Below are 56621 nucleotides of genomic sequence, written 5' to 3' on the forward strand. Positions count from 1 at the left end.
GGGCAGAATCTAGCGAACGTCGCAACAGTTGGGCCTGTCGTGGGATGACGGTATCTCAGTAAGAAGCGAGACCGGAGTTGCCCACTCCAGGGTCTTGCGGGGTCGACTATTCAACTGGGAGGCAACCTCGACCAGACGCTCCGGCGTATAGATGCCGAGGTCGCTGCTCTTGGGAAAGTATTGACGCAGAAGCCCGTTGAGGTTCTCATTGCTGCCGCGCTGCCACGGCGAGTGGGCGTCACAGAAGAACACGTCCAGGCCGGTCTCGGCGGAGATCTGCTGGTGCAATGCCATCTCCTTGCCCTGATCCCAGGTCAGGGTCTTCCGAAGCTGCGGCGGCAGTGCTGCCATCGCCGCCGCGATGCCGTCACGAAGTTCCTGGGCACGGTTTCGGCCGGGAAGGTGAATCAGCATGCAGTACCGGCTTCGTCGTTCGACCAGCGTGCCGATCGCCGTCTTGTTCCCCGCTCCCATGATGCAATCACCTTCCCAATGCCCGGGCACGCTGCGGTCGGCCGCCTCGTCGGGTCGTTGGTCGATCATCGTCATATTCGTCAACCGGCCGCGACGTTCCAAGCCCGACAGGCGGCGGCGACGCCGGTATCGGCCGGTCCGCAAGGACCGTTTCGCGGGCCGTGTCAGGCCGCACCGTTGGTCATAAATCGCCTGGTAGATGCTCTCCGGGCACAGATGCCGGTTTCGTTGGCCGGGGAAATCGACGCGGAGCTGATGCGCGACTTGTTCCGGGCTGAACTTCAGGTCGCTGAGCAACTGTGCGACGTGCGCGCCCAGGACGGCGTCGGTATCGAGGCGGCGGGCGCGAGGGCGCCCGATCCGGTGCACGGCCAGCCGCTGGGCAGCGTGCGGACGGTACTCATTGTCGGTGGCGTTGTTGCGTAGCTCCCGGCTGATCGTCGACGGTGATCGGTTGAGCTCGGATGCGATCGCGCGGACACCGCAGCCGGCCCGGCGGAGATCTGCGATCATGATCCGCTCGTCCAGGGACAGGTAGCGGGGCGAGCGAGGCCGCGTGCGAACGTCAGAAGTCACTGGCGGATAGTGCACCGGCTCGCCGGCCGTATTGGTGATTGTGCGCCCGAACCGCCATCGTGTCCCGGTCCGGCGGTTGATTCCGACACGGCGGCACGCCTCGGAGTTACCAACCCCTTGCCGGATCAGCCGAGCGAACTGTTCCCGCTTCTCCGTCAGAGCAACACCGGGGTGCCCACTGTTGGGCTGTGTCGAGTCGTGCATCGCAACCTCCGATTAGCGTCGGGTGTTGCGACGTTCACTGGAATCCGCCGTGGCAAAGTGTGCCCCAGCACGCTTTGCCACTCACATGGCGGGGGTGGGCGGGCGCCCGAGCAGCGACTCGAACATCGCGCCGCCCGCGAGGAACCCGTACCGGTCGTAGAACTCGAACATCGCGGACAACCGGGCGCGACCGTCGTCCGTCAGGTTCCGCCCGTGCCGCGACATCCACTCGTCGACGGACACCTGCTTCACCGACACCGGGCCACCCGCCCGGTCGCACAGGTCCCGCACGCTGAGGGCCTCCGGGCCGCCGAGTTCGTAGGTCGCGCCGTGGTGGATGTCCGGGCCCTCGGCGAGGACGCGGGCCGCGACCTCGGCGACGTCCGCGAGTGCGACGAACGAGAACGCCGCGTCGGGACTGTAGGGCAGTTCGACGGTCGTCGCCGTGCCCGCCAGCACAGCCCCGAAATTCTCGGCGTAGGCGCACGGCTGCAGGACGGTCCACCGGAGCCCGCCGAACGTCCGGAGCGCGTCCTCGCACCGCGCCTTGTCGACGTGGTGGGGCATGAGCGGGGTGTACGGCCAGGCCACGGAGTGGTAGACGAGATGCTCGACGCCGACCGACGCTGCGGCGCGCATCGTGTTCCGCAGCAGCGCGGGCTCGTCGGGGTGCACGTTGGGGGCGATGAAGTACACGCCCCGGCAACCCGACAGCGCCTCTTCGAGTCCTGCACCCGTTTCGAGGTCGACGGCGAAGTCGCCGGGACGCCGGGCGGTGTGCACCACCCGGCGTACGTCGGCGAGCCCCTCGAGCGCCGCCATGACCGCAGCGCCGGTCTTCCCCGCGGCGCCGATGACGGCGATCTCGGCGCCGCCGGAGAGTGACTCGGTCATCGGATCACCGGTCGATGAAGTCGAACTCGGCGAACTTCGCACCGCCGGACAGGCGTTCGTAGCCGGGACCGCGGTCGAAGAACGGTTCGTCGAGGCCGCGGTCCGCGCGCATCTGCTCGCGGAGCGCGTCCGTGGCGTCGACGTCCGCGACCGGTTCCCCGGTCGACGAGGCCAGCACCACGCCGTAGTCGACGCGTGCACCCTCCGCGGACACCTTGCCCCACAGCACGTCCCGGACGACCTCCTCGATCGGACGGTCGAGCGGGTCGCCCCAGCCGCCGCCACCGGTGGTGCGGATGCGCACCACTTCGCCGGCCTTGATCGGTTCGGCGTCGGTCAGCGCGTCGAACTCGCGCTCGTTCGGGCCGCCCGGGTCGAGGACCACCGAGAAGGGTCGTCCGGCCTTGCCGCCCTTGACTCCCCAGCAGGAGAGGATCGACCGGTCGGCGATGGACATGAAGTTCGCGTCCTTGAGCATCCGGATGTGCTTCTCGTAGCCGAGGCCGCCGCGGTAGCGTCCGGCGCCGCCGGAGTCCTTCGCCAGGCCGAGCTTCTCGACGATGAACGGGAACCGGCTCTCGGTGAATTCGGTCGGCAGGTTCCGCGAGTCGGGGACGACGTGGATGGTGTCCTCACCGTCCGCGTAGTGCCTGCCGCCGGACCCGCCGCCGAGGACCTCCCGCATCAGGTACGAGTGCCCGTCGAAGTCCTCGCCGTACACCCCCGTGTAGCGGATGGTCTCCTGGTCGGCGGGCATGTTCCCGTCGACGGCCTTCGCGACGACGCCCGCGAGCACGCCGAGCAGCCGCAGGATCACGAACGTCCGGGCGTTGGTGGGCGCCGGGAAGATCGGGGTGATCAGCGTGCCCTTCTCCGGGAACTTCATCTCGATCAACGGCACGACACCCTCGTTGACGTCGAGTTCCGCCATCCGCTCGGGACTGTCGGCGAGGTTGCGGAGGATCGGCGCGAGCCACTTGATGAGGAAGTTGCCGTCGGCGTAGTCACCGCAGTGGTTGATGGGACCCTTGGCCTGCGGGCCGGTGCCGTTGAAGTCGAGGATGAGGCGTTCGCCGCCCTCGTCCTCGGGGCCGGTCTTGGTGAGCGTGATCCGCTGCCGGTGCAGCATGGGCTCGTCGACGCCGTCGTGTTCGGCGTAGTCCTCCCACGTGTATTCGCCCTTGGGAATCTTGCTGAGGATTTCCCGCCGGTACGTCTCGGTGGTCGCGTCCATCATCGCGTCGAAGCAGGCCTCGACGGTGTCGCAACCGTACCGCTCGAACAGCTCGGTGAGGCGACGGGCGCCCATGAGGCAGGCCGAGCACTCGGCGTCGAGGTCGGCGGCCAGCGCGTCGGGCATCCGCGAGTTGCGGGTCATGATGCGCAGTGCGGCCTCGTTGGGCACCCCCTGATCCCACAGCTTGATCGGCGGGACCATCAGGCCCTCCTCGTACACCGTGGTCGCGCCGGACGGCATCGATCCCGGGCAGCAGCCGCCGATGTCGTCGTGGTGACCGAACGCCTGCACGAACGCGACGACGGACGGTTCCTCCTCGCCCGGTCGGGTGGCGAACACCGGGACGGTGACGCAGAGGTCGGGGAGGTGGCCGATGCCGCCTTCGGACAGGTAGACGTCGTTGTGGAAGTAGACGTCGCCGGGCTTCATCGTGTCGAGCGGGAAGTCCCGCGCCACCGGATGCACCAGCGCCGAATACGAACGGCCCGTGAGCTTCCGGAGGTTGCGGTCGTGGATGCCGGCCCGGAAGTCGTGCGCGTCGCGGATCATCGGGGAGCGGGAGGTCCGCGAGATCGACGTCTCGACCTCCATCTCGACGCTGGCGAGGTAGCCGGCGACGATCTCCACAAGCACCGGGTCGGGCGTCGTGCCGTCGACCGGCGTCAGCCGGTAGGGCTTGACCGCTTGCACTGCAACGGGTTCGGTGGTGACGGTCATCGGTTCGCTCCGTTCGAGTCGGCGATCTTGGTGATGCGGATGTTTCCGAAGGTGTCGATCCTCGCCCGGAAACCGGGGTGCACGGGGATGGTCGAGCTGAATTCCTCGATCACCGCCGGACCCTCGAGGACGTCGCCCGCGCCGAGCCGGGCCCGGTCGTAGACCTGGGTGGTGACCCACTCGTCGAAGTACGCCGGACGGGTGCCGGTCACGGCGGATTCGGCTCCGGTCCCCGCCGCGATCTCGTTGAGCGTCGGGCGCTTGATCGGGCCGATGCCGCTGACGCGGAGGTTCACCCACTCGACGTGCTGGTGGGGGTCGCCGCGGAAGTCGTAGCCGTACAGCTCCTTGTGCGCCTGGTGGAACCTGTCCGCGGCGTCGTCCATCAACTCCTGCGTGACGGGACCCTCACCGACGGGCACCCGCACCTCGAAGGCCTGGCCGAGGTAGCGGAGGTCGGCCGAGCGCGCGTACTTGCGCTCCGCCTCGCCGAAGCCTTCGTCGGCGAGTGCGCGTTCCGCCTCGGCGGCGAGCGCGTCCAGCCCCGACTGCAGTTCCTCGATCTTCAGGCGGTCGTGCCTGCAGACGTGGGTCTGCACGTAGTCGTTGCGGACGTCGACCGTGAGCAGCCCGAATGCGGACACGTTGCCCGGGTTCAGCGGGACGAGGACGTCCTTGAGACCGAGGATGTCGACCAGCCGGCAGGCGAGCAGCGAACCGGATCCGCCGAACGTGACCAGGGTGAAGTCGCGGACGTCGAGGCCGCGCTTGACCGTGATCTGCCGCAGCGCGTTGGCCTGGTTCCACGCCGACACCTCGAGGATGCCGGTGGCGCACGCCTCGAAGTCGAGCTTCAACTGGTGGGCGAGCTGCTCGACGCCCTTGCGGGCCAGTTCGGTGTCGAGGGGGATCTCGCCGCCGAGCAGGTGGGGTGGGATGCGGCCGAGCAGCACGTGGGCGTCGGTGATCGTCGGCTCGCTGCCGCCCTTGCCGTAGCAGAGCGGGCCGGGGTCGGCGCCCGCCGACTGCGGTCCGACGCGGAGCGTGCCCTCGGGGGTCTGCCAGGCGATGGAGCCGCCGCCGGCGCCGACGGTGACGACGTCGATCATCGGGATCTTCGACGGGTACGCCCCCACCCGCCCCTCGGTGGTGAGCGCGGGCTCACCGCGGACCACGACGGTGACGTCGGTCGACGTTCCGCCGCCGTCGCACGTGAGGACCTGCTCCACACCCGCGACACTCGCGATGAGCGCCGCCCCGAGTGCGCCGGCCGCCGGGCCGGACAGCACCGTCGTGATCGGCTGGTGCACGACCTCCTTGGCGGAGAGCACGCCGCCGTTCGACTTCATCACGTAGAACGGGATGTCGCGGGCCTCGCCCTCGTCGGAGGAGAACTCGCGCAGCCGGTTCGCGATGTTGTTCACGTAGTTGCGGATGTTCGGCTTCACGGCCGCGTCGACCAGCGTGGTGATGGACCGCTCGTATTCGCGGTACTCGCGCAGCACCTGGCTGGAGATGCTCACCGTGGCCTCGGGGTATTCCTCGAGCAGAAGATCCCGGACGCGGTTCTCGTGGCTCGGGTCGGCGTAGGAGTGCATGAGGCACACGCCGATGGTGCGGATGCCGCGCTCGGCGAAGAAGCGGGCGGCCTGGCGGACGTCGTCCTCGACGAGGGGACGGATCTCGCTGCCGTCGAACGCGAGCCGGCCGCCGATGGTGCGGACGCGGTCGGCGGGGACGATGCGGTCGGGCTTGACCCAGAAGTAGGAGTTGCCGTAGCCGTCGGGGACGGACTGGCGGGCGATCTCGAGGACGTGCTCGTAACCCTCGGTGGTGATGAACCCGAGGTTCTCGACCTTGCCTTCGAGGAGCTTGTTGGTGGCGACGGTGGTGCCGTGGCTGACGGCGCCGATCGCGTCGCCGGTCTCGCCGAGCTTGGCGAGCACCTTCTCGATTCCGGTGAGGAATCCCTGCGCCGGGTCGGCAGGCGTCGAGGGTGTCTTGGTGGTGACGACGGCTCCGGACTCCTCGTCCACAGCCACGACGTCGGTGAATGTTCCGCCGGTGTCGATACCGACCCGAATCTTTCTGGATTCCACGATTCCTCCTGGGCTCGTCTCTGTAAGGCAATTGCACCGCTTCCGCCGGCCGGTTTCTTTGTCACATATCGCCGAACTCACCGGTCCTCGTTCGGCGCTGCCCGTGCCCGGATGGCCCGGACAGACGACAGCACCCCGAACCGGACGGTTCGGGGTGCTGTGTGACGAGGTGTTTGCGGCGCTACTTCGCGCAGGTGCCCCGCACGAGGATGCCGCCGACGAGAACACCGGCGAGGGCGATGCCGGCGCCGAGCGCGGCCGACGCGAGAACGGTTGCCGTGGAGGTGCCCTCGGGCACCCGCACCCGCGCGGCGGCTGCCGCGGGAACCGGGGCCGCCTCCGCGACGCCGGCGACCGCCGGAGCCTCGCCCGGCGCCGCGGCCACCTCGGCCGCCGGAATGCCGTTGGCGATCACGCCGTCGATGCCCTTGAAGAACACCCCGGCCATCTTCTTCGCGACGCCGGTGATCATCCGCTGCCCGACGCCGCCGACCATGCCGCCGACGACGGCGTCCGCGTCGTAGCTGAGCAGGGTGCCGCCGTCGCGTTCCTCGAGCCGCACCGTCACGTCGGCCTTGACGGTGCCGGGGGCGCCCGCACCCGATGCCGTCATCACGAACGACTCGGGCCGATTCTGCTGCGACAGAATCACTTCGCCGTCATAGGTGCCCTTGATGGACGCGACACCCGCGGTGAGGGACAACTTGTAATGGTTGTCGCTGAGCTGCTCGAGGGACTGCACCCCGGGGATGGTCGCCGCGAGGACCCGTCCGTCCTGCAGGTTGTCGTACACGGCCTCCGGTGGGGCCGTCAGTAGGGCGGTGCCGGCGATTCTCATTCGTTCTCCTTGCTCTGTGACGACGCGTGTGCGAGGCGAAGCTCGAACAACTCTGAAGGGGATATCGGCATGGAGGTGATCGGGATGCCTTCCGCGTCCTCGATCGCAGCCGCGATGACGGCGGACGTCGGGATCACGCCCGCCTCGCCTGCGCCCTTCATCCCGAGGGGATTGAGACCGGACGGGGTGACGGTGTGGTCCATCTCGAGCGAGTCGGGCATCTCGGTGACGAACGGCATCAGGAAATCCATGTACGACGCGTTGAGCATCTGGCCGTGCTCGTCGTAGACGATCCTTTCGTACAGCGCGCCGCCGACACCCTGCGCGACAGCGCCCATGACCTGGCCCTCGACGATCCGCGGATTGATGACGTTGCCGCAGTCGTGGATCACGGCGTACCGCCGCACGTGGATCTCCGCCGTCACCGGATCGGTTTCGACGATCGCCGCGTGCACACCGGACGCGAACGTCGACGTCGGGGGCGAGTAGTAGCCGGTGGCCTCGAGCCCGGGTTGCTCGCCCTCCCGGACCGGCGGAATCGTCATGTCGGCGTCGGCTTTCGCGAATCCGGTGGCCTGCCTCGACGCGTCGTCGAACGCGTAGCGCAGCGGATTCGACAGCACCGCGACCACACCCAGCGAGATGGACGTGCCCTCGGCGCCGGGCAGCGTGCCGATCTTGCACACGTGCCCACCGCGAAGTTCCAGTTCGGCGGGGTCGAGGTTCAACGCCTCACCGGCGATCGTGCGGGCCTTCTCGGCCACCATCTGCGCCGCCACGTGGAACGCCGATCCGGACATCACGGCGCCGCGGGACGCGAACGTGCCGACGGCGTAGCCGAATCGACGGGTGTCGCCGGTGACGATCTCCACGTCGGTGACCGGCACGCCGAGGTCGTCCGCGACGATCTGCGCGAACGCCGTCTGGTGGCCCTGACCCTGGGTGGTCAGACCCGTTGCGGCCTTGACCTTCCCGGACGTCTCGACGAGGACGTGGGCGCCCTCGTACGGGCCGGGCCCGGTGCCTTCCACGTAGGCGCCGATCCCGATGCCCACTGCCCGGCCTTCGGCTTTCGCCTGCTTCTTGTAGTCGGCGAACCCGTCCCAGTCGATGAGTGTCTTGAGCTTGTCGATCCCGGCCTGGTAGTCGCCGGTGTCGTAGATCAGCGGGCGGCCGTCCTGGAACGTGAGGTGGAAGTCGTACGGCATTTCCTCGGGACGGATAAAGTTGTGCTCGCGGACCTCGATGACGTCCTTGCCGAGATACTTCGCGATCGCGTCCATCGCCCGTTCCATCGCGAACACGGCCTGCGGTCGGCCGGCGCCGCGGTAGGGCGTGACGATCACGGTGTTCGTGTACAGCGAGTACGCGTCCACCCGGAAAGATTTCGGCTTGTACGGCCCGAGCACCTGCGTCGACGTGTTCAGCATGACGATGATGCCGTACGGCAGGTAGGCGCCGTTGTCGTGCCAGAACGTGAAGTCGAACGCGAGGAGGGTGCCGTCGTCGTCGAATCCGACCGTCACCTCCTGGATCTGGCCGCGCTCGTGCGCGCTCGACACGAAATGCTCGCGCCGGTCCTCGACCCATTTGACCTCGCTCGAGATGCCCGCCGTCCCGAGCCGCCGCGCGGCCCAGGTGACCATGACCTCCTCCGGCCACGGGTGGACAATCTTGACGCCGAAACCACCGCCGACGTCGGGTGCGATGCAGTGGACCTTGTTGTGCGCCATCTTCAGTCGTGCCGCGATCGCCGCGCGGGCCGACGTGGACGTCTGCGTGGACGTCCAGAACGTGAGCGCCTGCTCGTCGGTGTCCCAGCGCGCGTAGACGCCCTTGCCCTCCATCGGCATCGACGCCGACCGCTCGATCTCGAGGTTCAGGGTCAGCCGGTGCGGCGCGTTCGCCAGTTCCGCGTCCACGTCGCCGAATCCGTGCTGCAGGTGCGCCGCGACGTTGTCGGGGACGTCCGCGTGCACCGCGTTGCCCGCCTGCCGCGCCACGTCGATGCCCACGACCGGTGGGAGCATCTCGTACGTGACGTCGATCTTGGCGCACGCGTCCTCGGCGATGTACCGGTTGTCGGCGACCACCATCGCGATCGCCTCACCGACGTGGTTCACCTCGTCCTTGGCGAGCGGATACCCGTTGCGCGGGGCGGTGATCGCCGGATGCGGGATCAGGAGGGGGAGGTTCTCCGCCATCTCCGGGGAGTCGTCCACGAGGTCGTCGTACGTGTAGATCGCGTGCACACCGGGCAGATCGAGTGCGGCATCGATGTCGATCCCCGTGATGCGGGCATGCGCGTGCGGTGACCGGACGAACGCGGCGATGAGCGCGTTGTGCCCCAGATCGTCGAGGTAGCGGCCGTTGCCGGACAGGAGCCGGGCATCCTCCGTGCGGGGAATCGGCTTGCCGAACAACTTCTCCGACGCGGCGGGCGCGTCGGCACCCGTGGTGGGCGCGGGCTCGGTGCGGGGTTTCGTGACGCTCATGCTCGCCCTGCCCTTCCACCGACCGGGTTGGTCGTGCCGCGGACCTTCGGATCGAGTGAGGCCCGCGACGACTCGTCGTCCTCGCCGAGCGGGAACTCGCCCGAACGCTCGCGCTTGATCTCCGCGGCACGCAGCACGGCCGCCCTGATGTTCTGATATCCGGTGCACCGGCACAGGTTGCCCGCGATCGCGTCGGTGGCCTCCTCGCGGGTGGGTGAATCGTTCTCCTCGAGGAACGCGGCGATGGTGGTCACGAAGCCGGGAGTGCAGAATCCGCACTGCAGACCGTGGCAGTCGATGAACGCCTGCTGCACCGGATGCAGGGTGCCGTCGGGTTCGACGAGACCCTCGACGGTGGTGACCTCCCGGCCCTCGAGGCTCGCCGCGAGCACCAGGCACGACCGCACCGGCTTGCCGTCGAGCAGCACGGTGCATGCGCCGCAGACCCCGTGCTCGCAGCCGACGTGTGTCCCCGTCTGGCGTAGATGGTGCCGGATCGCGTCGGACGCGAGCGTGCGCGACGGCAGCACCACCGTCTGCGTCACCGCGTTGAGCGTGAACGTCACCGCGACGTGCTGTTCGCCCGTCTCCTCCTGCAGTTCGGCGAGTTGCTCGTCGATGCTGCCCGTTGCCTTTGCCATGGTCACCTTCCTCCCGCCGACGCGTGCACGGCGGCACCGTCGAGTACTGCATCCTGCGCGGCCGCGAACCCGACCCGGGCGGTCAGCGCCGCCACCAACTGCGACCGGTACCGCGCCGTGGCGTGGATGTCGGGCTCGGTGTCGATCCGCTCCCGCGCGAACTCGGACAGATTCCGCCACAACGGGTCCCGGTCGTCCGTCGCGGACGCACCCCGCAGCACGTCCGTGTAGTCGACGACCTCACCGAGTTCGCCGGCCGACACGTACGTCATCCGGGCCTCCGAAACCGCACCGCGTTCGACCCGCACCTGCGCCGCGACCCCGACGAGTGCGTAGTCGCCGTGCCTGCGGGCGATCTCGTCGATCGCCGTCCCGACACCGGGTTCGGCGGCCGGGACGGTGACGCTCGTGGCGATCTCGTCCGCCTCGAGCGTCGTTTCGAGCGGCCCGGCGAACAGGTCGGTCGAGCGGATCTCCCGGACCCCTCGCACCGAACGCACGGTGACCGAGCCGCCGAGCAGCGCCAGCACGGCCGGCATCTCGGCGGACGGGTCGGCGTGGACGATCGAGCCGACCGTCGTGCCGCGGTTACGGATGGTCGGGTGTGCGACGAGACGCAGTCCGCGGCCGATCAGCGGCTGCACCTGGGCGGCGCCGCGGTCGGCTTCGAGCACCGAATGGGTGGTCAGTGCGTCGAACGTGACACCGAGCTCACGTGACGACGACACCGCGTCCAGCCGGGGGATGGATCCGATGTCGACGAGGTGCGCCGGCGCGGCCAGCCGCATGGACAGCAACGGGATCAGCGACTGCCCACCCGCGAGCACCTTTCCCTCGTGAGCCACGTCCGCGAGGATCTGACAGGCCTCGTCGATCGACCGAGGTCGGTGATAAGTCAGTGGCGACGGTTTCATTCCTCAGATCCTGCCCGTATCGTGCGCTCGACGTTTCGTGAACTAGTGACAAAACTCACGTCCCACCGATGGCAGATCACGTGAGCTGACCGACCCGATCCGGGGCCGTTCCGTCGTCCGCGGTGGGCTTCGGGGTGTGACGGCCTGCCCCCGCGTCGTCGGCGTCCTTCGGGGCGATGACGCGGCACAGGTGGTACATCCCGATCACCACGATGGTGCCGAGCGCGATGCCGCTGAGGGAGAAACTGTCCGTGAACGTCAGCTCCGTGTCACCGATCGCGATGATCAGGCCGGCGGCGATGGGCATCAGGTTGAGCGGGTTGCCGAAGTCGACGCCGTTCTCCTTCCAGATCTTCGCGCCGAGCAGGCCGATGATCCCGTAGAGCACCACCGTGATTCCGCCGAGCACACCGCCGGGGGTCGCGGAGATGACGGCACCGAACTTGGGGGAGAAACCCAGCAGCATCGCGATGACGCCTGCCGCGGCGTACGCGGCCGTCGAATACACCTTCGTCGCGGCCATGACGCCGATGTTCTCGGCGTACGTCGTCGTGGGGGATCCGCCGACGCTGGTCGCGATGGTGGTGGCCAGGCCGTCGCCGATCAGGGCGCGTCCCATCATCGGGTCGAGGTCGGTCTTGGTGATCTCGGCGACGGCCTTGACGTGCCCGGCGTTCTCCGCGATCAGGGCGATCACACCGGGCAGCACGAGGACGATGAACGTGAGACTGAACGACGGCGCGTGGATGCCCACGATGCCGTTCGCCTCGTCGGAGAACGGCGGAAGCCCGATCCACGACGCCGAGGAGACGCCGTCCCAGTTGACGCGGAAGTGCTCGGTGACCCCGCCGGCCACCGGGTCGTACGACGTGATCATGCCGGTCGTCAGGTCCAGCACCCACGACAGCACGTATCCAAAGAGCAGCGTCAGGAAGATCGCGACCCGCCCGAGGAATCCGCGGAGCGCGACGCTCGCCACCACCAGCACGACCATCACCGTCAACGCGACCCACTGGTCCTGCGGCCAGTACGTTCCGGCGACGACCGGGGCCAGGTTGAACCCGATCAGCATGACGACGGCACCGGTGACCACGGGCGGCAGGATCTTGAACACCACCCCGCCGCCGAGGAAGTGGATCAGCACGCCGATCCCGGCGAGCACGAGACCCGACACCAGGATCGCCCCGGTCACCTGCGCCGAGGTGCCGCCCTGGGCGCGGATGGCGGCGATGCCGCCGACGAACGCGGCCGACGTTCCCAGGTAACTGGGAATCCGGCCCTTGACGACCAGCAGGAAGAAGAGGGTGCAGAATCCCGACAACATCACGGCCAGTTGAGGATTGAGACCCATGATGATCGGGAAGACGAACGTGGCCCCGAACATCGAGACCACGTGCTGCCCGCCGAGCCCGATCGTGCGACCCCAGCTGAGCCGTTCGCTCGGGGCGACGACCTCCCCGGGCGCGATGGTCTTGCCATCTCCGTGCAGTGTCCAGATAGGCATAGGGGGACCTTTCAGACAGGTGACGGTGCAGGGGTGCCGGCGGCCAGCTTCGATGATGTGCCGCATGTCACAGTTGCACCTCGATAGGAGGGCAACGTTATTACAGCGTCAGCCACCCGGCGTGAGAAGAATCTGCCAGTGCGTGCCCGGCGAAATTGGCAACTTTAGGAATTGATGCCGCGCATCGCCATGATCTTGAGGGCGAGCGACAGGTCGAGGCGCAATTCGGGGTGATCGGTGAACGACCCGAGCATCTTCTCCAGCTTCACCACCCGGTACCGCAGGGTGTTGTAGTGAAAGTGGAGCTGACGTGCGGTTTCGGCGATGTTGATGTTGGTGGCGAGCAGCACCTCGAGGGTGCGCCGCATGTCCTGCGCCTCGGGTGTGTCGGCCGTCAGTTCGCGGAGGGTCTCCTGCGCGAACGACTCGAGTTCCCGGTCGTCCTCGACGAGGCTCAGCAGTCGGTAGACACCGAGGTCGTCGAAATGCGTCACGGCCCAGGCGCCGGTGATCTGCCGTCCCACCTTCAGCGCGGTCCGGGCCTGGCCGTAGAGGGCCGGGATGCCGTCCACCGAGTCCGTCGGCCGGGACACCCCCACCCCGAAGGGCCGGCGCCCACCCCCGCCGTCGCCGCGCACGTACGCGACGAGTTCGTGGACGAGGTTCATCGTGTCGGTGCCGACCCCCATCAGGATCACCGTCTCCGTCGCCAGCGCGGTGACCGCGGCACCCGTGTCACGGCCCGCGACGGCACTCGTGAATGCCCGCGCCTGTCGCTCGACGAGCGGCATCCGGGTGGGCATCGACGGCTCGTCCTCACCGACCGGATCGGGTTCGATCACCACGACGACCACGGGACGGTCCAGGTCCCAGCCGAACGTCTTGGCGTGCGCGACGACGTGCTCGTGTTCGCCACCGCGGCCGAGCAGCAGGTCCCGCACGAAGTTCGCGCGGTGCTTCTCCTCCACCGAGGACACGACCAGTTCGCGGGCCACCACCAGGGCGCACACCGCCGCCGCCTGCTCGACGAGATACAGGTCTTCGCTGCGCAGCGGGCGTCCGGTGCTGAAGTGCACCAGCCGCCCGTGATCGATGCCGTTGGCCGAAATCGCTGAGACGGCGATGAACTCGTCGCCCAGCCGGTGCAGGCCGAGCCCGCCCTCCGTCGAATCGGTGCGGACCCGCCCGGTGGAGTCGAGCGCCGCACTCGACGCCAGCCGGTTCAGCTCGGACTCGTCCCCGGCCCGGCACAACTGACGTCCGTCGGGTGTCGTGATCAGCACGGCCCCGCCCAGTTCACCGTGGACGGCGTCGGCGAGTTCGGCGAACCCTCCGCCGGCCATCACGGCGTCGACGAGCACTCTCCGCAGCCGGTCCGCCTCGAACACGGCGTCGACCTGCCGGGCCGACAACTCCGCGAGCGCAGCCGCCAGCGGGTGTGTCTGCGAGTACAGGTCCGCGACCACGACGACGGGAAGCCCGAGTTCGTCGGCCGCATCGGACATCTCGGCCGGCAGCGTCGCGGTGGGGTCGTCGAGCCGGACGGCGAGCCCGGAGACGCCCCGCCTGTCGAGTCGGGCGAGAAACGCGTCGATCGGCTCGACCAGCCGGCCGAGAACCGCGGACGTGGTGAGCAGCAACTGCCCGGTGCGGAGCCACGGTCCGATGTCCGGCACCGCCATCACGGCGACGTTCGACACCTCACGCGAGGTGCCGGTCTCGCCGGCGACCAGGGTCGGGGAGACGAGGAGATCGGACACCAGCACGTCGGCGAACGGTTGCGGCGCAACGTCCCGAGCAGGCCCGTCGCCGGTGTCGGCGGCTGCGCGGAACCCGGGAGCGGAACTACCGACATCCCTCGCCGTCACTGCAACACCCTGCTCACCTGATCCGATACTCGCCCCGAATGGCGCGAAAGTGTGACCTTAAGTCGAAACCGAATACCCGTCAAACGACGGTCACGCGGCGCACTCGGATGCGTACGAAACCTATGTACACGAAGGGCAACTCGTGGATCGGCATCTGGCGTGCGCCTACCGCACAGCCGGGCAGGTCGCGTGCTTTCAACCCGGACCGGATCACAACCGTCGTCGCACCGACCAGGGCAGACGTCGCGGTGAGCGGCCGGAGCCTGCGAGTAGGCTGGCGCGGTCGAGAAGGAGAGATCTTGTGCCCATGAATGAGCCGTATGCAGTCGTCGGAGCAACGGGTGGTCAAGGAGGCGCCGTCGTCGACGCGCTCCTCGAACGAGGACGTGAGGTACGAGCGCTGGTCCGTCGAAGCTCTTCGCGCTCAGACGCGTTGCGCCTGCGAGGCGTCGACATTGCCGTGGCTGATATCACCGATCGGGCGGCGATCGCGTCAGCCGTCGAGGGGTGCGCGGGCGTGTTCGCCATGACAACGCCTTTCGAGGACGGCCCGGAGGCGGAAATCGCTCAGGGTGCCGCGCTTGTCGGCGCGTTCAGTGATTCCGGTGTTCCCCACGTGGTGTTTTCTTCGGTGGCCGACGCGGACAAGAGCACCGGGGTCCCACATTTCGACACGAAGGCTGCTACCGAGTCGTTGCTGCGAGACTCCTCGGTCTCGTACACGATCGTCGGGCCGACCTACTTCTATGACAACCTGCTCGGTGGCCTCGACAGCATCCGCCGAGGCCGGCTCGATCTGCCTCTGCCGGTCGACACCCCGCTGCAGCAGTTGTCGCGCCGGGACCTCGGTCGGTTCGTCGCCCTCGTGTTCGACGATCCGGACCGGTTTTCCCGGACACGAATCGACCTGGCGTCGGACGATCCGACGCCACGTCGGATGGCCGAGGTGCTCAGCGAGGTACTGGGCACGCCGGTTCATGCCCATGCGTCCGACGCGGACGCCATCGCATCGCCGGACATGCGCGCGATGTTCCGCTTCCTTACCGACACCGGGTACGACGCGAACATCGGCGAACTGCGCCGGCTCTACCCCGAGGTGGGGTGGCAGAGCTTCGCCGATTGGGCAGCCGAGTTGGCGTGACCGCGTGATCTCCGCAGATTAGTGGCGTTTGCCGGTCGGGGTTGTCCGGGTGCCCGGTGGTGGGGTGTCGGCGCGGGCGAGTTCGGCTACGCGGTCGGCCAGCTCACCGGTCAGTGTCGTGTCGGGTTCGGTGCTCGCGGCGTCCGCAAGCCGGGTTATGACGGTGGTGGTCGCCGGGTCGGCGGTGTCGGCTACGTCGTCGAGGTTCTCGGCGAGCGAATCGGTGTCGAGTTGATGGGCCGCCTTCTCGTTCAGCTCGGCGTTCCCTACGGCCGCGGACCGAGAGGCGGTCTCGACCTCGGCGGCAGCGATATCCGAGGCGCCGGGATCGTCATCGGTGTCGGGGGCGGTGCCGGCGACCAGGGTGATGCGGGGTGGGGCGTCGGCGCCACGATGGGCACGGTCCTGGTGACCCAGAACGCTACCGACGGCGCAATCGAGCAGGCCGAGGCCGCCCCGGTACAGCCGTCGGGCCGGTGCTGCGGGTGCCAGGTGTGCGATGACCTGTTCGTCGATCAGGTGAAGGGGGTAGCGCACGATCGTGTACTGCGCGCGCAGTATGGCCAGGGGAAGTGCGGTGATGATGTTCATGAGGCCTCTATATCGGGTGAAAGGAAGGACTGGGTGCCGCCGCAGGGGTTCCATACCGGCGCGGGAGACGCCCCTTCCACCGCCTTGACGTCCCGCGTCGTCGCTCCACGTCCGGTTACCCGAAACTGCGTCCGATTACCCACGCCGTGATGCGACTGGTGGCCCGCCGGCTACGCACTCCTGGACTTCGACATCACGGTGAATCGGACCGCTCAGCTGCTGGAGCTCGAGCCCGGTGGTGCCCCGGGTCGTCTTCATCATCTCGGCGAGGATCGACACCGCGGTCTCCTCGGGAGTGCGCGCGCCCAGGTCGAGGCCGATCGGGGAGTGCAGCCGAGCCAGCTCCGCCGCGGTCGTCCCCTGTTCCCGCAGCAGCGCGACCCGGCGCTCGTGCGTGGCCCGGCTGCCCATCGCGCCGATGTACGCGGCGTCCGATCGCAGGGCCAGCTCCAGCAGTGGGATGTCGAATTTCTCGTCGTGGGTGAGCACCGCGAGGACCGTCCGGTGGTCGACCGGCGCGGTCTCGAGGAACCCGTGCGGCCACATCACGACGACGTCGTCGGCGTCCGGGAACCGGGCGCGCGTCGCGAACACGGCGCGGGCGTCGATCACCGTGACGTGGTAGCCGGCGAACGCGCCCAGCGTGCACATGGCCGCCGCGAAGTCGATGGCCCCGAAGATGTACATCCGCGGCGGGGGCGCGAAGATCTCGACCATGCACACCGTCTCGGACCGCAGCTGATACACCCGCGACTCACCGGCGTCGAGGCGACGGCGGACATTATCGACATCGGTCTCGGGCAGGTCGAGGTCGCCCGCGGCCCCGTCCCCGGTGATCACGCAGCGCCGGGTCCGTGCTCCGTCGCCGGTCTCCGTCACGACGGCGATCGGCTCACCGCCGCGGATCCTGCGCGCCACGTCCGCGAAGTCCGGGAAGTCGTTGTGCCCGATACGCTGAACGAACACCTCGATGGTGCCGCCGCACGTCAGACCGACACCGATCGCGTCGTCGTCCGCCACGCAGAACACCTCGGTCCGGCTGCGCCCGTCGGCCAGCACGTCCCGCGCCGTCTCGTACAGCGCGCTCTCGACACACCCACCGGACACACTTCCGAGCACCTCACCGGATTCCGACACGGCCATCGCCGCGCCCGGTGCCCGCGGAGACGACTTCCAGGTGCGCACCACCGTGGCGAGGACGAAGTTCTCGCCACGATCGAACCACGCTTGCAGGCCCGTCAGGATGTCGCGCATCGTCTCGTACTCCTCGGGTGCTTCGTCGGGACCCTCACGCTAACCGGCGGCGACCGGCCGTCGCGGCACACAATGCGCCGAAATCCCCAGCGGCCGCTTGTGCATTCTCGCCATCGCTATCGATCGGCGGGTCCGCAATTCTCGGACGGTCCCCCTTCCTTCACAGAGAACCGAGGATCCACCATGAACCAGTTGCTCAGCGGGATCCGGGTCCTCGACCTCACGCGGGCCCTCGCCGGTCCGCTGTGCACGGCACTGCTGTCCGATTTCGGCGCCGACATCATCAAGGTCGAGACCCGTTCCGGTGGCGACAGTTCCCGGCAGTGGCCGCCGTTCGACGGCAGCGACAGCCTGTACTTCGCCTCCGTCAACCGCGGCAAACGGTCCGTCGCGCTCGACATGCGCAGCGAGCAGGGTCGGAAACTGCTGCGCCGCATGGCCGTCGACGTGGACGTCATCGTCGAGAACTTCCGACCCGGCGTCCTCGCGGACATGGGACTCGATCAGGAGTCGCTCGCCGAGGACAATCCCGGAGTGATCGTCATGAGTGTCAGTGGTTTCGGCCCGACCGGACCCGAGCAGTTCTCCCCGGGACTCGATCAGGTGGCGCAGGGCATGTCGGGTCTGATGTCGGTGACCGGCGCGGGCGCCCACACGCCGATGCGCGTCGGCATCCCGATCATCGATACGGTTTCCGGTATCTATGCGGCGCTGGGCATCACGGCGGCACTCGTGTCGCGGGGCCGTGACGGCGCCGGCCATCACGTGCAGACGTCGCTGCTCGAATCGGCCCTGTCGATCATGTCGTTCCAGGCGCAGAACTATCTGAGCACCGGACGCGTCGCGGAGCCGAACGGCAACACGCACCCGACGATCACGCCGTACGGCACGTTCGACACGGCCGATTTCCCCATCATCATCGCGACCGGCTCGGATCGGCACTGGGAGTCGCTGTGCCAGGTTCTCGGGGATCCCGAACTCGCCGACCGGCCCGAATACCGCACCGGCCAGTCACGACTCGCGCACCGCGATCGGCTCACCAAGGAACTCCTCGAACTGCTGTCCGTGCGGCCGGCCGCCGAATGGGTGACGGCGATTCGCGCGGCGGGCATCCCGTGCGGTCCCGTCCACACGATCGATCAGGCCTTCGCCGACCCGCAGGTGCAGGCGCTGAAGATGGTGCAGCCGGTGGCCACACCGAACGGCGGTGAAGTGCCGCTGGTCCGTGGTCCGTTCTGGGTGGACGACGAGACGCTGCCCATCCGGAATGCGCCGCCGATGGTGCTGGGACAGGACACGGCCGAGGTGCTCGGTGATTTCGGGCTGAGCGACGAAGACATCGAGGGCCTGCGGCGAGACCGGGTGATCTGACACCCGCGTCGGCCGTGGTCGCCTCACAACCGGGCGGCCACGGCCAACGCCACGTGCTCGCACCACGGGCGCGCGACGACCTGCACACCGATCGGCAACCCGGACCGGGTGCTTCCCACCGGAACGACGACGGACGGCAGACCCGTCACGCTGATCGCGCGGCAACTCGCCAGGGCCTGAGCCCACGTGAGCGACTGCCCACCGACGTCGAACAGTTCCTCGCCGAGCGGTGGCGCCGGGATCGAGGCGACGGGAAGGACGAGCACGTCGCCCATCTCGCCGAGCAATCGGTGGACGAGTTCCGCTCGCTGCGCCCACAGTCGCTCGACCAGGCGCCGGTCCACGTCCCGTGCGTCGGCGAGCATCGTGGTGATGTTCGTTCCGAAGTCGATGCCGAGTTCTTCTATGTCGGTGTGGGTTTCGACCGAACGCAAAGTACCGAACAGCTCGTTCCCCTCCGACAGCGCCGCCCCCCGGTACGGTCGGGCACCGAGCCGTCCGGCGGCACCGGCCACGGCCGCGACAATCTCCGTGTCCACCGGGACGGTCCCGTCGCCGGGCGCCCACGTGATGTCGAGACGCGGAAGGTCCACCGAAGCCGGGTCCGTCCAGCGGTACTGCCGGGACGAGAGCGCCCGCAGCACGAGCGCCGCGTCGTCCAGTGTCCGCGCCATCGGGCCGATCGTCTGCAGCGTGCCGTGCATGGTCGCCGGATTGGTCAGCAGGTGCTCGCCCGAGGGGACGCCGGGATACTGTCCGTCGGGGTCCACCCGGCCGATCGTCGGGCGCACGGACCGCAGACCCGTGCAGTGGGCGGGCCAGCGGACCGAGCCGCCGAAGTCGGTGCCGAGACCGACAACACTCATCCCGGACGCGATCGCCGCCGCCTCGCCGCCGCTCGAACCGCCAGGGGAGCGGGAGACACCGCCGGGCCGCAGCGGGTTCACGGTGTACCCGAACAAGTCGTTGTGCGTCAGACCGCTGGCCCCGAACTCCGGGGTGTTCGTCTTCCCGACGAGAATCGCGCCGGCCGCCCTCATCGCGGCCACCGCGGGCGCGTCGACAGAAGGCACGTTGTGCTCGAGCGCGCGCGACCCCGCCGTCGTCCGGACACCCGCCGTCGCGATCAGGTCCTTCACGGTGAACGGGACCCCGGCCAGCGGACCGACGTCCTCCCCTCGGCCGATCCGGATGTCGAGGTCGTCGGCGGCCCGGATCGCCTGATCCTCCGCGACGGTGACGACGGCGTTCAGCTCCGGGTTGCGGGCCTTGATGTGCGCCAGGTGGTCGTCGAGCACCTGGCTCGCGGACACCTCCCGGTTCGTCACCGCGCGGGCGATCGTCTGCGCGTCCGAGCCGACCCAACTGCCGTCGTTACCCCACACATGTCCTCCTCGGCTCGTGCTCAGGGGTCGACGCTAGACATCGCCGGACCCGCCGCACACGGCCAGTGTGCACAGGAATCCGTGGCCCGAGCTGTGAAGAGTTGATACTTCGCCGCGCTACGGGCTCTGGGAGGATCAGGTGATGCTTCCGCCCTGGGTCCGCCTCGCCGCCGCGCTGTTCGCGGTCAGCTGGGGTGCCAACCAGTTCGCCCCGATGCAGCTCGTCTACCGCGAACATCTCGGTCTCGGCAACGGCTCGTTCACCGCGATGCTCGCGTCGTACGTCGTCGGGCTGGTGCCCGCTCTGCTGTACTTCGGGCGCGTGTCCGACCGGTTCGGGCGGCGCGCGGTGATCCGCCCGATGATCCCCGTCGGCATCGTCTCCTCCCTCGTCCTCATCGCGGGCGCCGCCGTCCCCGACCTGCTCTACCTGGGCCGGGTGCTGGCCGGACTCGCGTCCGGCATGGCGTTCGGCGCCGGCACCGCCTGGATGAAGGAACTCGGCTCCACCGCCCCGGCCGGGGCGGGTGCACGCCGCGCCGCCGTGTCGTTGTCCGCGGGATTCGGCTGCGGAGCCCTGTTCGCCGGCGTGATCGCGCAGTGGCTCCCCGCCCCCGAACTGCTCCCGTACCTGGTGCACATCGCGCTGATGCTCGGAGCCCTGGCGCTGGTGTGGGCGGTGCCCGACGTTCGGGTCCGGGCGACCGACCTCACCGCCACACCCCTGTCGGCGCTGGCGACACCCCAGTTCCGATGGGGCATCGCACCCTGGGCACCGTGGGTGTTCGGTGTGGCGACCGTGTCGTTCGCGACCCTTCCGCCGCTCGTCTCCGAGTCGCTGCGGTCCACGTCGGTGGCCTTCACCGGGCTCGTCGCGGCGCTGACCCTGATCACCGGTGCGGTGATCCAGCCGTGGGCCAAACGGTGGTCGCAGCAGGACGACGCCGCCGCCGGAATCCGGGTCGGCATCACCCTCGGGGTGCTGGGCTTCGGCGCCGCGACCGTGGTCGCGTACACGGACGGGGCGCCGGCCGTCGCCGCGATCGTCGCCGCGGCCTTCCTCCTCGGATCCTGCTACGGCATCCTGCTCGGTTCCGGTCTCGCGTCCGTCGAAAGACTGGCACCGGCAGACGAACTCGCGCAGACCGTGGCGGTGTTCTACTGCCTGATCTACGTCGGCTTCGCCGTCCCGTTGGTCATCTCACTCCTCGCCCCGCACCTCGGTTACGCCACCTGCTTCGTGGGGGCGGCACTGCTGATGCTGCTGTCCGTGGCGGTGGGCCGGAAGGTGAAGGACCGGCACCTCACCCACACGTGAGTGGCGAAACGTGCCCGAGCACGCTTCGCCACTCACCTGGGGAGGGTCCTATCGTTCGGTCGCGCCGCACTCGCCGCATGCGGGCACCAGCGCCTCACTGCGCGGCCGTGGCGTACCGGCCCGCGACCGCACCGGGAGCAGCGGCGGCCACGGCCAGTGCTGGCCGAGGCGGCCCCGCGCGCGCAGGAAGCCGAGGCCGAGCACGAGCCCGAAGATCAGGTGCCCGACCAGCGACAACGTGATCGTCGTCGGCGTGAGCGGGAACATGTCGTGCTGTCCGTGCGGCGACAGGGCGACCGTTCCGATGAGCCCGGCCCACACCGGGAACACCGCGAAGGTGACGAACGCGAGGAGGACGACGCGGCGTGACCGATGTTGGAGGCCGAGCGCGAGGGCGATGAGGAAGAAGGCGATTCCGATGCCGCCGCCGTCGCCGAGGTACCGCCACAGGTAGCCGACGATCGCGCCGGTCCGGGTGTCGGTTCCCGAGTGCAGCCACGTACCCATTTTCGGAATGAAGTCGCCCCACAACCCGAGCAGATACACGGTGTCGAGGCGGAAGACGTCGTAGGCCAGACACGCGAACATCCCCCAGCCGAGGCCGTGGCCGACGATGCGGTCGATCGGGTGCGGAGCGAACACGCACAACACGGCGAGGGTGGCGGCGAGCGGAATGATCACCAGCGCACCGGTGGCATTCATCGGCACGACACCGAACACCTGCGCCGAGATCGCGAGCAGCGGTAGTGAGGCGAGCAGCAGGTACAGGCCCATCCGGGCGAAGGCCCAGTGGTGACGGACCTCTTTGTGGACGGATTCGACGGCGGGCAGGGCCGCGCCCGGCGGATCGTGTTCGTGGACGTCAGGGACGGTGGCACCGAGGATGCGGGGCATGGGGGGGTTCCTTTCGGTCGTGGGGTTTCTCTCCGAGTAGTCGGTTTTCGAGATCCCCAGCGTCCGTCGAGTGCCCGGCCTTCGAATAGTCCCCCGAGGGGTGGTGATAGCCACCCCTGTACGTACGCCCCGTCAGTACGCTCGCCCGAAGATCACCCGCTTGCCATACGCCGACGCCGCGCCACATCGCACGCACCCACCTGCCTCCGGTTCGCCGCCGAGCGGAACACATCGCGGGGTGGCAGCAGTGAGGGACTTGATCTCCTCCTCGCACGCGGCAATCCCGCAGTGCAGGGCCAGTGCCCACCCGGTCGACACCGCGTCCGCGAAATCCTCCCAGTTGTCGACGGTTCGGGTGTGGTCGTCGCGGAACGCGGTGGCCCGAGCGAGCAGGAAGGCCTGAAAGTCGTCCAGGACCCCCGGCATGGTCTCGGGCAGGGAGTCGATCGGCACGGCCTGCTTGCCGTCGTCGCCGAGCCGTTTCACCATCATCACGGTGCGGGCCTCCAGATCTCGCGGGCCGAGCTCGAGCCGGACCGGGACGCCGCGCATCTCCCACTCGTTGTACTTGAAACCCGGGGTGAGGTGGGGACGGGCATCGACATGGGTCCGCACCCCTACCGACCGCAGGCGGCGGGCCAGCTCGTCGGCCGCTTCCTCGACCGCGACGTTGCCGCCGCGGGTGATCGGCACGATCACCACCTGGTGGGGCGCCAACCGCGGCGGGAACACCAGGCCCTTGTCGTCGCCGTGAGTCATGACGATGCCACCAATCATCCGGGTGCTCATTCCCCAGGACGTGGTGTGACACAGCTTCTCTCGGCCCTCCTCGCTGGTGAACCGGATGTCGAACGCCGACGCGAACTTGGTGCCCATGTAATGCGAGGTGCCGGACTGCAGTGCACGGCCGTCACGCATCATGCCCTCGATCGTGTAGGTCGCCACCGCACCGGCGAACCGTTCGCCGGGTGTCTTCTCACCCGGAACGACCGGGATCGCGGCCAACTCACGCGCCACCTCATGATAGATGTCCAGGGCCAGCATCGTCTCGCGGCGGGCGGCAGCCTCGTCGACGTGCGCGGTATGACCCTCCTGCCACAGAAACTCTGTCGTGCGCAGGAACATTCGCGGCCGCAACTCCCACCGCACCACATTCGCCCATTGATTCAACAGCAGCGGCAGGTCGCGGTGCGAGCTGATCCACTTGGCCATCATCTCGCCGATCACCGTCTCCGACGTCGGCCGCACCACCAACGGCTCCTCGAGAACTTTCCCGCCGGCACGAGTGACCACCGCCAGTTCCGGGGAGAACCCTTCGACGTGTTCGGCCTCCCGGCCCAGGTAGCTTTCCGGAATCAGCAACGGGAAGTATGCATTCTCGTGACCGGTGTCCTTGATGCGACGGTCCAGCTCGGACTGCAACAGCTCCCACAGCCGGTACCCGTACGGCCTAATCACCATGGTGCCCTTGGCCGGACCTCGATCCACGAGACCCGCCTTGAACACCACCTCGTTGTACCAGGCAGCGAAGTCCTCACTCTGGGCTGTCACACCACGCTCATCCCGTGCCATGCCCAGACAGACTACTCGGGAGGTGCGCGCCACGGTCGGTCCTGGCGCACCCGGCTGCCGGTCGTCGGGGCTGCGGCGACAAGATTGATCGACTACATCTCGACGTGCCGAGAACCTGCGCGGGGTCGTACCCCACAGTCTCGTCGAGTCCGCAGCGTGCCTCCACAACCGACCACGGTGGGCCGAATGCTCACCTCCCGTGAACTTCCCGGTTTCCAGATCATTTCTGGCCGGCAGCGGCCGGAGCTTCCCCTCCGTCGGTATCAACCAGAGAGGTGTAGGCCACGATGTTGGACAGGTAGCTGCGGGCGTCCGCGTCGTACTCTCCCCCACAGGTGACCAGTTGCAGCGTTTCATCACCGTGCGAGCCGTACACCTCCTCGGCCGGGAACTCCGTCTTCGGGTACGTCTCCACCTTGGTGACCGCGAAATGAGCGATGGTGCCGTCGGCCAAGCTCACCTCGATCGAGTCTCCCGCCTCGAGGTCTTTCAATCGGTAGAACACCGCCGGACCCTCATAGGAATCGACGTGCCCCAGGATCACTGCCGAACCCAGCTGGCCCGGAGCCGGCCCGAACTTGTACCACCCCGGCTTGTCGAAATCGGTGGGCACCTCGACTGTTTCGTCGGGATTGAGTCCAAGAGTGATGAGTGTTTCGTCCACCCCCAGCGCGGGGATCCGCAGCGCGACCGGTGCCGGGCCGGACGCCCCGTCGGAGGGTGCCGGCACGGTGTCGGTCACGGATGGCTGTCCGAGCTGGGGATCTCCCGACTCCTGATAGCTTCGCAGGGCGAGGACAGCCGTCGCGATGAGTATCAGGACCGCTGCCACCACCCACCAGCGTTTCACCCTGCCCATCGCCCCCTCGGGCCCTGGCCACTCGGGGCCCGGGACGGGCTCTGGGTATTCGGGGCTCGGGTCGCTCATCGCTGCCTCCTGCGCAGTCGGGCTCCCTGGCCTGCCGCTATGCCCGATCCGGCCAGGGCCAGACCTGCGAGGGAGCGGAGAACGTTGTCATCGGAGTGGGGAGTGGTGCCGCCGGCCCCCGTTTCCGGATGCCCCTTGGGGATGATGTACCCGTTGCCACCAGGGCCGCCCTTGCCTCCGCCGCCGGGTCCGCCTTGTTCGCCGGGTCCGCCTTGCTCACCCGGGCCACCTTGCTCACCCGGGCCACCTTGCTCACCCGGGCCACCTTGTTCGCCGGGTCCGCCCTGTTCACCGGGTCCGCCCTGTTCACCAGGTCCGCCAGGACCGCCGGGGGGAGCCGGAGGAGCCGGAGGAGCGGGGGGAGCGGGGGGAGCCGGGGGAGCCGGAGGAGCCGGAGGGCCAGGGGGTGCCGGCGGGCCCGGAGGAGCGGGAGGGCCGGGAATTCCGGGGACACCGGGGACACCGGGGATGCCGGGAATGCCTCCGCCGGGGGGGATCGGAATGGGGATGGGGATCGGAATGGGAATCGGAATGATGGGACCGTTGGTGACGGTCGTAGTGGTGGTGGTCGGCGGTGCCGTCGTCGTGGTTGTCGTGGTCGGCGGTGCCGTTGTCGTGGTTGTCGTGGTCGGCGGCGGTGTCGTCGTGGACGTCGGCGGCGGCGTGACGCAGTTGGGCCGGGAGATGGTGTTGTTGTCCAGAGTGACCGCACCATTGCGTGCCAGTACGCGGCCGTTCACGGTGGTGCCGGTCTGCACCGAGATCGAGGTCAACGCCATGATGGTTCCGACGAACGTGGTGTTGGTCCCCAGGGTCGCTGAACTACCCACCTGCCAGAACACGTTGCACGGGGAGGCCCCGTTGATGAGAGCGACCGTGCTGCCCGACGCGGTGATCAACGTGGATCCGGCCTGAAAAATGAACACCGAGTTGGGATCACCCTGCGCATCGAGGGTGACGGTGCCGGTCAGACCCATCGGGCCGGCCGTGTTGTAGGTGCCATCGACCAGGGTTAGGCCACCGAGATCGGGGGGCGCCGCCGCGGTGGCCGGCCGGCCGGCCGCATCGTTGTATGCCGTCGTCAGATCGGATTGAGCCTGCAGCGCAACGGCATCGGCAACGTGTTGCGTGCCGTTGATCACCGTTCCCGGCGGAAAGCCGGTGACCGCGCTGCCCGGACTGACACCCAGGTCCCCGGAGATGATCGACGGGCCGGTGTTGGTGACCGTTTGGCCCGCCAATACCGCGAAGGAGTTGGCTGTCCCCAGTCCGACCGGAGGATGAGCCGCTGACGCGACTCCACCGAAGACGATCACAGCCGTGGCGGTCGCCATGGCCGCCCCCGCCACAAACCAGCGACGCCGAGAACGCGCCTGGATCGAAGTGTGCACCGATGTCACGAATTTCCCCTCACCGTGGAGCGGTTGATGGCAGGAATCATTCGCAAACCACCCGGTATGTGTCAACGACCGGCGCGGTGTGTCGGTTATCAATTAATTTACGCCCGAATGGCGAATCCGCGCTTCGCGGGAATTCGTCGATTTGGAAACTGTCGACCGAAGAGGCGTGACCGCCGCCGTCACGGGAAAAGTATTGCTCTTCACAAGAACGAGAAGCACGCGCCTGAGCAGGAGAACCCCGGATCATACCTGGCAGTGCACGTTTCGCTTTTCGGTTGGACGTACAGCAAGGTTCGCTTCTTTTGTTGGTTGGACGTACAGCAAGGTTCGCTAATTTATATGGGTTGGACGTTCGATAAGTTAGATTGAAATATTGTTACCAAGCTACATTGCATGCCATTTCATACCGGCGGTACGGTACCCGGCGTAAAACAATTACAGGAACAGTAAGTCATCCATCTTTTCGGACCGATGTCACCATTCCCGCATTTTTTAATTTTCTGGGTAGCAAGTTACATTGCGATCACGCGTGCTATCTTTCAATGTGTCAGCTTCAAGTTCCGTCCGCTCCGGTCGTAAATGTGGGCAGACAGAATTTTCCGATACTTCGCGTAACACTCAACATGTGCCTGCAACGTCAGCCCTCCCGGACTGAACACACGAGGGTGCGGCACCGAGGCCGCCGATCTCGTCGAACAGCTACCTCATCGGTACGTCAAGGAGATGAAGATGGGCAACGAGCACTCCGCGGGAGCATCCGACACCGTTCTGCAGATCGCGGCGCCGGATTGTGATTCGGATCCGCTCTTCCCGAGGACTACAGCCGAGGCCGCTCCGGTCACCGTCGGTGCGACGAAACTCCCGCAGTTCTCCGCGCGCGTGGACCCGGAGTTGCTGCGGCAGGTGAAGATCGAAGTAGCCACCCGCGGGACGACTTTGCAGGCGGCGACGGCCGAAGCATTCAGGCTGTGGCTCTCGTCGAAGTAGCCCCGACCGGGACGTCCGATCTCGCCTCCGGCCCCGAGCCGCACAGATTCATCGGTACGGATCGTCTCGACGCCGGCAGGCAATCTCGAGTATTTCCGAGCCTCGGCGATCGTGCACTGTTGCTCGGCGGCACCGCCAATGGGGCACGGGGACGGACGCCCCGACACGATGGTCGCTGGAGCCGCAGCTGACCCTGCGGTCCGACTGGGCACACCGTGACGTGGGTCACGGTGGCGGTTCGATTCGTCTCCTCGAGAGGATCGAACGAATACGATCCGGGAATGCAAAGGCTTCCCGCTGATGTTCGCCGTGGACAGCTCATCGAGGCGGCGCTCGCGGTCACCGCGCAACAGGGTGTGGCTGCGCTGACCATCCGTAATGTGGCCGAGGCCGCCGGGGTGTCGCTCGGGGTCGTGCACTACCACTTCGAGCACAAGGAAGAGCTTCTCACCGAGATGGGGCAGTGCCTTATCCTCGAGATCAGTGAGGCGATGCGCCTGGCCTTCAGTCAGCTGGTCGGTCCTCTGGAACTGCGCGGTATTGCGGGTCTTCGGGAACTCCTGGGGGCCGGAATTCGCGGCCTGTGGCCGATCATCGAAGCCAGTCCCGACCATCAGTTGCTGACCTACGAGATCACCGCGCAAGCCCTGCGCCAACGCGGGGCCGGCAATGACTCCGCCGGAGCAATCGCGGCCCACCAGTACCGCACCATGGACACACAGGCCGTCGCGTTCCTCGACCTGTGTGCACAGCGGGCAGGCGTCACCTGGAGCACTCCGGTCGACCAGATCGCGCGTTTCGCCCTGGCTGCGCTCGACGGGCTGGTGCTGCGCTGGCTCGGCGACCGTGACAGCGACGCCACCCTCACCGCACTCGACGACCTGGTCCAGATCATCGCCACGAAGGCCCGCCAGGATTGCTCACCTGATCACCATCTCGAAACAGCAAGCGACCCCTCATCACCGGACGGCAACCGCTGAGAGTCGAATTCGGATACGCCGCTCGGTCGGTGAGGGCCACACAGTTCGCGAGGGTTCACCGCCGCCTCGACGAAGCAAGGAATCGGTCCGTGCGTTCCTGAAACGCTCGCCGTGCCAGGATCCGTAGGTGATCGCTACCCGGCACAAAGCGACGACACGTGCCGACGCAGCGGATGCCACGTCGGCACGTGTCGAAGCCCTCTTCAGAGCGTCTCGAGCTCTGCTTCCCGGTCGGCAACACGGGTGCCGGAGGTGTGCCGGTGCGCGAGGTACAGGGCCAGGCCGGTGAATACCAGTCCGCCGACCATGTTGCCGAACACGGTAGGGATTTCGTTCCAGATCAGGTAGTCGAGGAGCGTGAAGTCGCCACCGAGCAGCAGGCCTGAGGGGAACAGGAACATGTTGACGACAGAATGTTCGAATGCCATCGCGAAGAACAGCATGACGGGCATCCACATCGCGATCACTTTGCCGGGGACGTCGGTGGCGATCATCGCCCCGGCAACCCCGGTGGAGACCATCCAGTTGCACAGCACGCCGCGGACGAAGAGCGTCAACATGCCCGAGGCACCGTACTCGGCGTAACCGAGTGTGCGCGACTCGCCGAGATGTCCGATGGCCTCGCCGATCTGGTTGGGGTCGGCCGCAAATCCGTAGGTGAAGACGATCGCCATCATCACAGCGACGGTGAATGCGCCGAGGAAGTTGCCGAGGAACACCAGACCCCAGTTCCGGAGAACCCCGAACCCGGTCACTCCCGGTCGCTTGTCGAACCAGGCCATCGGGGCGAGCACGAATACACCGGTGAGAAGGTCGTAGCCGAGCAGATACAGAATGCAGAACCCGACCGGAAAGAGGAACGCACCAATGAGCGGTTGACCTGTCTGCACGCCGACCGTGACCGCGAACACCGCGCCGAGTGCGAGTATCGCACCGCCCATGTAGGCGCGAATCACGGTGTCGCGTGTGGACATCAACACCTTGGACGCACCGGCGTCGATCATCGTCGTGACCAAGTCGGGTGGCTTGACATAGGACAACGTGGCTCTCCTTGCGGGGCAGTGCCGAACCGGATGATTCGGCCTTCGAGCGACCGTAGGAAGCACGCGTTACCGCTCTGAACCCGACGATTGTCCGGGCAGTAACGTTCCGCTCACGGGGACCGGGCGGCATGTGTGATGAACCAGTCTCGAAGGTGCACTGCCGGTGGCCGTGCATCACGCCGACGCAGCGTGCCGTAGGTGTGCATGAAAGTAGTTGCAGCCGTGCTCCCACACCGACTCGAGAGCGTCGCGGAGTGCGATCTTGGCGGGTTCGTCACCGAGGACATAGGTGCGACCGAAGTCCGCTTCCCAAGCCTCGAAGATCGGTCCGAAGTCGAGGAAGGTGATGTCCTCGGCAGCGATGGGGAGGTCCAGTGGCCTGGTGCAGACTGACTGAGATCAAGCTCGCCGGCCCGGCGAGCGGGAGAAGGAGGCTAGATGACCGAGGTGGTCGGGGCGGCACTGCTCGTTGCCGGACTCCTCATCGACGGGCCGCCTACCCGAGTAGTGGTGGCAGGATCTGCGGCGGTCGCGGTGCTCGTGGTGCAACTGGTCGGTGTTCGCCCCCGGTTGACACGTCGATCCGACCGCGTCCTCGCCGGTGAGGACGTCCCCCGTTCTCACGCGCACTACGTCTATATCGGTCTGGAAGTCGTCAAGGTCATTGCGTTGCTGGTGACCGGGATTCTGTTGCTGGGCGTCTGAGACGGCGACCTGTGGCGGAGCCCTCCCGATACCTCCGCGACTCTGCTCGACCGGGGCTGGTCGCGTGCCGCACGTGCTGAGCTTGCGCGTCCTGGGCTCACGCCACGAACACGTGGTGATCCTTGGATGCCCGGCGGTGGTGAGCCCGCGAACACGAGCTGACTGCGAAGCCCTGTAGGCCACGTGAACCCAGGTCGTCACCGACCGAGCCTGAGTCCGTCATCTGTTCCGTTGCTGCGCCCAACCGCATTGTGTGTTCGTTTTTTTCGTTTTATGGTGAGGTATGGGCGCTGGGTCGAACCACACGGTATTGCCGCCTGCCACCGACGATCGGGATCTTCTCGCAGCACTGAAGGCCGTTCTTGCTGGTTCTGACGAGGTGTCGATCTCGTCCCCGGGCGGGTCGGTGCCGTTGCCGGACAGTGTTCGGGGGTTGCTCGTCGACGCGGTTGCTGCTTTGGATCGGGGTCAGGCGGTGACGGTGGAACCTCATCGCACGGTGTTGACGACGCAGGAGGCCGCGGACCTGTTGGGCATTACGCGGCCGACGTTGGTGCGGTTGTTGGAAGCGGGGAAGATTCCGTACACGTCGCCGGGCCGGCATCGGCGGGTCGAGTTGGCGGACGTGCTCGAATTCCAGCAGGGTGAGCGGGCGCGCCGGGGCCAGGTGTTCGAGGAGATGGCGCACGAGGAACCCCCGGACCCGGGCGATGCCGCTGACGGCTTCGTGTCGACTCGTTGATCTGGGCAGGGCGACCTATGACGACCTTGCGGGTAGTTCTCGACACGTGCGTCATGCTTCCCCAGGCCCTGAACAACCTGCTGCTGACGCTGGCCGATTCCGAGTTGTTCCGGCCGGTGTGGACAGCGGATCTGCTAGACGAGGTCGAGCGCAACCTGTCCGGGGAGAGGTTCGGTAAGTCGCCGCAGCAGGCGGCGCGGCGAGTGCAGCAGATGCGCAGAGCATTCCCCCTCGCAGAGGAGGAATCGCGCGGATACCGTGAGCTGATCCCCGCGATGACCAACGATCCGAAGGACCGGCACGTCCTGGCTGCGGCGGTGCGGTCCGGTGCGGGTGTGATCGTGACCGCAACCATGCAGGATTTCCCGCCGGCGGCCCTCGATCCGTTCGACGTCGAGGCGATCCACCCCGACGAATTTCTCTGTGATCTGCTCGATCTGGACCCGGAAGCAGTGCTCGAGAGCATGCACGTACTGCTCGACCGGAACATGCTCCCGCTGCGCACGGTGTGGGATCTGCTCGAGTCGCTCGAGCGGCTGACCCCACAGTTCGTCAACGCCGTCCGCGCCTTGCTCGTCGCCCGGGGCGAGGCTCCCGACATTGGTGCGGTGCCGGCTGCGTCCTCCTTTCCTGAGTTGACCGACGAACAGGTCAGCGCCTTGCTGCCCGAGATGCGGGAGGCCTACCTCGAGCTTCGTGCGATGGATCCGGCGGAATTATTGCGGTTCCTCGGGCATACGAAGCTGGTGAGTGCGGCGTGGGCATTCTTGACGTCGGTGTGCGTCGACGGTGATCTGTTATCGGTGTGGCCGAACGTGGATCCCGACTTCCGGTCGGTACTCGCATGGCGGTGGGTGCGGGACAACCATTATCAGATGACTGTCGACGGTTGGGAGGGTGAGGCGGTCGCGGCGACCCTCGCGGGACCGGTGCCGGAGCATCCGCTGTGGGTGCATTTCGAGCGTGTGCATGTGCGGTCGTTCCGGGCGATGCTGCCGGACCCGGCGACGTGGGGGATCGGTACCGGAACAAGGATCGTCGGCCCCGGTGTGGAGGTGCTCTATGTGCACGAGATGTCGACGCTCGACAGCGGTGTGTGGGAGCCGAACGTTCCTCGGCCGGTGTTTCCGATCCTGATGCATCTCGTCGACGATCGGTGGCTGGTGCGGAACCTGGGGTCCGAGGAGGACCCCGCCGCCTCGGCCTGATTCCTTCGCACCCGAACCTCGCCCGTACCTCGAGCGCGTTTGATTTCAGCTTCCTCACGCAGAAGTCCATAGCGTCCCGCGGATTCGGCTGATACCGGAATTCGTCCAGATCGATTCATCCGGTCCGCGATACGTTCGATGAAATCTGCCCGACGGCGTGATCCAGCTGACTCATCACTGAGGTAGACGTAATCCGAGTCATTCGAGGATGAGCGGGAGTTTCGTCGCCAGCTCGCCGAGTTCGGCCTTCTCCGTGTCGGTCGGGTCCCGCCGTCCGGTGCCGACCAGCAGTGCGTCCCTGTCGGAGAACGACGCGGGGAATGCGGCCCCGGCGATCTTCTCCAGCAAGTCGCGGGACCGGGCGAGGCCCTCTGCGGGCGGTTCCGCCACGCCTGGGAGGTAAGCGATCAGGTCGAGGTGGTGCAGCGTCGATTCCAGGACATACGCGGAGAGGTAGTCGCCTGCAGTGAGGACCTCGTCGCGGGTGCTGATCCGCAGATTCGGGTCGGCGAGTTCGGCGGCGCGGCCGGCGGCGGAGCCGACGTCGTCGAAGTGGTATTTGAGCAGCCGAGGCTCCTGGTACGCGGCGGCCAGCCGGACGATCAGCGCGTCGAGCGGGTCGTCGCCGGTCGGCGGCGTGTCGGCGAGGTCCCAGTAGGCCACGGCGTCGCGAGTCGGTTCCGTGTCGGCGGGGGTGACGAGGGTGATCAGGACGTCCTGCGCGTCGATGATCAGGTGGCACACCAGATCCCGCACGAGCCAGCCGCTACAGCCGGACTGCTGTGCGAAGTCCTCGTCCGGCAGGTCGGCGACCGCCGTGCGTAACGCCGACCACGAGCGTGAGAATAGATCCACATCGGCACGGTAGTGCGGGCGTACCGTCGATGTCATGACCGAGGACAACCAGGTTGCGCCGTGGGACGACATCTACCGAGGCGACGCGGAGGAATTTACGGGACCGGTGCCGTGGAACATCGGTGAGCCGCAGCCCGAGATCGCCGGGCTGATCGCGGAGGGCACGTTCCGCAGCGACGTGCTGGACGCGGGCTGCGGACATGCCGAGACGTCCCTTCAGCTGGCGGCGCAGGGGTACACGGTGGTGGGCCTGGACCTGTCGCCGACGGCCATCGCGGTGGCTCAGGCCGCCGCCGCCGAGCGTGGACTGACGACGGCGACATATCAGGTGGCGGACATCAGTTCATTCACGGGTTTCGACGGCCGGTTCTCCACGATCGTCGACAGCACCCTGTTCCATTCCCTTCCCGTCGACCGGCGGCGCGACTACCTGCGCGCGGTCGCTCGGGCGGCCGCACCCGGCGCGTCCTACTACATCCTGGTGTTCGCGAAGGGCGCCTTCCCCGAGGGCGAGGGACCGAACCCGGTGACCGACGACGAGCTGCGCGAGGCCGTCGCCGAGTTCTGGACCATCGACGACATTCGCCCGGCCTTCATCCACGCGCTGCTCGGCCCGGAACAGGCCGCCAGCTGGGAGCACGACGAGAAGGGCCGGTCCAAGTTGCCGGCGTGGCTGCTGTCGGCTCACCTCGACTGAGTCGGCGGTCGGAAACCCTTACCCGGCTGAGCTGTTCGTACCGGACGGGCGCAGGAGGAATTCTCCGGCGAGTTGGATGGCTTCGCGTTTGGTGTACCCGGGGTGGTCCGCGACGATGAAGTGGCGGCCGATCGCAAGTCCGAACATGAGGGTGCTGCGTGCCTCGATTTCGTCGGGGTCGGTGACGAAGGTGCCGAACATCTTTCGCAGGAAGTCCATCCGCTCGTTGTCGATGGCCTGCAGGCGCGCCGCGACGGACCGGTCGTGGTGCGCCCAGGCCCGGATCGCGAGATCGATCCGTTGAAAGTCCTCCGAGTAGGTCAGTTGCCCCACGCGCCGGATTCTGTCGGCGGGGGTGCCGCCTTCGGCATCGGCTTGGGCGATAACGGCTTTGGTACAGCGGCGTTCCCACTCGTCGAGCATCTCGGTGAGCAACGCGGGACGGCCGTCGAAGTAGCCGTAGAACCCGCCCTTCGTTACGCCGAGTTCGGCGGCGAGAGTCTCGACGCGGACGGCGTCGGGCCCTCCTCGCGCGAGGGCGTCGAGGCCCGCCTCTATCCAGCGGGCTCGTGTCGTGCGGGCGACGGCGGGAATCGGGCCACCTCCATTGATCGCGTTCAATTTGTACGGTACCGTATAGATGAAATATACGGTGCCGTATAGATCGGGGACGACAGTGCCACGAATAGCAGAGGCCACCTACATCGAGCAGCCCTGGCGCATCCACGAATTCACGCGAGACTTCGACGTCGAGGACGTGTGGTCGTTCCGCACTCCCGGAGCCGGGCCCGACGACTTCCCGACGATGCTCGCGGCGATGCGAGCCGCAGGCGGACCCGCGAAGCAGCCCTGGCTGGTGAGGTTCCTGTTCGCCGCTCGATGGAAACTCGGGGCACTCTTCGGCTGGGACAATGCCTCAACTGGTGTCGGTGAGCGCGTTGCCTCGCTCCGCGACCGCCTGCCCAGCGATCTCCGGTCCGCTCCGCGCGGCCCGGACGACGAGGGCATGCCCCTCACCGCGGTGTACGAGCTCGACACGGAGTCCGCCCGCGAGCTGGCGAACAAGACCGTGCACACCGTGATGCATCTCGGCTGGGCGAGAGGAGCGAACGGCGATTACGAACTGCAGATGACCGTTCTCGTCAAGCCCAACGGATGGTTCGGGCGGCTCTACATGACCGCCATCGCGCCTTTCCGATACCTCGTCGTGTACCCCGCCCTGACCCGGCAATGGGAGCGAGCGTGGCGCGACCGCCACCAAGCGGCGACGAGGTAGGCGGCTTTCGGACTCAGCGGCTCACCGCGGTTTCCCGCTCGACGCGCGACAGCTTCTCCGGGTTGCGCACGATGTAGAGCCCGGTGATCTTGCCGTCGTCCATCCGCACCGCCACGACGTCGTCGATTTCGCCGTCGAGCCGGACGATCAGCGCGGGGGAGCCATTCATCTGCACCGGCTCGACCGACACCGTGCCGTCGATCCGGGGCAGGCCGGCCGCCAGCAGGCGACCCACCTTGTCGGCCCCCACGATGGGACGCAGCACGGCCTGCTTGACTCCGCCACCGTCACCCAGGAGGACGACGTCCGGTGCGAGCAGGTCGAGCAGGCTCTGCAGATCGCCCGTCTCGAGCGCCCGTTGGAAGGCCTCGAGTGCGTCTCGAGACTCGGCCGGGGATACGACGCCGCGCGGCCTGCGCGCCGCGACATGCGCCCGCGCCCGGTGCGCGATCTGACGGACGGCGTCCGGGCTCTTGCCGACGGCGTCCGCGATCTCGCCGTACTCCAGAGCGAACACCTCACGCAGCACGAACACGGCCCGCTCGGTCGGCGCGAGCGTCTCCAGCACCAGCAACATCGCCATCGAGACGCTGTCGGCCAACTCGACGTCCTCGGCCACATCGGGCGCGGTCAGCAGCGGCTCGGGCAACCAGGGGCCGACGTAGGACTCCTTGCGCCGGCTCAGTGTGCGCAGCCGGACGAGCGCCTGGCGGGTGGTGATCCGGACCAGGTACGCACGCTGATTGCGGACCGTGTCGAGATCGACCCCCGCCCACCGCAGCCAGGTCTCCTGGAGGATGTCTTCCGCGTCGGCGGCCGAACCGAGCATCTCGTAGGCGACGGTGAACAGCAGATTGCGGTGGGCGACGAACGCCTCTGTGGCGGGGTCCGAACGATCGTCCTGGCTCCCGCCGCGATCTGCGGGTGTGGTCTGCGACGTGCCGGCCATGGGTGGCTCCTTCTCACTCTCGACTGTGTCACACACCAGACACCGGACCCGGCCGTTTTGTGACACCCAGCCGTGTTGCCCGCTGCCAAATTACGTGACCGCGAGGCAGCGGCGTGAACGATTTGTCACAAGGATCGGGTCGCCGGCATCTCATGTTCGTTCCGAGCAGTACACGACACCACGAGTGAGGACGAAGTCATGGACGCCCGATTCAACCTGTTCGACAACGAGATCGCCCTGAAGTTCGGCAAGAGGTTCGCCAACGCGTCCCTGGTGATCGACCAATCGCCACTGCCGAAGGCCACTCAGGAACTGGTCAAGATCCGGGCCAGTCAGATCAACGGCTGCGGCTTCTGCACCGACATGCACACCAAGGACGCCACAGCTGCCGGCGAGACCCCGGTCCGGCTCAACCTCGTCGCGGCCTGGCGCGAGGCCACCGTGTTCACCGAGGCAGAGCGGGCCGCGCTGGCGCTCAGCGAGGAAGGCACCCGGCTCGCCGACGCCCACCACGGCGTGTCCGACGAGACCTGGGCCCAGGTGCGCAAGCACTACGACGACGACCAGATCGCCGCGCTGGTCTCGCTGGTCGCCCTGATCAACGCCGCCAACCGGATCAACGTGATCGTGCGCAATCCGGCGGGTTCGTACGAGCCCGGCATGTTCGCCAGTATGACGAGCTGACCGGCAGACGACAGCCTCCTGACAACGAGCCCTTGACTTTGACACAGTGACAAGGACTCGAATGGTCGGCGAAGGAGGTGGTTGTCGTGAACACAACCAACCACGGTGGGTCGAATGCCCACCTCGTCGACGCACTGTCCGCAGCCGACCCGTCGGGTCGGCTGCGGGCGGCGCTCTCCGCAGGCACACGCCCCGATCCGCATCTCACGGACACTCTCGTCGATCGGTGCGCCGTCGAACCGGACTTCTTCGTCCGGGACATGCTGACCTGGGCATTGTGCCGCTTCCCGACCGAGCTCACGGTGCCGAGACTGGTCCGAGAGCTCGGGTCGGACACCGCGCAGGCCCGCAGTCAGTCGCTGCACACCCTGTCCAAGATCGGGGACCGGCTCGCCTGGCCCGCCGTGTCGGCACTGCTGCACGACGAGCACGACGAGGTCGCGCGCAGCGCGTGGCGGGCCGCCGTGGCACTCGTGCCGCCCGGCGACGAGGCTGCCCTCGCGGCCGATCTGACGACCGAACTCGGACGGGGCGACCAGCACATGCAGCTCAGTCTGAGCCGTGCTCTGGTGGGACTCGGGGACGCTGTCCTCCCGGTCCTCGACGCGGCCGGGACGAATCCCGATCCGCGTATTCGAGCGCATGCGGAGGCGACGAAGCGGCTCTGTCACGACCCCGACAGCGGGTTCACCCTCTCGGTCGAGACGGCGAAACGCGTCGCGGTCACCGGTCCGGACGCGTAGCAGGAGGCGATGGAATGTTGATCGGTGAGGTCTCCCGGCGTTGTGGTGTCAGCACGCGGATGTTGCGCCACTACGACGGGCTGGGACTGGTGAAGCCCACGGGCCGCACGTCCGGCGGCTACCGCGAGTACTCCGCCGACGACATCCGACGCCTCTTCCACGTCGAGAGCCTGAGGACCTTGGGGCTGTCGTTGAACGAGGCCAAGCGGGCACTGGACGAGCCCGATTTCGCACCGGCCGATCTGGTGGGAGACCTCATCCGGCACACGCGCCGGCGGATCGCTGCCGAGCAGGAACTGCTCGGCAAGCTCGAACGCGTCGACGCCGCCTCGCCTGCGGAGTGGGACGACGTCCTGCGCGTCGTCAGTCTGTTGCGTGCGCTCGAATCGGAGTCCGCGGCCCGCCGTCAGCAAGCGATCCTGTCTCAGGACGGGACTGCGTCGCTGCCCGTCGAAGCGCTGGTCGAGGCCATCCTGTCGGAGGACGACACCAATGTGGCCGGAGCGCTGCAGTGGTCGTTGGCGCGGGCCGCCGGCCCGGGACTCGCGGATCTGGCCGACGGTCTCGACGCGGAGGAGGTCGATGTCCGGCGTCGCGTCACTACCGCGATAGCGGCAATCCACACCGCGGAGGCGGCGGTTCATCTGAGACGAGCCCTCGATGATTCGGACGCCACGGTCCGCGGGTACGCGGCCCTCGCTCTCGGCACCCGCGGAAGCGTCGACTCGATACCCGCCCTGATCGAGATGGTCGTCGAGGGGCGGCGCGATGTGGAGGCCGCCGAAGTGCTTGGCCTGCTGACGACGGTCTCACCCTCGGCCGACGACATCGTCCAGGCCCTGCAGGACACGCTCGGTGGCGCCGAGGACGCGCCCACGCGGTTGCGGATAACGCAGGCCCTTGCCGAGATTCCCGGCACCGCGGCCCGGCGGGCACTCGACGGGCTGACCCACGACGGCGACCGGACGATCGCGGCCACCGCAGCCGCGATCGTCAACATGCAGGACCGCGGACGAATCATCGAACGTTGAGCCTCCGACCCGTCCGGAGTCTGTGCTAGCCGCCGCGTTTGCGTCCGAAGGACCCCCGGCCGTTGCGGCGCAGCAGTGCCACCGTGGTGGCGAGGCGCCCCCGATTCAGGTCGGGTTCGAGACCGGCGCTTATGCGGTGCAGCTGGTCGGTGTGCCAGCCGAGGTCGAGTACCCCGTCGAGTGTTTTCAGGTCGACCACCTTGCCGAAGACGCCTCGCATCCCGGATCGCAGTTGGTGTGTGGTGAGGGTGTCGGTTCGCCCGGTGAGAATCACGTCGGCTGCGTCGGTCGTCGTTGCGGTGGGTCGGCCGATACCGACGACATCGCATTCGCCGGCCCCGATCGCCTGATCCATGGCGGTGCGGGAGCGGAAACCGCCGGTGACCGCCAGCGGGACATTTCCTGCCAGCGCGCGGACCGTGCGCGCGTACTCGAGGAAATACGCCTCGCGGGCGCGTGTACTGGCCGCGGCGCTGCCCATCATGGCGGGGGACTCGTAGCTTCCGCCGCTGACCTCGATCAGGTCGAGGCCTTCCTGCGCCAGTGCCGCGACCACGCCGCGCGACTCGTCCTCGGTGAATCCGCCGCGTTGGAAGTCGGCCGAGTTGAGTTTGATGCCGACCGCGAAGCCGGGCGACACCCTCGCGCGGATGCGGCGCACGACCTCGAGGACGAACCGCATCCGCCGCTCCGGGTCACCGCCCCAGTCGTCGTCGCGCCGGTTCGCCAGCGGTGAGAGGAACTGGGCGACGAGGTAGCCGTGTGCACCGTGAATTTGCACGCCGTCGAAACCCGCTGTCTCGCAAACGAGAGCGGCGGCGGCGAAACGTTCGATGATGTACTCGATCTCGCCGGGAGTCAGCTCACGCGGGGTTACCGCGCCGGGAATATCGAGCGGGACCGCGCTGGGGGCGACGGGAGTGTGCCCGAGCGCCAGCGGGTTCGACTGGCGTCCCGGATGGTTGAGTTGCACCCAGATCGGTACGCCGGCGTCTTTGGTCGTCTTGGCCCAGCTTGTCAGTGCGTCGAGGTCGCGTTCGTCCTCGATGACGATATTGCCCGGCTCACCGAGCTGGGTGCGGTCGATCATGACGTTGCCGGTGACGAGTAGACCGTACCCGCCTCGACTCCAGGTGGTGTAGAGCCGCTCGAGGCGGCCGTCGGGAGCGTTCCGCGCGTCGCCGAGCGCTTCGCTCAACGCGGCCTTCATGATGCGGTTCGGGAGCACCTGGCCGCAAGGCAGTGGCAATGGGTCGTGGAGGGACGTCATAGAGGTTTCCTTTCAGACGGATTCGTTGGTCACGACGTTGCAGAGAGCGCTGTGTGGGCGGCCCGCAGTGCAACCTTGTCGATCTTGCCGACCGCGTTCTTGGCGATGGTGTCCACCACGACGAGCGCGGTGGGGCGCTTGTAGCGGCTGAGTTTGCGCGCGCAGAGCGCTTGCAACGCAGCGGGATCGACGGTCGAATCGGGTGTCGGCTGGACATAGGCGACGACGACCTCACCCCAGATGGTGTCGGGAACGCCGATCACGGCGGCCTCGAGCACGGACGGGTCGCCGGCGAGGACGTCCTCGATTTCCTTGGGATAGATGTTCTCCCCGCCGCGGATGATCATGTCTTTCGAGCGCCCCACCAGGGTCAGGTAGCCCTCCGGATCGAGGTGGCCGACATCGCCCGTGTGCAGCCATCCGTCGATGACGGTCTGTGCGGTGTCCTCCGGACGGCCGAGGTAGCCGCGCATCACATTGGGGCCGCGCACGACGACCTCGCCGTCCACCCCGGGGCCCAGTTCGACGCCGTTCTCGTCGACGATGCGCATCTCCTGACCGGGGAAGGCAATCCCTACCGTTCCGGCGCGCCGGGGTCCGGTGAGAGGGTTGAGAGTGGAGGCGCACGTTCCTTCGGACAGCCCGTAGCCCTCGAGGAGGGGAAACCCGTACCGGTCCTCGAACCGGGTCAGCAACTCCGCTGAGGCAGGTGCGGCGCCACAGATGCCGAACCGCAGTGAGGACGTGTCGGGCCGAACATCGGCCGGAAGCGCCGCCAGGATGCTGTAGATCGTCGGCACCGCGCTGAAGTAGGTGGGGCGTTCGGATTCGACGAGGTCGAAGAAGGTTCGGGGATCGAATCGGCCGGCGATGACGACGCTCGCGCCGGCGAGTAGCGGGGTGAGGACGCTGACGACGATGCCGTTGACGTGGAAAAGCGGCAGGATCAGCAGGCATCGGTCTGCCGGACCCAACTGCAGCGCCTGCACACCCATCTCGGCCATGGCGTCGATGTTGGTGTGATCGAGCATCACGCCCTTCGGCACCCCGGTCGTGCCGCTGGTGTAAATCAGCAGGGCGAGTGCGGACGAGTCCGCAGGTGGTGTGTGATCGGACTCGGTCGCCTCCTGGAACAGCTCGTCGACGGCGAGAGTGGCAACGCCACCCAATAGGGTCGTGCCGTCCTCGACGACGAGCAGCCGTGCGGCGGAGTCGGCGAGCTGCCGAGCGACCTCGACGTCGGTCAGGGTCGGGTTGACCGGGGTGATGGTGGCGCCGAGTCGCCAGGTCGCGAACAGCAGCACCACGAACTCGGTGCGGTTGGTCAGCTTCAGGGCCACGACGTCTCCGGGCCCGATTCCCCGGTCGTGGAGGTGGCGGGTGGCCGCGCGAACTCGGTCGAGGAACTGAGCGTTGGTGAGCGATCCGGTGGCGTCGGAGACCGCGTGTGCGTGCGGGTCGAGATCGGCGCGGCGGTCGGGCAGCGATGCGAAGTTCATCGTGGTCGTGTTCACCTTCGGTGTGGTGCGGCCCGGCCCGGTGACGGTGTGACCGGTGCCGAGTCGAGTTGGCGGGTGAGGAAGTCGATCTGGTCACGGACCAAGGCCTCGAAGGGTTCGCCGAGGTAGAAGTCGAAGTGGCCGGCGTCGTAGGTCTTGATCTCGCCTCGTGGTGCTGTCCGCGCGTATCGGAGGGTCTGGGCGGGTGGGGTGACGGTGTCGGTGTTGCTCACGCAGAAGAGGATCGGGAAGGCGATGTTCTTTGCTACCCGCCCGGGCCGGTAGGTGACCAGGCTGGGAATCACCCGGGCCGCTACCTCGTTTCGGAACGTCGTCCCTGCCGGCACGAGGGCCTGGTAGCCGGGCAGCGCGTCCGGGGCGTTCATCAGTGCCAGTGAGCCGGGGGGCCCGGCGAGCGGAATCATGACCGGCGCGCGCCGACCAACCTTGGCCATCAGATCCCGGGCGACCACGGGGGAGGCCTTCACTGAGGCGGCCGGGCCGAGCGCGAGCGCGGAGGCCAACCCGTCGGTGAACGGGCACTGCGCGACCGCCGCCCGCAGTTCCGGATGCCGTGACGCGACGGTGATGGCGTGGCCACCGCCGAAGGAACTGCCCCAGACCGCGATGCGGGTGCTGTCGAGACCGCCACGAGCCTTCACCCAGGAGATGGCGGCATCCCAGTCGGCGAGCTGGCGCTTGATCGACAGCAGCTGACGGGGTTGGCCGCCGCTGTCACCGAAGTGCCGATAGGTGAACGCGAAGGCGGCGATGCCGGCCCTGGCGAAACGTTCGGCGAAGGCGTCCAAGCGCATATCGCGGGTGGCGCCGAGGCCGTGTCCGAGGATGACGACGGGCGGTGAGGTGACGCCGGTGGGCAGATACAGCCACGCGGCGCAGGAGCTGTCACCGGAGGAGAAGAGGACGTCGTGGCGGGTGAAAGGTTTCTTGGTGGCCATGGCTGGTCTCATCGTCCGTTCGTCGAGCCGCCGGGCACGCGGCCCGATTCGAGGGCCTGCTTGTAGATGTCCGGGTTGTAGAGGGGCAGCTCACCGGTGGCGTCGGTGGTCGCAAGGTAGTCGAGCATCAGCTGCTGGCCGTCCTCGGATTGGTCGGTGCCGAGGAATTCGGTGCGCTCGACGTGCAAACCCTCCGTCAGCGACATCGATCCGCCGAAATACACGGATCTTTTGACCGCCGCGACCGCCTCCCTCGGCCGTGAGCCGAAGTACTCGGCGAGTTCGGTCGCCCGCGTGATCACGTCGCCCGTAGCCACCACCTCGTCGACGGCTCCGTTGGCGAGGGCCTGCGCGGGAGTGAACGGCCTGCCTTCGAGGATGGCGACCAGAGATCGGTGGGTGCCGATCAGTCGGGTCAGGCGCTGGGTACCGCCACCACCCGGATTGATTCCCAGCAGCACCTCGGGCTGGCCGATGAAGAAGTCACCGTCGGCCATGACCCGCAGGTCGCACGCCCAGGCGAACTCCGCGCCGAGGCCGAGGGCTGAACCATTCAGGGCGGCAACGAAAATGACGCCACTGGCGTTCATCTTCAGAAACGTCGCGTGCAGCCGGTCGAGCTGGACCGCTCCCCACAGCGGGGTCCTGCGCACCACGGGCTCGAGGGCGCGGGCGCGATCAGCGCCTCTGGCCACCCGCGCGATCGCGGAGGCAACGCGACGGCCCAGCGGCGGGACCGCTGCACCCTCTTCCTGCAGCCACCGCACATCCGCATGGCTGACGAACCGGCCGGGGCGTGTCCCGGTGAACACGACCGCACGGACGTGCGCGTCGCGGTCGACGCGGTCCACCAACTCCTCGAGCTGGTTGGCTATGTCGAGGCCGAACAGGCTGTGCGGGCCGCCGTCGACGCGGACGATCAGCACGTCCCCGCGGTCCTCGACCTCGAGATGGCCTTTGTCTTCGTGTGTCATGAGATTTCACATCCGTAAATGGGAGGAAGGGGAAGGACGTGCGGCGAGCACCCGTGGGAGCGGCCATCAAACCTGTAACTTCGTTATGACGTACTATAACCATGTTATGCGGTGGTGGCAAGGGTCACTCGGTACTTCGGTGCCCACCGGGCGGAAAATGCGAAGTCAGGTGGAGATATGGGAGAGACGTCGCCGACCACACCCGAGGGTGTGCCGGAGCGGCTGATTCGAGCCACGGTCGGCCTGCTGGCCGAACAGGGCCCGTCCGCGATCAAGGCGCGGACGGTGGCGTCCGCGGCCGGACTGTCGACGATGGTCGTCTACCACCACTTCGGCGGCATCCCCGAGCTCGTCCGCGCGGTCGCAGACCATGGATTCACCGAACTCGGCACGGCCTTTTCCCAGGTCCCTGTGACGGAGGATCCGGTCGTGGATCTGTTCGTGCTGGCATTGACGTGCCGGCGCCAGGCGCGCGAGAACCCCCACCTCTACGACCTGATGTTCGGACTCTCCACTCGTGCCACCTACCGACCGTTGGAGTCGGACGTGCGGTTGAGTGGACATTCTCCGGCCTTCCGTGATGCCTACACACACGTCACCGACGCGTGTGCGCGCTTGGTGAACTCCGGCAGGGTCGAGCCCCACGCCCCGGAGGTGGTCGCGGCGCAGTTGTGGAGTTACGTGCACGGCTACATCACTCTCGAGCTGGGCGAGCACTTCGCCGAGTTCGACGACGCGGTGGGACAGGTGCTGCTGCCGATGGGCGTGAACTTTGCGGTCGGCCTCGGCGACACGCGCGAACGTGCCGAGGTCTCACACGAGAGGGCCGTGCGCATGTACGACTCGGTCCGGCCCGCTTTGGACAGCTCGGCGGGCGCCTGAGCCGAGACCGCGGGGCCCCGGCGCGAAGTCGTTGCTGGGGCTCGGATTCATCCCGACTGGAGGTTGATGGAGCAGCGGCATTGCCTTCGTCATATAACGAAGTTACAGTTGCCGCATGAAACGTGATCTCGTGGGCCGCAAAGTAATCGTCACCGGAGCCGCGCGCGGCATCGGCGAGCAGGTAGCACGCCTTGCCGCGGCGCAGGGTGCTCGGCTCGCCCTGATCGGTCTCGAACCCGACAGACTGCGCGCCCTTTCCGAGGAACTCGGCCCGTCGGCGCACTGGTGTGAGGCGGACGTGCGCGACAGCGCGGGATTGCGGTCCGCGATCGACGAGTGCGCCGATGTCATGAACGGCGTCGACATGGTCGTCGCCAACGCCGGAGTGGCCGCCTACGGAACGGTGCGACACGCGGACGAGGCGTCCTTCGAGCGAGTCGTGGACATCAACCTGAACGGCGTATTCCGCACCCTCAAGCATGCGACACCTCATCTGCAACGCAGCCGGGGCCACGTCCTGATCGTGGCATCCGCACTGTCCTTCACCTCGATTGGCGGTCTGGCCTCTTACGGCGCGAGTAAGGCCGGGGTCGAGTCGCTCGCACTTGCCTATCGCGCGGAAGTGGCCCACCTCGGGATCACCGTCGGTCTTGTCCATCCGTCCTGGATCGACACCGACCTCGTGCGGGGCGCCGAGGTCGACATTCCTTCTTTTCAGCAGATGCGCCGGCGCCTGCCGTATCCGGGGAACGTCACGACCAGTGTCGACCGAGCGGCCTCCGCCATCGTCGACGGGCTCGCATACCGGCGCAGTCGCGTCTACGTTCCCCGGGCGGTCGCCGTCGCCAACTGGGCCAAGGCGCTGCTGAATTCTCCGGTCGTGTGGCCGTGGACCAGGCGGTTCTCCGCCGCGACAGTTCCCGACCTCGAAACCGAAGTTGCCGCCTTGGGCAGGAACGACCAACTCGTTCCAGAGTTGCCGCACCTCAGTGAAAACGATCAGCGCAGCCCGGCGCGCATCTAGCGAAACCGGCTGTGGTCCGCACGAACACAAGAGATAGGAAATCACGATGAAGGCTGTCGTTCTCGATCGATACGGGAACATTGACGGTGTGCGGGCGGGTGAGGTACCCGACCCGGAGTTGCGAGATGATGACGTCCTGGTTCAAATCCACGCCGCGAGTGTGAACCCCTTGGATCTGAAGATCCTGGAGGGGAAGCTCAAACCTATTCTTCCGTACCGTCTACCGATTGTCCTCGGCAATGACCTGGCCGGTGTCGTCGTTCGAGCCGGGCCCGCGGTGCGCCGATTCAAGCCCGGCGACGAGGTATACGCGCGGCCCCGGCAAGATCGGATCGGCACGTTCGCGGAAGCCATTGCCGTGAACGAGGAGGACGTGGCGATCAAGCCACGAGAACTCACCATGGAAGAGGCAGCCTCGGTCCCGCTGGTCGGTTTGACCGCGTGGCAAGCGCTGATCGAGAGGGCAAACCTGCAAGCGGGGCAGAAGGTTCTGGTCCATGCCGGTTCCGGGGGTGTCGGCACGTTCGCGATTCAACTGGCCAAGCATCTCGGCGCGACGGTCGCCACGACGACGAGCACCGCAAATGCCGATTGGGTCGAGCGCCTGGGTGCGGATGTCGTCATCGACTATAAAAAGGATGATTTCGCGGAGATCCTGCACGACTACGATCTCGTCCTCGACACCCTCGGCGGTGAGACGCTCAAAAGATCACTCCGCGTTCTCAAACCCGGTGGACAGATCATCTCCATCTCCGGTCCACCCGATCCCAGCTTCGCGAAAGAAGCCGGATTGAACTGGATCGTGCAACAGGTCATGTGCCTGCTGAGCTTTCGAATCAGACGGGCAGCGAAACGACGCGATGTGACCTATTCGTTCCTGTTCATGAAATCGAGTGGAGAACAACTACGCCGGCTTGCGTCCATCATCGATGCCGGCGCCATACATCCGGTCGTCGATCAGGTCTTTCCCTTCGAATCAACCAAAGCAGCACTGGATTACGTCGAGCAGGGACGCGCAAAAGGCAAGGTCGTTGTCAAGGTCGGAGGACAATCCCATAGCGAGGCCACCTTCTGATGTCGTCGGGATCGGGTACTTCCGTCGACACCAGTCGATGGCGAGTCAGAACTGGCGTCCGCGGTCGACAGGCAGTGAGTGAAAGGCGAAGCCGTGGAACGACGCAGAATAGTCTTGCTGGGCGCGACAGGGTATACCGGGCAACGAGTACTCCTAGAGCTGCTCGCACGCGGTGAGGAGCCGACCCTGGTCGGCCGAAACCATACTAGTGGGGCCATTCATGCAGCTCGGTCTGGCGACGGTGACCGCGGCGGTACAGGCGGGGGCGCACTACTTCGACTCCACCGGGGAGGGAACCTTCGTCCGGCGTGTCTTCGAGTTGGACTCCGTCGCGACAGCCCGCGGAGCGACCGTAGTGCCGGCGTTCGGCTACGACTATGTACCGGGCAACCTCGCCGGGGCGCTCGCGCTGACGAGCGCGGGGGATCGGGCCACCCGGATGGAGATCGGCTACTTCCTCACCCGTGCAGGACATGGTGACGCGCTGCGATACCGAAGCGGCCTGCGTGATGTCTTCAGCCTGACCACGGGGGGCACGCGGAAGACCCTGGTCAGTGCGGCGGCCGATGATGCGTTCGCCTATCGCCACCCGCACGCCGGGGCTCCCGCCCGCCTGGTCGACGAGCGCGTCGGCAAGCGTGTGCGCACCTTCAGCTACGCGGGCGTGAACCGTGCGGCGATGACCGTCACCGGCTCGGAGCATCTGGGCCTGCCGGAAGTCTTCGCCCAGCTGGAGAATATCGACGTGTGCATGGGGTGGTTGGGGCGATGGACGCGTCCGATACGGACGGCCACCGCGCTCCCTGCACCCCTCCTGCGGTCGGCGCCGGCACGGGCCGCACTGACCTGGCTGTCCGAGCGGCTCCCCGGATCGCACCGTGAGCCGGACAGCGACGGCCGTTCGCTGGTCATCGCCGTCGCCCGCGACGACTCCGGACGGGCATTGGCCACGACGGCCCTTGCCGGACCTGATCCTTATGAGATGACAGCATCGCTCTTGGCCTGGGGTGCCGTCCGCGCGGCAGCGCCGGATGCCGTCCTCGAGCCCGGCGTGCACGGCCCTGTCGCGGCCTTCGGCCTCGACACTCTCCGAATCGGCGCGTCCGAGGTCGGTCTTCACGATGTCGACGAACCGTCAGCTTTGCGTGCGGCACACGATGGCACAGACCCGGTAACTCGAAGTGTGAATCGGACATTCGGGTGACTGTCGACCACGCTCGGCGACCTAGCGGGTCGTCGCGGAGTGCACGGGGTACGCCGAGGAGCGACCGGTCGGGCGGTTTCCACCGTCGGTCACACCCACCGAATTTCCCAGCCCATTGCGGCCTTTGACCGATTGACGGCCATCCGTTGCGGGTAGTCGGGTTCGGGGTTGGTTCGCACCGGACTTACCGATCTGGGGTACGCCGGGCGGCTGGCTCCGGGCGCTCGGCGTCGACCGATGACGGCCGATGCGGGTGAAGGGAGTCGACGATGATGACCCGATTGCAAATCGCGGCAGCGGTGGTCGTGGGCTATTGGCTGGGCCGAGGGCACCGGAAGAAACTGGGACTGCTGCTCGCGGCGGCGGGTGCCGGCCGCCTCGCCGGCGGACCCCAGGAGATGGTGGACCGGGCCTCGAAACTGCTGCAAACCTCGCCCGAGTTCGCCGAGCTCAGTGAATCGGTGCGTGGCCAACTCCTCGACGCCGTGAAAGTGGCGGCCATGACCGCCGCCACCGCCCGAGTCGATGCACTCAACAATCGGCTGCTCTCCGGCAGCGATGCGGTCCTGGAGACCGCCGAAGACCTGGTCGAGGACACCGCGGACATGGCCGGAGACGTCACCGACGACACTGTGGACACGGTGGAGGAAACCGCCGATGACACCGCGGGCAGAATGCACAAGCTCGTCGACGACACCGTGGGCATGGTGGGCGCGCTGGGACGCAGGAAACGACCGAAGAAGACACCGCCGCCGGACGACGTCGACGACGAGACGGCAGAGGAGGCCGAGGAACGACCGGCGCGGCGACCGCCCCGCAAGCGGAGCACCCCGGCGAAAACCTCCGGTAGTCGAAAGCGAGGAGCACAGCGATGACCACAGCAGGTGGCGGCCCGAGTTCCAGCAGCCTCGCCGATGTCATCGACACCATCTTGGACAAGGGCCTCGTCATCGACGCCTACGTGCGGGTCTCGCTGGTCGGTATCGAACTGCTCACCATCGACGCCCGCGTCGTTGTCGCCAGTGTGGATACCTACCTGCGCTTCGCCGAGGCGGTGAACCGACTGGAGATCGGCAGCGAACCGAAGGGCCTGACCGACCTCGTTTCCGATGTGAAGGGCAGCGGCAGCACGAAGTCCAAGACCAAGGGCGCGCTCGAGGCCGTGGGGGAGACGCTCGGTGACCTGCTCGGCGGATCGGAAGCCGAACGCGAACCCGAGCCGCGCCGGAGGCGAAAGTGATCGGACGCTGACGTGGCCGCGCCGGCGCTCAGGCTGATTACATATTGCTGTTCCCGATAGGAGACGCCCACAGCCGGGTACGTTCGTGGCATGGGTGACGAGGCAATCGACCCCGAAGTGGCTTATGAAGCCCTGTCCGCCGGCGCACGCCTCGCTCTGCTGCGAAACCCCGAAGGCATCATGCCGCCGCAATTCATCGGGCAGGTGATGGCCGTATGCGGGGACGCGTGCGTCGCGGGGATCAGTGGTGGAGTTGATTCGGTACCGCAGATGGCGGTTCTCCAAGGGCCACTCTCCGAATACCTCTCCCAGTGCAGGTATGTGCTGGATGCGTGGTGGAACTCCCTGACGCCGCGACTCCGGGCGGTCATCAGGTGTCGCGAGGCGGTACCCGAATCGCTGACACTGCAATTACCCCAACACACGCCCTGGACCGCGGTGTCCACGCCGTGTTCTCACCTGTTGGTGCGGGACTATCTCGAATTGCAGGCAACGGGGCTCGAACTGATGTAGGCGGTCACTCGGGGATCTTCTCTCCGGAAATCTCGCCTGGTTCGTATTCGTCGTGGCGGCGTAGCCAACTCATGAAGGGGTCGTCGCCGCGGCGAGGTTGCGGTTCCCAGTCCTCCTGACGGCCGCGGGCAGTGAGGTCGAGCCAGTGATAGGTGCCGAGGAGGATATCGGTGGAGCGCGCGTAACCGGAGTAGGTGTGGAAGATGCGCTCACCCTGGCGGAGGAAAGCACTGACGCCGTGCTCTTCGCCGCACCAGCCTTTCCACGCGGGGTCCAACTGCACGAGTTCGGCCTCGTCCTTGTAGTTGTATTCGACCGGTGCGACCGACGCGTCGAGGGTGACGTGGAAGTCGTAATTAAAGTCGCTGCCGTGCGAGGAGTACCAGGGGAAGGTCCAGCCCATTCGCTGTCGGTACTGCTCGAGTTTGTTCAGCGGTGCGCGGGACACGGCCGCGAACGAGGTGTCCCGGGCGTAGAGGTGCCGGAGGTTGCCGACGTTGTCCATCGTGAACGAGCAGGAGGGGCATCCCTCGTCGGCGTCGGGTTCGAACATGAAGTGGTAGATCAGGAGTTGGCTGCGGCCGTCGAACAGGTCGGCGAATCCGGTCCTGCCGTCGGGGCCGTCGAATGCGTAATTCTCGGTGATCTCGACCATCGGCAGCGCGCGCCTGGCGGCGTTGACCCGGTCGCGGTGGCGGGTCAGCTCCTTCTCCTGTGCGAGTAACTCGCGCCGCGCGATGAGCCACTCCTCGCGGGTGGTGACCTGTGGATCGGACGCTGTCATCGTTCGTCTCCTCTCGAAGGGCACCTGCAATCGTCGCAGGCGACTCTCGGCGGTGGCTACCACCGAGACCGGGAACGACTGATTCGCGGTTCGTCTCCTCGTGCAGGATGCGAAGCTGAGTTCGTGAGTAGCGCTCTCCATCCTGCGGTGGAACCGTACGAAGCCGGGTTCCTCGACGTTTCCGACGGCCATTTCCTGTATTGGGAGACCACCGGAAATCCCACGGGGACGCCGGTGCTGTATCTGCACGGAGGGCCGGGATCTGGATGCACTCCCGGCGCACGACGCTTCTTCGACCCGAATGCTTTTCGCGCGGTGCTGTTCGACCAACGCGGATGCGGGCGCAGCCGCCCGCTTGCCGCCGGCCCCGACACCGACCTATCGACCAACACGACAGCACATTTGATGGAGGACATCGAACGCCTGCGTAAGCATCTGGGGATCAGGCGTTGGGTCGTGGCCGGGGTGTCCTGGGGTGTGACCCTGGGTTTGGTCTACGCCCAACGACATCCCGAGCGTGTCCTCGCGATGGCGCTCGGAGCGATCACGTCCGGATCCCGAACCGAGATCGACTGGATCACCCGTGACATGGGTCGGATCTTCCCCAGGGAGTGGGAGGAGTTCATCGCTCCCGTGCCGGCCGGCGAACGGGACTGGGATCTGGCGGCCGCCTATGCGTGCCTCCTCGCCGACCCGGACGCGGCGGTGCGCGAGGAGGCGGCGACGAGGTGGTGTGCGTGGGAGGACACCCACGTGTCGTTGATGCCGGGATGGAGACCGAGCCCCCGATACGAGGACGCAACGTTCCGGATGATTTTCGCCAGGTTGGTGACGCATTACTGGAGTCACGAGTGCTTCCTCGTTCCGAACCAGATACGGGAGGGAATGAGCCGTCTGGCAGGTATCCCGGCAGTTCTGGTCCACGGCCGCTTCGATGTTTCGGGACCGTTGGACACGGCCTGGAAGCTCTCGCGGGCCTGGCCGGAGAGTCGACTCGTCGTGGTTGACGATGCCGGCCACGGTGGAGGCGGATTCAGCTCCGCGCTGGTGGCCGCCTTGGACTCCTTCAGCGGGCCATGATCGCGGCGCTTCGAGAGCTTCGGCCGACGTCACGTACTCGTGAGGATGACGAGTCGCTGGGTCGCCCGGGTCATGGCGACGTAGCGGTCGACGGCACCTTCGATCCCCGTGCCGAAGGTGTCCGGGTCGACGAGGACGACCAGGTCGAATTCGAGCCCCTTCGACAGCTCCGGGGTCAGCGAACGGACACGGGGCGTGGCCCGGAACGTCGGATCGCCGATGACGCAAGCGATCCCGTCGGAGTTCGATTCGAGCCAGGTATCGAGGATCGAGCCCAGATCGGAAACAGATCCGTGTGCGACGGGGATGTCGTTGCTGCGGATGGAGGTCGGCACGTTGGCGTCCGGGAGCACGGCGTGGATGACCGGTTCGGCTTCGGCCATGACCTCTTTCGGTGTCCGGTAATTGACGGTCAGAGAGGCCAGTTCGATCCGGTCGAGCCCGACCCTCTCGAGCCGTTCCTGCCACGACTCCGTGAACCCGTGCCTGGCCTGGGCGCGGTCGCCGACGATGGTGAAGCTCCGGGACGGGCAGCGCAGCAACAACATCTGCCACTCGGCTTCCGTCAGTTCCTGCGCTTCGTCCACGACAACGTGTGCGAAGGTGCGGTCGAGCAGGTCGGGGTCGGTGCCGGACAGCGCGGCTTCGTCGACCAGCATCTCCTGCAGGTCCTTCTGCCGCAATTGTGTCATCAAACTTTCACCGTCGTCGTAGGCATCGGACGCGATCAGGTCGTCGATGACCTTGGACCTCTGCTCGCGTTCGGCGGCGACGGCGGCCTGGTGGCGACGCCGGCGTCGTGATTCCTCCGGGTCGCCGAGCCGCTGCCGTGCTGCGTCGAGGAGCGGCAGGTCGGACACCGTCCAGCGCTGGGCGTCCGGGCGTTGCAGCTTCCGAACGTCGTCGGGGCTGAGCCAGGGCGCGCACTTGCGCAGGTAGGCGGGCACCGACCACAGGTCGGCGACGAGGTCGGCCGCCTCGATGAGGGTCCACGCGTTGTCGAGGGTCGTGCGTAATTCGTCGTTCTGCTGCAACGACTTCCGGATCTGAGCGGCCGGAACGTCACCGTCGTACTTGTCGATCAGGATCGTGAGCAGCAGCTCCCAGATCTGCTCGCGCGCCTCGTTGTGCGGAGTACCGGGTTCCGGCGCTTCGAACGCCTCGGCCCAGTCGTCGGCGCTCAACCAGATGTCGGACCACTCGGTCGCGACCGTCATACCCTCGGTCGGCGGCTCCTCGTAGAACGTGACCGCAGCGTCGATGGCCTTCACCAGATCCGCGGACGACTTCAGGCGGGCCACATCCCGGTCGGTCTCGACCGTCGCGGTGGCACCCTCGGCGACGAGCTCCCGCAGGGTGCAGAGCTGCACGCCCTCCTCTCCGAGGCTGGGCAGGACATCGGCGACGTAGGCCAGGTAGGGCTCGTGCGGGCCGACGAACAGCACGCCGTGACGGAGTCGGGGGTCGGAGTAGAGGAGATACGCGGCGCGGTGCAACGCGACGACGGTCTTGCCCGTACCCGGCCCGCCGTCGACGACGAGGGCGCCACGGGATCCCGCGCGGATGATGGCGTCCTGGTCGGCCTGGATGGTGCCGAGCACGTCCCGCATCCGGGCCGACCGGTTGCTGCCCAGGCTGGCGATGAACGCGGACTGGTCGTCGAGCGCGGCGTTGCCTGCGAACCCGTCCGGGGTGAACACCTCGTCCCAGTAGTCGCTGACCCAGCCGCGGGTCCAGCGGTACCTGCGGCGGCGTTCCAGACCCATCGGATTGCCGTGGGTCGCACCGAAGAACGGCTCGGCCACGGGGGAGCGCCAGTCGACGAGCAGCTGATTGCCCGCACGGTCCATGAGGCCGAGTCGTCCCACGTACACGGGCTCGGGGTTGTCTGCACTGACGAAGTGCCCGAGGCACAGGTCCAAACCGTAGCGGCGCAAGGCACGCAGCTCGGCGTTCAGCCGGTGAACCATCATGTCCCGCTCCATCGCCTCCTGGCCCAATCGGCGGGGTGCCTTGCGCTCGGTGTCGATGCGGTGGTCGAGGTCGGCGATCGACTGCTCGAGGCTTTCCGCGATAGCCGCGAAGTGCAGCTCGTCGTCGGCGATCAGCGCCGGGTCGGCCTTGGGTGCGAGGTGGTCGGGAAGGTCGAACGCGCTGGTAGTCAGATTTTTCATGTCACCAGCTCCGATCTGAGGTGCGGGCGATCGTGTCGAGCAGCAACGTCGCGGCGACCGCCGCACCGTCGGTGCGGATCGTGCCCGCCACGGCGGCCGCGCGTGCTCCGGTCTCGGGGGTCAGGGCCGCCGTGAGCGCGGCCGACAGTGACTCGACGGCCGGAACCGGACCGTCGTGCGCCGCGCCGATGCCCAAGTCGGCCACCCGGCCGGCCCAGTACGGCTGATCCACCGCCTGCGGCACCACCACCTGAGGCGCGCCGGCCCGGGTGGCCGTCGTCGTAGTCCCGGCGCCGCCGTGATGCACGACAGCGGCCACGCGCCGGAACAGTGTCTGCTGGTTGACCTCGCCGACGGCGAAGCAGTCGTCCACGTCGTCGATCAGGGCCAGGTCGGCCCAGCCGCGCCCGACGAGTACGCGGCGGCCCTGCGCGCGGACCGCCTCGATGGCCACCTCGGCGGCGTCCGTCGCCGCGTGCAAGGGCATGCTGCCGAAGCCCACGAACACCGGTGGTGTGCCTGCGTCCAGAAACGCCACCAACTCGGCCGGGAGTGGGCGGTCGTCGGGCAGGATCCACGCACCGGTCTGTACGACGTCGAGGTCCGGCGTCTCCTGCCACGGATCCAGGGTCGGGTCCGTCGCCAGCCACGGCCGGTCGCCGATGACGTAGTCGCGAACGTTGCCCACCGGGGGCAGGCCGATCGACGCCCGGTTGGTGTCGAGCGCCTCCCCGAACAGTGCATCGATGCTCTGAGCGTCCAGATCCCACAGCGCCCGGTTGTCCGTCAAGTCCGGCGGGAACGCCCGGCCCGGATACGCGAGCGGCGGGCGATGCGGCGACGGCAGGGTCAGCTGCTGGAACGTCACGGACACGGAGCGGATGCCCAGCTTCTCGGCCACCGACAGTGCACCGGCAGCGGCCGGCATCACGCCGGTCGCCACCAACGCGTCACATCCCTCGGCCGCCGCGGTGACCGCGTCGAACTGGCCGGCGATCAACTCGGCCGCGCGCCGCGGCAGGTCCGCCGCCGACGGCGCCGCAGTCGTCAGCGCGCGCGCCGACCGGCCGACGGGCACCATCGACACACCGACCCCGGCCAGCCGCTGCGCGAAGTCCTCGTCCGGCGGTGCGCACACCCGCACCTCCGCGCCGAGTGCCTGCAACTGCACCACGAGTCCCACCAACGGTTCGACGTCCCCACGCGACCCATACGTCGACAACAACACACGCACTCGCGGCTCCTATTTCTGCAGGTTCTGGCTTCGGCCGGTAATTCTGCGGCACGACCCGGGCCTTGCCGCAAGCCCCGGGGTGCGCTATAAATTGAAAGTGGAAAGGGGTTGGTACTCCTCTCCACTTCTTCGTCCGATTCGGACAATCCTCAGGCCTCGCCGCCGCGTCGTAAATCGAATGCGTTCGCCCACAATCGAGCTCACCGATCACGGTAACGCCGTCCGATCACAGCGGTGGGCGGGATAGACTGCTCGGCACATGCCGCTGGTACGCCCTGGCCTGCCGTCTGCCCTCGCGGGCGCTCTGTGTCAACACTCAGGAGGTCGCACATGACTCCGCACTCGTGCGACGACCTGAACGTCGCCACCCGGCGTGGGGAGCGCCGATGGTGACGGCTCACCCGATCCCGTCACGGGTGATGCCGCACCGGCCTCGACGCCTCCTGCAAGAGGCATAGGCATTGCACCTACCTCTCCCGACCTCCGCCATCCCGAGAGTGGCCGCCGCGGTGGTGGTCGGTGTCGCGGCGGGCTTCATCGGCGGCCTGGTGATCACAGCCGCGTTGGGGGCTCTCGTCGGCATCGCCGCCGCTGCCGCCGTGTTCGTCGTATCCGGTTGGGCGGTGTTGTGGCCGATGGATGCGGCGGCAACTCGCCGCAACGTGGGACATGAGGATTTTCGTCCGATAGTCGACGAATTGGTCGTGGTGACAGCGGCTTCGGGAGGTCTCGGAGGAATCGTCGCACTTCAGGTGGCCGGCGGATCCTCGGCGGGAACCGCGCACGCCGCCGTGGCTCTGATCGGGGTATTCCTGGCGTGGGCTTCCCTGCATCTGATGTACGCGGCCCGATACGCCTTTCTGTACTACGAGGGATCTGGTCCCGAAAAGTCAACGGGTGGTATAGATTTCAATTCCACCGCCCCGCCCGCGTTTCGCGACTTCTTCTACTTCAGTTACAACCTCGGGATGACCTACCAGGTATCCGATACCGACGTCTCGAGCCCGGAGATTCGGGCGGTCGCGCTCCGGCACTGCCTGTTGTCCTACGTTTTCGGTGCAGTCATCCTCGCGACGACGATCAACCTGGTCGCCGGGATCCTCACCAGGTGAAGACTGGGGTTCTCGTACTGATTTCGGCGCCTGCGAGAACCGAGCATCTTGCCTGGTCCCCGGTGTTAATGTTGATCTACTCGGCCACACCGAAAGGTGCACCTCGATGAGAAGATTCACTCGAAGAGTCGGTGGAACCATCGTGGCGCTGACGCTTACCGCCGCGGCATTCGTCGTGTCACCACCACCGGTGTACGGATTCGCCGAGGATATTTGCTACACCGAGGACGGTGCCCCACCGCACAACTGCGCTCCGCTGCCACCCGAATGTCTACTCGACGATCCCAACTCGCCGATCTGCGGCGCCGAGGCGTTCCTCCGCTACGGCTTCACGTTGCGCCGCCCACTCGGCGGACGGAGTCTCGTGCATTCGGACTCGACGTACATCATCGCCCGCACCGTCGGCTTCTCCGAGCGGGACGCCTACTGGATCGCGGCGTACGACGAAGCGACCGACCTCGGCACGTTCGCCCCACGCGACATCTTCGGCCGGCTCGTCCCGGACGCCGACGCATTGACCACCAAGGACATCAGCGGCCTGGTGCGCACCCACTTCGCCACCGGCGGGTTCCTCTTCCACTTCCTGCCCACGCTGCGCGGACCGGCGGATCCCCTGCCCAACGGCCTGCAACCGGATGTCGACGATCCCCGGCACGAGATCATGCTCACGCACCTGAGAACTTGGGCGCTGGCCGGGCCGGGAAGTGGCGCACCGTTGTGCACGGGAGGTTTCACGAACCCCTCGGAAAACGGCGACTATGCCACCGGCGCAACGTGTTACGGCGATGCCGATCCCGTGCAGATCAACGGCACGTACAGCCTGGAGACGCCCGCCGCCATCCCGTTCACCAACATGACGGGGCAGCAGGTCATCTCCGACACGGTCCTGTCGTCTCAGTTCGACTCCTGGATCGGCGAGAATTCCTGGAATGCGAGGACCGGCATCTACATTCACGCACTCGGCGATCGCATCTCGCACCATGTCTGCACCGACGCCGGCACGATCACGCCGCCGGGTCCGGCAGGGCCGGACTTCCGGATCGATCTGAACCAGCCCACCTGTGACCAGGGTCCGCACGCCGTCCGCCACGAATACGAGACGGGCGTGGACTTCGCCGGGCTGCACCCGGAAGACCGGACCACCGAGGCGGCCCTGTCAATGGTGTACGACGAACTCGTCAACTTCGCACGGGTGCGCGGAACCCTGGATAAGCGCGCCACGACGCCGGCGACCAAGAATGCACTCCTGACCGACGGCCTCGTGCCGGCGCTCGAGATCCGGGAGCCGGTCGAGCGGCTGAACGCCGTCACCGACGTCGGCTGCCGGGTCGGCGTCCCGGCGTTCCCCGGAAACCCGGCGTGCCGGGATTGATCGCGCCCGT

General features: G+C 67.2%; 50 protein-coding genes and 2 pseudogenes. 23 read left to right on the forward strand and 29 right to left on the reverse strand.

Going from position 1 to position 56621, the window contains the following annotated elements; all coding sequences use genetic code 11:
• Positions 1-9: 9 nt before the first annotated feature.
• The 10 genes from ACNJ7E_RS01400 to ACNJ7E_RS01445 form a co-directional block, all read right to left on the reverse strand.
• The gene (locus tag ACNJ7E_RS01400; RefSeq protein ID WP_489686813.1) at positions 10-1254 is read right to left on the reverse strand and encodes an IS30 family transposase; all 1245 of its coding nucleotides are present in this window, start codon (positions 1252-1254) and stop codon (positions 10-12) included.
• Between the two features lie 81 nt (positions 1255-1335).
• Complete coding sequence (locus ACNJ7E_RS01405; protein ID WP_418338863.1) at positions 1336-2148, reverse strand: NmrA family NAD(P)-binding protein; 813 nt, start codon at positions 2146-2148, stop codon at positions 1336-1338.
• A 4-nt stretch (positions 2149-2152) separates the two neighbouring features.
• On the reverse strand, positions 2153-4102 hold the full coding sequence (locus tag ACNJ7E_RS01410; protein ID WP_208960951.1) for a hydantoinase B/oxoprolinase family protein: 1950 nt from the start codon (positions 4100-4102) through the stop codon (positions 2153-2155).
• Entirely contained in the window at positions 4099-6201 is a 2103-nt protein-coding gene (locus ACNJ7E_RS01415) for a hydantoinase/oxoprolinase family protein (protein ID WP_418338864.1), read from the reverse strand. Before ACNJ7E_RS01415 ends, ACNJ7E_RS01410 begins: the two co-directional genes overlap by 4 nt.
• A gap of 181 nt (positions 6202-6382) precedes the next feature.
• Complete coding sequence (locus tag ACNJ7E_RS01420; RefSeq protein WP_418338865.1) at positions 6383-7039, reverse strand: SRPBCC family protein; 657 nt, start codon at positions 7037-7039, stop codon at positions 6383-6385.
• Entirely contained in the window at positions 7036-9534 is a 2499-nt protein-coding gene (gene cutA, locus ACNJ7E_RS01425) for an aerobic carbon-monoxide dehydrogenase large subunit (RefSeq protein WP_418338866.1), read from the reverse strand. Before cutA ends, ACNJ7E_RS01420 begins: the two co-directional genes overlap by 4 nt.
• Positions 9531-10175 (reverse strand): (2Fe-2S)-binding protein, encoded by a 645-nt coding sequence (locus ACNJ7E_RS01430; RefSeq protein ID WP_378470270.1) that lies wholly within the window; start codon positions 10173-10175, stop codon positions 9531-9533. The genes cutA and ACNJ7E_RS01430 overlap by 4 nt, the downstream gene beginning before the upstream one ends.
• A 2-nt stretch (positions 10176-10177) precedes the next feature.
• A complete protein-coding gene (locus ACNJ7E_RS01435; RefSeq protein WP_280779292.1) occupies positions 10178-11089 on the reverse strand; it encodes an FAD binding domain-containing protein in 912 nt (303 codons plus the stop codon).
• A gap of 76 nt (positions 11090-11165) precedes the next feature.
• On the reverse strand, positions 11166-12593 hold the full coding sequence (locus ACNJ7E_RS01440; protein WP_280779291.1) for a uracil-xanthine permease family protein: 1428 nt from the start codon (positions 12591-12593) through the stop codon (positions 11166-11168).
• Between the two features lie 164 nt (positions 12594-12757).
• Positions 12758-14461, reverse strand: a complete 1704-nt coding sequence (locus tag ACNJ7E_RS01445) for a PucR family transcriptional regulator (protein ID WP_418338868.1) — start codon at positions 14459-14461, stop codon at positions 12758-12760.
• Between the two features lie 307 nt (positions 14462-14768).
• On the opposite strand from ACNJ7E_RS01445, the gene ACNJ7E_RS01450 reads away from it, so the two are divergent.
• Positions 14769-15602, forward strand: coding sequence for an NmrA/HSCARG family protein (locus ACNJ7E_RS01450; RefSeq protein ID WP_418338869.1), 834 nt, complete (start codon positions 14769-14771; stop codon positions 15600-15602).
• A gap of 18 nt (positions 15603-15620) precedes the next feature.
• On the opposite strand, the gene ACNJ7E_RS01455 is transcribed toward ACNJ7E_RS01450, so the two are convergent.
• Both ACNJ7E_RS01455 and ACNJ7E_RS01460 read right to left on the reverse strand, forming a co-directional pair.
• Positions 15621-16193, reverse strand: coding sequence for a hypothetical protein (locus ACNJ7E_RS01455; RefSeq protein WP_418338870.1), 573 nt, complete (start codon positions 16191-16193; stop codon positions 15621-15623).
• Between the two features lie 135 nt (positions 16194-16328).
• Positions 16329-17447, reverse strand: a complete 1119-nt coding sequence (locus tag ACNJ7E_RS01460; RefSeq protein WP_418338871.1) for an XdhC family protein — start codon at positions 17445-17447, stop codon at positions 16329-16331.
• Between the two features lie 183 nt (positions 17448-17630).
• Between ACNJ7E_RS01460 and ACNJ7E_RS01465 the strand changes: the two genes are divergently transcribed.
• Complete coding sequence (locus ACNJ7E_RS01465) at positions 17631-18818, forward strand: CaiB/BaiF CoA transferase family protein (protein ID WP_418338872.1); 1188 nt, start codon at positions 17631-17633, stop codon at positions 18816-18818.
• Positions 18819-18841: 23 nt separating this feature from the next.
• Here the strand turns inward: ACNJ7E_RS01465 and ACNJ7E_RS01470 are convergent, their stop codons facing one another.
• Positions 18842-20203 carry an amidase gene (locus ACNJ7E_RS01470; protein WP_418338873.1) on the reverse strand — a complete coding sequence of 454 codons (1362 nt, stop codon included), beginning with the start codon at positions 20201-20203 and terminating at the stop codon, positions 18842-18844.
• A gap of 142 nt (positions 20204-20345) precedes the next feature.
• On the opposite strand from ACNJ7E_RS01470, the gene ACNJ7E_RS01475 reads away from it, so the two are divergent.
• Positions 20346-21521 carry an MFS transporter gene (locus ACNJ7E_RS01475; protein WP_418338874.1) on the forward strand — a complete coding sequence of 392 codons (1176 nt, stop codon included), beginning with the start codon at positions 20346-20348 and terminating at the stop codon, positions 21519-21521.
• A 48-nt stretch (positions 21522-21569) separates the two neighbouring features.
• On the opposite strand, the gene ACNJ7E_RS01480 is transcribed toward ACNJ7E_RS01475, so the two are convergent.
• The 4 genes from ACNJ7E_RS01480 to ACNJ7E_RS01495 form a co-directional block, all read right to left on the reverse strand.
• The gene (locus ACNJ7E_RS01480; protein ID WP_280779282.1) at positions 21570-22415 is read right to left on the reverse strand and encodes a hypothetical protein; all 846 of its coding nucleotides are present in this window, start codon (positions 22413-22415) and stop codon (positions 21570-21572) included.
• Between the two features lie 132 nt (positions 22416-22547).
• The gene (gene proS / locus ACNJ7E_RS01485; protein ID WP_280779281.1) at positions 22548-23987 is read right to left on the reverse strand and encodes a proline--tRNA ligase; all 1440 of its coding nucleotides are present in this window, start codon (positions 23985-23987) and stop codon (positions 22548-22550) included.
• Positions 23988-24207: 220 nt separating this feature from the next.
• The gene (locus tag ACNJ7E_RS01490; protein WP_418338875.1) at positions 24208-24915 is read right to left on the reverse strand and encodes a class F sortase; all 708 of its coding nucleotides are present in this window, start codon (positions 24913-24915) and stop codon (positions 24208-24210) included.
• Entirely contained in the window at positions 24912-26249 is a 1338-nt protein-coding gene (locus ACNJ7E_RS01495) for an ice-binding family protein (RefSeq protein WP_418338876.1), read from the reverse strand. Before ACNJ7E_RS01495 ends, ACNJ7E_RS01490 begins: the two co-directional genes overlap by 4 nt.
• A gap of 789 nt (positions 26250-27038) precedes the next feature.
• On the opposite strand from ACNJ7E_RS01495, the gene ACNJ7E_RS01500 reads away from it, so the two are divergent.
• Together ACNJ7E_RS01500 and ACNJ7E_RS01505 are read left to right on the forward strand one after the other, a co-directional pair.
• Complete coding sequence (locus tag ACNJ7E_RS01500; RefSeq protein ID WP_317571076.1) at positions 27039-27302, forward strand: hypothetical protein; 264 nt, start codon at positions 27039-27041, stop codon at positions 27300-27302.
• A gap of 281 nt (positions 27303-27583) precedes the next feature.
• Positions 27584-28282 carry a TetR/AcrR family transcriptional regulator gene (locus ACNJ7E_RS01505; protein ID WP_418338877.1) on the forward strand — a complete coding sequence of 233 codons (699 nt, stop codon included), beginning with the start codon at positions 27584-27586 and terminating at the stop codon, positions 28280-28282.
• Between the two features lie 203 nt (positions 28283-28485).
• Here ACNJ7E_RS01505 and ACNJ7E_RS01510 read toward each other — a convergent pair whose 3' ends face one another.
• Entirely contained in the window at positions 28486-29322 is an 837-nt protein-coding gene (locus ACNJ7E_RS01510) for a formate/nitrite transporter family protein (protein WP_418338878.1), read from the reverse strand.
• Positions 29323-29523: 201 nt separating this feature from the next.
• Positions 29524-29700 (reverse strand): annotated as a pseudogene (locus tag ACNJ7E_RS01515) (M24 family metallopeptidase); the annotation flags it as partial.
• Between the two features lie 114 nt (positions 29701-29814).
• On the opposite strand from ACNJ7E_RS01515, the pseudogene ACNJ7E_RS01520 reads away from it, so the two are divergent.
• The 3 genes and pseudogenes from ACNJ7E_RS01520 to ACNJ7E_RS01530 all read left to right on the forward strand — a co-directional run.
• Positions 29815-30030: pseudogene (locus ACNJ7E_RS01520) on the forward strand (hypothetical protein); the annotation flags it as partial.
• A gap of 283 nt (positions 30031-30313) precedes the next feature.
• The gene (locus ACNJ7E_RS01525; RefSeq protein WP_317571073.1) at positions 30314-30772 is read left to right on the forward strand and encodes a helix-turn-helix domain-containing protein; all 459 of its coding nucleotides are present in this window, start codon (positions 30314-30316) and stop codon (positions 30770-30772) included.
• A gap of 17 nt (positions 30773-30789) precedes the next feature.
• Entirely contained in the window at positions 30790-31980 is a 1191-nt protein-coding gene (locus ACNJ7E_RS01530; protein ID WP_280779270.1) for a PIN domain-containing protein, read from the forward strand.
• A 198-nt stretch (positions 31981-32178) separates the two neighbouring features.
• Here the strand turns inward: ACNJ7E_RS01530 and ACNJ7E_RS01535 are convergent, their stop codons facing one another.
• Positions 32179-32835, reverse strand: a complete 657-nt coding sequence (locus ACNJ7E_RS01535; RefSeq protein WP_418338879.1) for a maleylpyruvate isomerase N-terminal domain-containing protein — start codon at positions 32833-32835, stop codon at positions 32179-32181.
• A 34-nt stretch (positions 32836-32869) separates the two neighbouring features.
• Between ACNJ7E_RS01535 and ACNJ7E_RS01540 the strand changes: the two genes are divergently transcribed.
• Positions 32870-33532, forward strand: coding sequence for a class I SAM-dependent methyltransferase (locus tag ACNJ7E_RS01540; RefSeq protein WP_280779268.1), 663 nt, complete (start codon positions 32870-32872; stop codon positions 33530-33532).
• A gap of 18 nt (positions 33533-33550) precedes the next feature.
• Here ACNJ7E_RS01540 and ACNJ7E_RS01545 read toward each other — a convergent pair whose 3' ends face one another.
• The gene (locus ACNJ7E_RS01545; RefSeq protein WP_280779267.1) at positions 33551-34231 is read right to left on the reverse strand and encodes a TetR/AcrR family transcriptional regulator; all 681 of its coding nucleotides are present in this window, start codon (positions 34229-34231) and stop codon (positions 33551-33553) included.
• Here ACNJ7E_RS01545 and ACNJ7E_RS01550 point away from each other — a divergent pair.
• Positions 34209-34808: a DUF2867 domain-containing protein gene (locus ACNJ7E_RS01550; RefSeq protein WP_418338880.1), complete on the forward strand. Its 600-nt coding sequence runs from the start codon at positions 34209-34211 to the stop codon at positions 34806-34808. The genes ACNJ7E_RS01545 and ACNJ7E_RS01550 overlap by 23 nt on opposite strands.
• A gap of 13 nt (positions 34809-34821) precedes the next feature.
• Here ACNJ7E_RS01550 and ACNJ7E_RS01555 read toward each other — a convergent pair whose 3' ends face one another.
• Entirely contained in the window at positions 34822-35757 is a 936-nt protein-coding gene (locus tag ACNJ7E_RS01555) for an RNA polymerase sigma-70 factor (RefSeq protein ID WP_009476517.1), read from the reverse strand.
• A gap of 198 nt (positions 35758-35955) precedes the next feature.
• Between ACNJ7E_RS01555 and ACNJ7E_RS01560 the strand changes: the two genes are divergently transcribed.
• The 3 genes from ACNJ7E_RS01560 to ACNJ7E_RS01570 all read left to right on the forward strand — a co-directional run bounded on the left by ACNJ7E_RS01560 (position 35956) and on the right by ACNJ7E_RS01570 (position 38215).
• Entirely contained in the window at positions 35956-36441 is a 486-nt protein-coding gene (locus tag ACNJ7E_RS01560; RefSeq protein WP_105418064.1) for a carboxymuconolactone decarboxylase family protein, read from the forward strand.
• A gap of 77 nt (positions 36442-36518) precedes the next feature.
• Positions 36519-37184, forward strand: coding sequence for a HEAT repeat domain-containing protein (locus ACNJ7E_RS01565; protein ID WP_280779264.1), 666 nt, complete (start codon positions 36519-36521; stop codon positions 37182-37184).
• A gap of 14 nt (positions 37185-37198) precedes the next feature.
• Positions 37199-38215 (forward strand): MerR family transcriptional regulator, encoded by a 1017-nt coding sequence (locus ACNJ7E_RS01570; protein WP_280779263.1) that lies wholly within the window; start codon positions 37199-37201, stop codon positions 38213-38215.
• Positions 38216-38240: 25 nt separating this feature from the next.
• On the opposite strand, the gene ACNJ7E_RS01575 is transcribed toward ACNJ7E_RS01570, so the two are convergent.
• The 4 genes from ACNJ7E_RS01575 to ACNJ7E_RS01590 are packed head-to-tail and all read right to left on the reverse strand — an operon-like array spanning position 38241 to position 42917.
• Entirely contained in the window at positions 38241-39485 is a 1245-nt protein-coding gene (locus ACNJ7E_RS01575) for an NADH:flavin oxidoreductase/NADH oxidase family protein (RefSeq protein WP_418338881.1), read from the reverse strand.
• Positions 39486-39514: 29 nt separating this feature from the next.
• Complete coding sequence (locus tag ACNJ7E_RS01580) at positions 39515-40984, reverse strand: class I adenylate-forming enzyme family protein (RefSeq protein ID WP_418338882.1); 1470 nt, start codon at positions 40982-40984, stop codon at positions 39515-39517.
• An 11-nt stretch (positions 40985-40995) separates the two neighbouring features.
• Positions 40996-41943 (reverse strand): alpha/beta hydrolase, encoded by a 948-nt coding sequence (locus ACNJ7E_RS01585; protein WP_418338883.1) that lies wholly within the window; start codon positions 41941-41943, stop codon positions 40996-40998.
• A gap of 8 nt (positions 41944-41951) precedes the next feature.
• Positions 41952-42917, reverse strand: coding sequence for an enoyl-CoA hydratase/isomerase family protein (locus ACNJ7E_RS01590; RefSeq protein ID WP_418338884.1), 966 nt, complete (start codon positions 42915-42917; stop codon positions 41952-41954).
• A gap of 177 nt (positions 42918-43094) precedes the next feature.
• On the opposite strand from ACNJ7E_RS01590, the gene ACNJ7E_RS01595 reads away from it, so the two are divergent.
• From ACNJ7E_RS01595 to ACNJ7E_RS01625, 7 genes are all read left to right on the forward strand, one after another.
• Positions 43095-43799, forward strand: a complete 705-nt coding sequence (locus ACNJ7E_RS01595; protein ID WP_120661608.1) for a TetR/AcrR family transcriptional regulator — start codon at positions 43095-43097, stop codon at positions 43797-43799.
• 115 nt (positions 43800-43914) lie between these two features.
• Positions 43915-44823 carry an SDR family oxidoreductase gene (locus ACNJ7E_RS01600; protein WP_418338885.1) on the forward strand — a complete coding sequence of 303 codons (909 nt, stop codon included), beginning with the start codon at positions 43915-43917 and terminating at the stop codon, positions 44821-44823.
• Between the two features lie 46 nt (positions 44824-44869).
• Positions 44870-45898 carry an NADP-dependent oxidoreductase gene (locus ACNJ7E_RS01605; protein ID WP_418338886.1) on the forward strand — a complete coding sequence of 343 codons (1029 nt, stop codon included), beginning with the start codon at positions 44870-44872 and terminating at the stop codon, positions 45896-45898.
• A 220-nt stretch (positions 45899-46118) separates the two neighbouring features.
• Positions 46119-47102 (forward strand): saccharopine dehydrogenase family protein, encoded by a 984-nt coding sequence (locus tag ACNJ7E_RS01610; RefSeq protein ID WP_418338887.1) that lies wholly within the window; start codon positions 46119-46121, stop codon positions 47100-47102.
• A gap of 272 nt (positions 47103-47374) precedes the next feature.
• Positions 47375-47977: a hypothetical protein gene (locus tag ACNJ7E_RS01615; protein ID WP_418338888.1), complete on the forward strand. Its 603-nt coding sequence runs from the start codon at positions 47375-47377 to the stop codon at positions 47975-47977.
• Positions 47974-48342: a gas vesicle protein GvpJ gene (gene gvpJ, locus ACNJ7E_RS01620; protein WP_005575060.1), complete on the forward strand. Its 369-nt coding sequence runs from the start codon at positions 47974-47976 to the stop codon at positions 48340-48342. The genes ACNJ7E_RS01615 and gvpJ overlap by 4 nt, the downstream gene beginning before the upstream one ends.
• Positions 48343-48432: 90 nt before the next feature.
• A complete protein-coding gene (locus ACNJ7E_RS01625; protein WP_005575058.1) occupies positions 48433-48855 on the forward strand; it encodes a hypothetical protein in 423 nt (140 codons plus the stop codon).
• A gap of 4 nt (positions 48856-48859) precedes the next feature.
• On the opposite strand, the gene ACNJ7E_RS01630 is transcribed toward ACNJ7E_RS01625, so the two are convergent.
• On the reverse strand, positions 48860-49639 hold the full coding sequence (locus tag ACNJ7E_RS01630) for a DUF899 domain-containing protein (protein WP_418338889.1): 780 nt from the start codon (positions 49637-49639) through the stop codon (positions 48860-48862).
• 123 nt (positions 49640-49762) lie between these two features.
• Here ACNJ7E_RS01630 and pip point away from each other — a divergent pair, with 123 nt between their 5' ends.
• On the forward strand, positions 49763-50719 hold the full coding sequence (gene pip / locus ACNJ7E_RS01635) for a prolyl aminopeptidase (protein ID WP_418338891.1): 957 nt from the start codon (positions 49763-49765) through the stop codon (positions 50717-50719).
• A gap of 29 nt (positions 50720-50748) precedes the next feature.
• Here the strand turns inward: pip and helR are convergent, their stop codons facing one another.
• Both helR and ACNJ7E_RS01645 read right to left on the reverse strand, forming a co-directional pair.
• Positions 50749-52893, reverse strand: coding sequence for an RNA polymerase recycling motor ATPase HelR (gene helR / locus ACNJ7E_RS01640; protein WP_418338892.1), 2145 nt, complete (start codon positions 52891-52893; stop codon positions 50749-50751).
• 1 nt (position 52894) lies between these two features.
• The gene (locus ACNJ7E_RS01645) at positions 52895-54127 is read right to left on the reverse strand and encodes a glycosyltransferase (RefSeq protein WP_418338893.1); all 1233 of its coding nucleotides are present in this window, start codon (positions 54125-54127) and stop codon (positions 52895-52897) included.
• A gap of 497 nt (positions 54128-54624) precedes the next feature.
• Here ACNJ7E_RS01645 and ACNJ7E_RS01650 point away from each other — a divergent pair, with 497 nt between their 5' ends.
• Together ACNJ7E_RS01650 and ACNJ7E_RS01655 are read left to right on the forward strand one after the other, a co-directional pair.
• The gene (locus tag ACNJ7E_RS01650; RefSeq protein ID WP_283334621.1) at positions 54625-55239 is read left to right on the forward strand and encodes a DUF1345 domain-containing protein; all 615 of its coding nucleotides are present in this window, start codon (positions 54625-54627) and stop codon (positions 55237-55239) included.
• A 106-nt stretch (positions 55240-55345) separates the two neighbouring features.
• The gene (locus ACNJ7E_RS01655) at positions 55346-56611 is read left to right on the forward strand and encodes a hypothetical protein (RefSeq protein ID WP_418338894.1); all 1266 of its coding nucleotides are present in this window, start codon (positions 55346-55348) and stop codon (positions 56609-56611) included.
• The last annotated feature ends 10 nt before the right edge of the window (positions 56612-56621 follow it).

Source organism: Rhodococcus mengyinensis (assembly GCF_048381435.1).
Lineage (GTDB): Bacteria > Actinomycetota > Actinomycetes > Mycobacteriales > Mycobacteriaceae > Rhodococcus_F > Rhodococcus_F opacus_D.

Bases quoted from the DNA above. Each gene is read 5' to 3' on its own strand.
- ACNJ7E_RS01400 (WP_489686813.1), bottom strand. From the start codon at position 1,254: ATGCACGACTCGACACAGCCCAACAGTGGGCACCCCGGTGTTGCTCTG.
- ACNJ7E_RS01405 (WP_418338863.1), bottom strand. From the start codon at position 2,148: ATGACCGAGTCACTCTCCGGCGGCGCCGAGATCGCCGTCATCGGCGCC.
- ACNJ7E_RS01410 (WP_208960951.1), bottom strand. From the start codon at position 4,102: ATGACCGTCACCACCGAACCCGTTGCAGTGCAAGCGGTCAAGCCCTAC.
- ACNJ7E_RS01420 (WP_418338865.1), bottom strand. From the start codon at position 7,039: ATGAGAATCGCCGGCACCGCCCTACTGACGGCCCCACCGGAGGCCGTG.
- cutA (WP_418338866.1), bottom strand. From the start codon at position 9,534: ATGAGCGTCACGAAACCCCGCACCGAGCCCGCGCCCACCACGGGTGCC.
- ACNJ7E_RS01430 (WP_378470270.1), bottom strand. From the start codon at position 10,175: ATGGCAAAGGCAACGGGCAGCATCGACGAGCAACTCGCCGAACTGCAG.
- ACNJ7E_RS01435 (WP_280779292.1), bottom strand. From the start codon at position 11,089: ATGAAACCGTCGCCACTGACTTATCACCGACCTCGGTCGATCGACGAG.
- ACNJ7E_RS01440 (WP_280779291.1), bottom strand. From the start codon at position 12,593: ATGCCTATCTGGACACTGCACGGAGATGGCAAGACCATCGCGCCCGGG.
- ACNJ7E_RS01450 (WP_418338869.1), top strand. From the start codon at position 14,769: ATGAATGAGCCGTATGCAGTCGTCGGAGCAACGGGTGGTCAAGGAGGC.
- ACNJ7E_RS01455 (WP_418338870.1), bottom strand. From the start codon at position 16,193: ATGAACATCATCACCGCACTTCCCCTGGCCATACTGCGCGCGCAGTAC.
- ACNJ7E_RS01460 (WP_418338871.1), bottom strand. From the start codon at position 17,447: ATGCGCGACATCCTGACGGGCCTGCAAGCGTGGTTCGATCGTGGCGAG.
- ACNJ7E_RS01465 (WP_418338872.1), top strand. From the start codon at position 17,631: ATGAACCAGTTGCTCAGCGGGATCCGGGTCCTCGACCTCACGCGGGCC.
- ACNJ7E_RS01475 (WP_418338874.1), top strand. From the start codon at position 20,346: ATGCTTCCGCCCTGGGTCCGCCTCGCCGCCGCGCTGTTCGCGGTCAGC.
- ACNJ7E_RS01480 (WP_280779282.1), bottom strand. From the start codon at position 22,415: ATGCCCCGCATCCTCGGTGCCACCGTCCCTGACGTCCACGAACACGAT.
- proS (WP_280779281.1), bottom strand. From the start codon at position 23,987: ATGGCACGGGATGAGCGTGGTGTGACAGCCCAGAGTGAGGACTTCGCT.
- ACNJ7E_RS01490 (WP_418338875.1), bottom strand. From the start codon at position 24,915: ATGAGCGACCCGAGCCCCGAATACCCAGAGCCCGTCCCGGGCCCCGAG.
- ACNJ7E_RS01495 (WP_418338876.1), bottom strand. From the start codon at position 26,249: ATGGCGACCGCCACGGCTGTGATCGTCTTCGGTGGAGTCGCGTCAGCG.
- ACNJ7E_RS01500 (WP_317571076.1), top strand. From the start codon at position 27,039: ATGAAGATGGGCAACGAGCACTCCGCGGGAGCATCCGACACCGTTCTG.
- ACNJ7E_RS01505 (WP_418338877.1), top strand. From the start codon at position 27,584: ATGCAAAGGCTTCCCGCTGATGTTCGCCGTGGACAGCTCATCGAGGCG.
- ACNJ7E_RS01525 (WP_317571073.1), top strand. From the start codon at position 30,314: ATGGGCGCTGGGTCGAACCACACGGTATTGCCGCCTGCCACCGACGAT.
- ACNJ7E_RS01530 (WP_280779270.1), top strand. From the start codon at position 30,790: ATGACGACCTTGCGGGTAGTTCTCGACACGTGCGTCATGCTTCCCCAG.
- ACNJ7E_RS01540 (WP_280779268.1), top strand. From the start codon at position 32,870: ATGACCGAGGACAACCAGGTTGCGCCGTGGGACGACATCTACCGAGGC.
- ACNJ7E_RS01555 (WP_009476517.1), bottom strand. From the start codon at position 35,757: ATGGCCGGCACGTCGCAGACCACACCCGCAGATCGCGGCGGGAGCCAG.
- ACNJ7E_RS01560 (WP_105418064.1), top strand. From the start codon at position 35,956: ATGGACGCCCGATTCAACCTGTTCGACAACGAGATCGCCCTGAAGTTC.
- ACNJ7E_RS01570 (WP_280779263.1), top strand. From the start codon at position 37,199: ATGTTGATCGGTGAGGTCTCCCGGCGTTGTGGTGTCAGCACGCGGATG.
- ACNJ7E_RS01575 (WP_418338881.1), bottom strand. From the start codon at position 39,485: ATGACGTCCCTCCACGACCCATTGCCACTGCCTTGCGGCCAGGTGCTC.
- ACNJ7E_RS01580 (WP_418338882.1), bottom strand. From the start codon at position 40,984: ATGAACTTCGCATCGCTGCCCGACCGCCGCGCCGATCTCGACCCGCAC.
- ACNJ7E_RS01585 (WP_418338883.1), bottom strand. From the start codon at position 41,943: ATGGCCACCAAGAAACCTTTCACCCGCCACGACGTCCTCTTCTCCTCC.
- ACNJ7E_RS01590 (WP_418338884.1), bottom strand. From the start codon at position 42,917: ATGACACACGAAGACAAAGGCCATCTCGAGGTCGAGGACCGCGGGGAC.
- ACNJ7E_RS01595 (WP_120661608.1), top strand. From the start codon at position 43,095: ATGGGAGAGACGTCGCCGACCACACCCGAGGGTGTGCCGGAGCGGCTG.
- ACNJ7E_RS01600 (WP_418338885.1), top strand. From the start codon at position 43,915: ATGAAACGTGATCTCGTGGGCCGCAAAGTAATCGTCACCGGAGCCGCG.
- ACNJ7E_RS01605 (WP_418338886.1), top strand. From the start codon at position 44,870: ATGAAGGCTGTCGTTCTCGATCGATACGGGAACATTGACGGTGTGCGG.
- ACNJ7E_RS01610 (WP_418338887.1), top strand. From the start codon at position 46,119: ATGCAGCTCGGTCTGGCGACGGTGACCGCGGCGGTACAGGCGGGGGCG.
- ACNJ7E_RS01615 (WP_418338888.1), top strand. From the start codon at position 47,375: ATGACCCGATTGCAAATCGCGGCAGCGGTGGTCGTGGGCTATTGGCTG.
- gvpJ (WP_005575060.1), top strand. From the start codon at position 47,974: ATGACCACAGCAGGTGGCGGCCCGAGTTCCAGCAGCCTCGCCGATGTC.
- ACNJ7E_RS01625 (WP_005575058.1), top strand. From the start codon at position 48,433: ATGGGTGACGAGGCAATCGACCCCGAAGTGGCTTATGAAGCCCTGTCC.
- ACNJ7E_RS01630 (WP_418338889.1), bottom strand. From the start codon at position 49,639: ATGACAGCGTCCGATCCACAGGTCACCACCCGCGAGGAGTGGCTCATC.
- helR (WP_418338892.1), bottom strand. From the start codon at position 52,893: ATGAAAAATCTGACTACCAGCGCGTTCGACCTTCCCGACCACCTCGCA.
- ACNJ7E_RS01655 (WP_418338894.1), top strand. From the start codon at position 55,346: ATGAGAAGATTCACTCGAAGAGTCGGTGGAACCATCGTGGCGCTGACG.